We start from the raw sequence: 57032 nt of genomic DNA, 5'->3' as shown, positions 1-57032 counted from the left end.
CGGCCCGCGCAGGCCATACAGCTCCAGGGCCTCGCGTTCGGCGGCCAGGTCTTCCGGCTCAAGCCCCAGGGTGGTCAGCGGGTGCTTCAGCAGGGCCAGCAGGCCGACGGCGCCGAAACCCTCGCCCGCCAGTTCGGCGGTCAGTCCGATCAGCACCCCGGTCGGCGTATGCGACAACGGCGTGCCCGCCGAGGAGTCGGCGCCCAGCCCCCAGCGCGTCAGCCGCGCCTGCACCCGGCGCGCGATCTGGGCGTCGGGGGTGACCAAGGCGCAGGTCCGGCCCGGCGTCTCCACCGCCTCGCGCATGAGCACGGCGGCGAGGGCGGCCGTCGCCTCCTCGGTCCGGCCCGTCAGGACCGACAGGCCGTTCAATCCCGCCCCGATGGGATCCCCTCCGCCCGCCTGCATCGCATCGATGGTCTTGCGCCAGTCGGCGGTCGAACGCGGCGGCTTCAGCGCCTCGGCGATCAGGTGGCGACGCGCCTGGCCGGCGGCGGCCTGTTCGGCGCTCTCCACGGCGGGCCACAGGCCGACGGCGGCGCGGATGATGTCGTGGCGCCCCAGCAAGGCCTTCAGCGCGCCCTGCGGATGCTGGTCCGCGACCTCGGCCCAGGCGGCGTCGTCCAGATCGAGGTCCAGTCCCGGCAGGACCACGCAGCCCTGCGGCGCGCGCGCCACGGCGCCCAGCACGGCGGCGGCGGCCGGGACGGTGCCGGTCGAGCCGGCGGCGATGACGGGATAGGTCGGCGGCTGATCGGTCCAGCTCTCCGCCAGCCGTCGAAGCAGGCGCACGCGTCGCGCCTGCGGGTCGATCAGCCCGAGCGCCTGTAACCGTTCCGGCCAGGCCTCGACGGCGATGGTCAGGAAGGCGGCGGAGTCCTGCCAGTGCTGGGCCAGATCACCCTCGATCAGGGTTTTGACACGTCCCGGATCCGTGACTTCCTCGATCTGGCAGGAATCCATGAAGCCCGCCAAGGCCTCGGCCATCTCCAGCGCGCGCAGCGGCGTCAGCGTCTCGCGGTGATGCTTGACGATCATCTGCGCCAGCTCGAACCGGCGTTGCAGGGTCGAGATGGCCGGTGGCAGGTCCAGCTCCAGATCGCCCGGCGCGAACGGCGGCTCGTCCTCTTCCAGATCGCCCAGCGGCCGCACCTGCGGCAGCAGCAGGGTCCGCCCCTTCGACTGCATCGACAGGGCGTCGGTGAAGGCCCGGGCGGCGCGCCGGTTCGGCAGCAGGATCACCGCGTCCGACAGGGCCTCGGGCGGATGATCGCCCAGCCAGTCCAGCACCCCGGCGGCCAGATCCTCGAGGAAGGGCCGATGCGCCTCGACCGCGAACCAGCGCGGCGTCGGGCCGCCGAAAGGATCAAATCGCGGGGTCACGCCAGTTTGGCCTCGGCCGCGTCACGGGCCTGCGGATCGCCGACGTGCATCCAGTCGCCGTCCAGCACGCAGCCGTACAGCCGGCCCTCCGCCGCCGACCGGCGCCAGAACGGACTGAGGGAGAACGGCCCCTCGGGCCCGTCGGCGACATAGTCCGGCCTGCAGATGTGGACCCCCATATAGGCGAAGGGCGCCGAGGCGGCCTCGCCCCGGAAGGTCAGCCGCCCATCCTCCGCCAGGAAGACGTCGCCGTCGCCTTCGAAGCCGATGGAGCCTTCGCGCCGCGCGAGAAGAAGCGCTGCGTCCATGATTGACGGATTCCACAACCGCGCGAGTTGATTCAGGGCGTCGCCCCCATCAACCCCGTTGTCCGTCCAGACGCTGTCGATATTGGCCACGAAGACCGGGTCGTCGCCCAGCAGCGGCGCCGCCTTCTTCAACCCGCCGCCCGTCTCCAGCAGGGTTTCCCGCTCGTCGGAGATGATGATCTCCGGTCCCCGTCCGCGCGCCGCGAGATGGGATTCCAGCCGATCCGCAAACCAGTGGACATTGACGACGGCCGTCTCGACCCCCGCCTCCGCCAGCCGATCCAGCACATGATCGATCAGGGCCCGCCCGGCGACCTCGACCAGGGCCTTGGGCCGGTCATTGGTCAGGGGCCGCATCCGTGTGCCGAGGCCGGCGGCCAACACCATGGCGGTCTTCGGAGCGGTCATTTGCGGCGGGCCTCCGGCACATGGGCGTCGAACCAGGCGGCGACGGTCTCGAGGCCCGGCTGTTTCAGATTGGCGTTCAGATGCGCCCACATGCGCGGCATGAAGCCGGCGTAGCGGGGCTTGCCGTCACGCACGATCAGCCGCGCGAAGATGCCGAGGATGCGCGCCTCGTTCAGCGCCGCCAGCCCGGCGTAGTCGCGCATGAACTCGACCCGGTCCACATCGGGCCGCAGGCTGAAATAGTGATCCAGCGCCCGCGCCTCCAGGGCCGGAGAGACGTCCCGGCGGGCGTCCTGCAGCAGGGAATGGAGATCCCACGACGGGTGGGCGCGCACGGCGTCCTGGAAGTCGATCATCCCGACCATGGCCGCGCCCGTCCGGCCCGGCAGGCGGATCAGGTTCTCGGCGTGATAGTCGCGGTGCGCCATCACCGTCGCCCCCGCCGCGCCCCGCGCCACCACCGGCGCCCAGGCCCGGCGCCAGTCGGCGATGGCCGCGTCGTCGAAGCTCAGCGCCGGGTCCAGCTTCGGCATCCATTCGACAAACAGATCGGCCCCGCCCTGCAGCGCCGTCTCGTCATAGACCAGCAGCGGCCAGTCGCCCGCCGCGCCCGACAGCCGCTCCGGCGTCTCCGCCTCGTGCAGGACCGCCAGCGCCTCGACGGCGGCCAGATAGAGGGGCGTCTCGGCCTCGCCGTCCGCGATCACCCGGGCGAACAGGGCGTCGCCGAAATCCTCCAGCACGGCCAGGCCGGCGGGGGCGTCGACGGCGAGGATCTCCGGCGCCGACAGGCCGAGGGCTTTCAGATGGGACGCCACGGCGGCGAAGGCCTCGATCCGGCCCGCCGACAGACGTGCGGTGGCGTTCCAGCCGGAGGCCAGACGCTGCGCCGGGGTCCAGGACGGATCGGCGGGCGGACTTTCGGCGCTGGCGGCCTGATCCATCAGCATCAGGGAGCGCCCGTCGGCCGTGGTCAGCCGCTCATAACGCCGCGTCGAGGCGTCGCCGGGCAGCGGGTCGCGCGCCGCATCGGCCAGGCCGGCGGATCTCAGAAACTCAAGACGCAGGGCTTCACGGTCAGACATGCAGATCCTTCAGCTTCTCTTGCCATGCGCCCGCGGCGAACAGGGTCGCATGCCGTCCCTCACCCTGTTCGGACAGGGTGACGACCAGCCGGTCCGACCCCAGCCAGAGACCCGGATCGTCGCCCAGCCGCTCGGGCCACTCAATGATTGCACAGCCCTCATCCAGCGCCTCGTCCAGCCCGATCTCGGCCGCCTCTTCCGGCCGGTTCAGGCGGTAGAGGTCGAAATGGGCCACGGGCGGGTCGCTGTCGTAGAACTGGACCAGGGTGAAGGTCGGGGACGGCACGTCCTCGTCAGGCGAGGTCAGGGCCCGGATCAGGGCGCGGGCCAGCGTCGACTTGCCCATGCCCAGCGGGCCGTACAGCAGCACGGACTCGCCCGGCGCCAGCAGGGGCGCGATGGCGGCGCCCAGCCGCCCGGTCGCCTCCGCGTCGGACAGGGTCAGGGCCAGATCAGGCAAAGTCGGCGTCCGGCTGGCCGGGCAGGACCCGTTCGGTGAAGGCCTTCAGCGCATAGGTCGCCTTGCCGGCGTCGATATCCAGCCGCGACGGCGGGATCGGCTTGCCGACCTTCAGCTGGAAGGCCTTGCGGCGCTTGTTCAGCAGTTCGTGGAACAGGGTGATGTCCCGCAACTCCTGCGACACCCGGTCGAACCAGTGGAACAGGCGCGAATAGGGGCCCGCCACATGGATCGGCACCACCGGCGCATTGTACTTGCGCGCCAGAGAGGCCGCCGTCTGCGCCCATTCCGGATCGGTGACAGAGCCGTCCTTGCCCATTCGCGCCAGACGTCCGGCGGGGAACATGACCACGCAGCGCTCGGCCTCGAACGCGGCCTTGGCGGCCTGAAGGGTGGCGCGGGTCTTCTCGCGGGTGCGCTTGTCGTGGACCCACTCGACCGGAATGATCGCCTCGCCCAGCCGGGGCGAAACCCGCACCGCGTCGGCGTTGGCGAAGAAGATGGCGTCGCCCCGCCGCGCCCTGATGGCGTCGAACACGGCGATCCCGTCGGCGATGCCGGTGGGGTGGTTGGCGACGATCAGACAGCGTCCGGTCGCCGGGATGCGCCCGGCGTTCATCACCGAGACCTTCAGGTCCAGCAGGTTGCTCATATAGTCCAGCGCCGCCGCGCCCGAGAGCGGCCGCACGGCGTCCGCCATCCGCACCGCCTGACGATAGTTGAGCAGCTTGTAGAGCACCGGCCGGACCAGCGGCCAGGCGAGGGACCGGGTCAGCCGGGGGGCGCGCTCGGCGATCAGCACATCACAGATGTGCGGCGCGGATCGGGCGGGCGTGGGGGCGTCGGTCGCGGTCATTCGACGCCGGTTGTCGCCGCTCCCGCGACGGACGGCAAGCGGCTTGGCGCGGGCCGGAAGCGTGTTAGGTCTTGGACTGCTTCAGGAGGGCGGGACATGACGATCAGGCACGGACTTCTGGCGGGCGCGGCGATGCTGGCCCTGACCCTCGGCGGGGCTCCGGCGACCGCCCAGACGCCCGCGCCCGTCCCTGCAAGCGCCGACGCCCCGCCCTCGACCCGCCCCACCGGGGCGGGCGGGCTCAGCACCGGCCAGCTGGCGATGACGGAGCGCGTGTCCGATCCCCGCCTGTCGCCGGACAGCCGCCGCCTTCTCTACACCGTCCGCACCACCGACTGGGCGGGCAACCGCGGCGTCACGGCGCTCTGGGTGGTCGAGGCGGACGGAAGCCCGCGACGGCTGGCGGCGTCTGACGGCGGCGCGGCCTCGGGCCGATGGGCGCCGGATGGAAACAGCGTCTACTTCCTGTCGACCCGCGGCGGCTCCAGGCAGATCTGGCGCACCGACCGGGACGGTCAGGCGGCGACCCAGGTGACCAGCCTGCCGGTGGACGTCACCGCCTTCCGCCTGTCGGCCGACGGCAGGACCCTGATTGTGGCCCTGCCGATCTTTCTCGACTGTCCCGACCTGAACTGCACCCGCGACCGGCTGAAGGCGCAGGCGGCGCCGGGATCGACCGTTCGCGCCTATGACCGGCTGCCGCTGCGGCCGTGGGACAGCTGGAACGACGGACGCCGCAGCCACCTGTTCGCGCTCGACCTGAACGGCTCGGGCCTGATCGCGTCTAACCCCCGCGACCTCATGGCCGGGATGGACGCCGACGCTCCCTCGCGGCCGCAGGGCGATGAGAGCGAGTTCAACCTGTCGCCCGATGGCCGGACCCTGGCCTTCCAGACCCAGACCCAGGGCCGGACCGAGGCCCTGACCAACAACACCGACGTCTGGACGGTGGCCGTCGCGGGCGGGACGCCGGTGAATCTGACGCAGGCCAACAGCGCCCCGGACTTTAACCCCGTCTTCTCCCCCGACGGACGCCGGCTCGCCTGGCTGGCCGGTCGGCGCGAGAACATCTTCGGCGACCAGCCGGTGCTGATGATCGCCGACGCGGACGGCTCCAACGCCCGGCCGGTCGCCGCCGACTGGGACCGGGGCGCGGCCGGCCTGCGCTGGCGGCCTGATGGACGCGCCCTCCATGCCCTGGCCGCCGAGAACGGCCAGCAGAAGCTGTTCGAGATCGACGCCCGCTCCGGCGCGGTGCGCGCCTTGACCGATCAGGGGACCGTGTCCGGCTATGACGCCGTCGGCGAGCGGCTGGTTCTGGCCCACGAAACCTTCACCGCGCCCTCCCGGATCGTCGAGGCGGGCCGCGCAGGCCTGACACCCCTGACCCGTCATAACACCGACCTTCTGGCGGGGACCGCCCTGCCCGCCGGCGAGACCTTCAGCTTCCCAGGCTGGAACGGTGAACCGGTGCAGGGCTGGACCTTCAAGCCCGCGGGCTATGTCGAGGGCCGCCGCTATCCTGTGGTCTATCTGATCCACGGCGGGCCGAAATCACCGTGGACGGACGGCTGGAGCTACCGCTGGAACCCGCAGGTCTACACCGGCGCCGGGTACGGCGTGGTGATGGTCAATTTCCACGGCTCGCCCGGCTTCGGCCAGGCCTTCACCGACGCCATCAACGACCACTGGGGCGACCGCCCGCTGGAAGACCTGCAGAAGGGCTGGGCCACCGCGCTGGAGCGCAACGGCTGGATGGACGGCGACCGCGCCTGTGCGCTGGGCGCCTCCTACGGCGGCTATATGGTCAACCTGATCGCGGGACGCTGGAACGGGCCCTGGGCCTGTCTGGTCAACCATGCGGGCGTGTTCGACGTCGGCCAGCTGATGAACGCCATGGACATCGGCAATTTCAGCACCGAGTTCGGCGGCATGTCGTGGGAGAAGCCGGACCTCTATCGCCAGTTCAGTCCCAACACCTACGTCGGTGACTGGTCGAAGCCGATGCTGGTGCTGCACGGCTCCCGCGACTTCCGGGTGCCGGTCGAACAGGGGCTGGGGACCTTCTCCGCGCTTCAGCATCGCGGCATCGAAAGCCGCTTCGTCCACGTGCCGGACGAGAACCACTGGGTGCTGAAACCGCGCAACTGGGTCGACTGGCAGCAGGAAATCCTCGACTGGACCGGGCACTACACGGCTGAGTGAGGCCCGGCGCAGCCGCTTTCACCTCGCGGACGGCGGTGCTACGCCAGCGGCCGCAGACATGAGGAAACCGTCCATGCGTCACCGTTCCCTGCTTTCGTGCGCCGTCGCCGCCATCGCGCTGGCGACCGCCGTCCCCGCCCTGGCCGAGGCGCCCGCCGTCGCGCCCGCCCCGGCGGAGGCTCCGGCGCAGGCCCGACAGGCTTTCGACTACAACGCCATGATCTCGGCCAACCGGCTGGGCGACCCGCAGGTGTCGCCGGACGGCCGCTGGGTCGTCTATTCGGTGACCACCACCGACGTGGCCGCCAACCGCCGTGCGGGCGCCCTGTTCGTCATGGACCTGCAGGCCCCGGGCGAGGGCCGTCGACTGGCCATCAACGAGGGCGGCGCCAACACCGCGCGCTGGGGGTCGGACGGCAAGCTGTACTTCCTCTCGGGTCGCTCCGGATCCAGCCAGGTCTGGCGCGCGGAGGCCGACGGCACGGCTCCGGTTCAGGTGACCAACCTGCCGCTGGACGTGAACGCCTACCGCCTCAGCCCCGACGCCTCGAAGGTCGCGGTGTCGCTGGCCGTCTTCCCCGACTGCGCCGATCTGGCCTGCACGGTGGATCGCAACAAGGCCGTGACCGACGATCCCGCGACCGGCCAGACCTATGACCGCATGTTCGTGCGCCACTGGGACACCTGGAACGACCACACCCAGAACCACCTGTTCGTCCTGAACGTCGACGGCTCGGGCCAGCCGGTCCACGTCACGCGCGGGTTCGACGGCGACACCCCCTCCAAGCCGTTCGGCGACGAGAGCGAGTTCACCTTCACCCCGGACAACCAGGGCGTCGTCTTCTCGGCCCGCGAGGCCGGCAAGTCGGAGCCGTGGAGCACCAATTTCGACCTGTATCAGGTCGCGATCTCGGCGCCCGGCCAGCTGACCAACCTGACCGACGCCAATGACGCCTGGGACACGGGCCCGGTCTATTCGCCGGACGGCAGGACCCTGGCCTACCGCGCCATGGCCCGCCCTGGCTTCGAGGCGGACAAGTACGCGATCTTCCTGCGGGACGTGGCCACCGGTGAAACCCGCCAGATCGCCGCCGATTGGGATCGCTCGGCCGACAGCCTGCAATGGTCGCGTGACGGCCGCACCCTCTACACCACCGCCGGCGACGTCGGTCAGACCCGTCTGTTCAGCATCGACGTCCGTCGCGGCACGGTGATCCCGCTGACCGGCGAAGGCCACGTCTCGGCCTTCCAGCAGACGCCCTCGGGCTTCGTCTTCGCCCAGGACAGCCTGACCCGCCCCAGCGAGCTGTTCGTGAAGACCTTCCGCGGGCGCGAAATGCCCGCGCGCATCACCAATGTGAACCCGCAGCTGGACGCCCTGGCCTTCGGCGAGGCCGAGCAGTTCGACTTCCCGGGCTGGAACAATGAGACGGTGCACGGCTACGTCATCAAGCCGGCCAACTATGTCGAGGGCCAGAAATACCCGGTCGCCTTCCTGATCCACGGCGGGCCGCAGGGCTCGTTCGGCAACGGCTGGTCTTACCGCTGGAACCCCGGGACCTATGCGGGCGCCGGCTATGCCGTCGTGATGATCGATTTCCACGGCTCGACCGGCTACGGCCAGGCCTTCACCGACTCGATCAGCCAGCACTGGGGCGACCGTCCCTTCGAGGACCTGCAAAAGGGCTGGGCCGCGGCGCAGTCGAAATACAGCTTCCTGGACGGCGACAACGCCTGCGCGCTCGGCGCCTCCTACGGCGGCTATATGATCAACTGGATCGCGGGCAACTGGCCGGGCGAGTTCAAATGCCTGGTCAACCACGACGGCGTCTTCGACGTGCGCGGCATGGGCTACGGCACCGAGGAGCTGTGGTTCACCGAGTGGGAATACGGCGGCACCCCCTATGAGAACCCGCAAGGCTACGAGGCCTTCAACCCGGTCAACCACGTCGCCAACTGGCGTGACCCGATGCTGGTGGTTCAGGGCGACCTCGACTACCGCATCCCGACCTCGCAGGGCCTGTCGACCTTCACGGCGCTGCAGCGTCGCGGCATCGACAGCCGCCTGCTGTTCTTCCCGAACGAAAACCACTGGGTGCTGAAGCCCGCCAACAGCGTGCAGTGGCACAACGAGGTGTTCGGCTGGCTGGACAAATATCTGAAGCCCGCGACCTGATCGCAGGCTTCAGTTACAGAAGGGGCGCTCCCGGCGGGGGCGCCCTTTTCCATGTCGGCTATCAGACGGATGGGTCGATCAGTGCGTGTACCTGAGCCTTTTTCATGCGCTCGCGCGTTGTGCAGGCTTCGACGGAGCCGCCCGCTTGCCCAACCCCTTGAAAGACCATCCGAACTGGATCGCTTTCCGCGACCGCGCCCTGGTCCCCGCCGGCGCCCGGTTCCGCGACTGGCGGGACAACGATCCCTTCGTCGCGGCGGTGAAGAAACCCGGCCCGGCGGAAAAGACGGCGGCCACGATCACCCTGATCCTGATCCTGGCGGTGGTCCTGTTTCTGGCCCTGTTCGACTGGAACATGCTGCGCGGCCCGATCGGTCGCTGGGCGTCGGCGAAATATGATCGCCAGATCGAGCTGAACGGCGACCTGGACGTGAAGCTGTTCAGCTGGACCCCCTCGGCCCGGATCCGCAGCATCCGCGTCGGCGGCCCAGGCTGGGCGCGCGAAAAGGACACCCTGCGGATCGCCGATCTGCAGGCCTCCGTGCGTCTGCGCCCCCTGTTCGCGGGCCGCCTCGAGATGCCGCTGGTGGCCATCACCCGACCGGAAGTGGTCCTGATCGCCACCGAGGACGGGCGTCAAAGCTGGGAGCTGAACCCCGATGCGCCGGACGACGGCGAGGGGCTGAAACTGCCGCCGATCAACCAGCTCATCATCCGCGACGGCACGCTTTCGCTGGATGAGCAGGGCCGCAACATCAAGCTGGAAGCGACCATCAGCGCCCGCGAAGGGTCGGACGGCAAGGCGGGCTTCAATCTGAACGGCGAGGGCACGGTCAACGGCACGCCGCTGACACTGGCCATACAGGGCGGTCCGTTCATCAATATTCGCCGCAACCATCCCTATGGTTTCCAGGCGACGCTGGCGGGCGTGGGCTCCCGGCTCGAGGCCCGCGGCTCGATCACCCGCCCCTTCGACCTCGGCCAGTTCCAGGCGACGCTCAGCCTGCAGGGCCGCGATCTGGCAGATCTCTATCTGCTGACCGGCATCACCACCCCGAACACCCCGCCCTATCGCCTCTCCGGGCGTTTGACGCGCGACGACTCCAAATTCAGCTTCAACGCCTTCAGCGGTCGCGTCGGCTCGTCCGACCTGTCGGGCGATCTGGTGGTGGACAGGATCGATAATCGCCTGCGGGTGGACGCGGTGATGCATTCCCGCCTGCTGGACATCGAAGACCTGGCCTCCGTGCTGGGCGGCACCCCGACGGTGACCCCGGCCGGAAATACCGTCGTGACCTCGGGCCAGCCCGGGCGGCTGCTTCCCGACGCCCCCTTGGCCGTGGGGCGCCTGCGGACCATGGACGGCTCGCTGAAATACACCGCCGCTCAGGTGAAGCGGAACGAGCTCGACATCCGCAAGGTCGAGCTCGGCGCCGAACTGGACAAGGCCATCCTGAACCTCGATCCCGTCGCCTTCACCTTCAATCGCGGCGAACTGCGCGGCACGGCCAGGATCAACGCCAAGCGCGACGTGCCCTACAGCACCGTCGACTTCCGCCTGCGCGGCTATCCGCTGGAGTCCATCATTCCCGCCCGCGGCGGCGCGCCGACCGTGACCGGCAGCGCGCTGGGCCGGGCCCAGCTGGAAGGCTCCGGCGCCTCGATCCACGATTTCGCCGCCGCCTCCAAGGGCCAGATCACCGTCGTCGTGCCGCAGGGCCGGATGCGCGCCGCCTTCGCCGAACTGCTGGGCATCAACGCCAGCGCCGGTCTGTTCCGCCTGCTGGGCGGCGACGACTCGGATGTGGAAATCCGTTGCGCGGTCGCCGACTTCCGCGTCGCTTCGGGCAAGGCCACGGCGCAGACCTTCGTCGTGGACACCACCCCGGTGCTGGCCCAGGGCGCGGGAGTGATCGACCTGGGCGCCGAGACCATGAACCTGCGCATCGACGGCGAGACGAAGGAGGCCCGGCTGATCCGCCTGTGGTCGCCCATCGTCGTCCAGGGTCCGCTGACCGCTCCGCGCGTCGGCATCGACACCGGGTCGGTCGTGGCCCAGGCGGGCCTGGCCGGCATTCTCGGCGCCGTCATCAATCCGCTGGTCGCCCTGCTGCCGTTCGTCGATCCGGGTCTGGCCGAAGACGCCAACTGCGGCGCGCTGATTTCTTCGGCGCGATAGGAGCCGGCGCCTTGGTCCGGACAGCCCCTTCGTGCGTATCTGGCGCATGACCCGACGCGGCTTTATCGTCCCGACCCTCGGCGCCCTGGCCGCCGCCTGCTCTCCCCTCGGCCTGCTGAACGGGCTGGGGCCGCGCGACGGCGGCGTCCGACGGGCCGCGCACAATCTCCACTACGGGCCCGACGACCGGCAGACGCTGGACGTCTGGGCTCCGACCACCCCGGCGCCGGCGCCGCGTCCGGTGCTGGTCTTCTTCTACGGCGGCGGCTGGTACGCGGGCGACAAGGACCTGTACGGCTGGGCGGCCCAAGCCTTGGCCGCGCGCGGCTTCGTGGTCGTGGTCCCCGATTATCGCCTCGTCCCAGACGTCCACTTCCCCGCCTTCATCGAGGATGCGGCGGCGGCCACGGCCATGGCGGGGCGGATCGCCGGCCAGTACGGCGGAGACCCCGATCGCCTGGGCGTGCTGGGCCACTCGGCCGGGGCCCATCTGGCCATGATGATCACGCTGGACCGGCGCTATATGGCGGCGGTCGAGGCGCCGGATCTGATCAAGGCCGCTGCGGGTCTGGCGGGTCCTTACGACTTCCTGCCGCTGGACACCCCGGCCTCGGTCAACGCCTTCAATCGCGCGCCGGACCTGACCCTGACCCAGCCGGTGTCCTTCGTCCGCGCCGACGCCCCGCCGATCTGGGCCGGACACGGCACGACGGACAAGGTCGTCCACGCCGAGGACACCACCATCCTGTGCGACCGCATGCGCGCCGTCGGCGGACGGTGCGAAGCGAAGCTCTATCCCAACCTGTCCCACGAAGATCTGATCGCGACCTTCTCGCCCCTGTTCCGCAAGAAGGCCCCGGTGCTGGAGGACGTGGTCGGCTTCTTCCACGGCGTCCTGGGCTAGAGCCGCCGATCGGCGCATTCCACCGGCAGCAAGCGCCACCGTCTCGCCAAGGTCACGATCTTCCGCTAGGGGAGGTCATGACAAACACGAACACAGCCCAAATGACGGCTGAGGCGGCGCTGGACCGTCTCGAGACCCTCTACACCCAATCCGTCGCCAATCTTCGCGACGCCGTGAAGACCTTCCTCGCCACGGGCGAGCGTCCCGACGCCGAGGCGCGGGCCAAGGGCATCTTCTCCTACCCTGAACTGCGCATCAGCTGGTTCGGCGATCGGCCGCTCAACCTGGCCAACCGCGCCTATGCCCGCCTGTCGCGGCAGGGCGTCTATTCGACCACCATCACCCGCCCGGACCTCTACCGACCCTATCTGCTGGAGCAGCTGGGCCTGCTGGAGGCCGACTACGGCGCGACCTTCGACGTCGTCCCGTCGACGCAGGAAATCCCCTTCCCCTATGTGCTGGACGGCTCGGACGTGGTGCTGGACGCCACGATGACGGCGGCGATCGCCCGCTATTTCCCGACCACCGACCTGGCCCATATCGGCGATGAAATCTCGGACGGTCTGTGGGACTCGAACGAGGAATTCCCGCTGGCCCAGTTCGACGGCCTGCGCACCGACTTCTCGCTGGCCCGCCTGCGCCACTACACCGGCACCCCGGTCGAGGACGTCCAGAACTACATCCTGTTCACCAACTACAACCGCTACGTCGACGAGTTCGTCCGTTGGGCGCTTGAGCAGATCAAGGATCCGGACAGCATCTACGAGACCTTCTCCACCTCGGGCGGGGTGGTGGTCACGCGCGATACGCCGAACCCGGAGGCCGTCGTCGCCGACGCCGCCTGGAAGAAGCACCAGATGCCGGCCTATCACCTGACGGCGCCGGGCTGGAACGGGATCACCCTGGTCAACATCGGCGTCGGCCCGTCCAACGCCAAGACCATCTGCGACCACCTGGCCGTGACCCGTCCGCATGCCTGGATGATGATCGGCCACTGTGGCGGCCTGCGTCCGTCCCAGACCATCGGCGACTATGTGCTGGCCCACGCCTATCTGCGCGAGGATCACGTGCTGGACGCGGTCCTGCCGCCGGACATCCCCATCCCGTCGATCGCCGAGGTGCAACGCGCCCTCTATGACGCCGCCAAGATGGTCTCGGGCGCGCCTGGTGAAGAGGTGAAGAAGCGTCTGCGCACCGGCACCGTCGTCACGACCGACGACCGGAACTGGGAGCTGCGCTATTCGAAATCGGCCCTGCGCTTCAACCAGAGCCGCGCGGTCGCCATCGACATGGAAAGCGCCACGATCGCGGCCCAGGGCTATCGTTTCCGGGTGCCCTACGGGACCTTGCTGTGCGTGTCGGACAAGCCTTTGCACGGCGAGATCAAGCTGCCGGGTCAGGCCAACCGCTTCTATGAGGGCTCCATCTCGGAGCACCTGCAGATCGGCATCCAGGCCGTCGACCTGCTGCGCGCCGAAGGCAACCGCCTGCATTCCCGCAAGCTGCGCGCCTTCGACGAGCCGCCGTTCAGGTAGTCTCAGGCGTCCTTGGAGTCTTCGCCGCCGAAGGCCTCGTCCACCTCATCCTCGGTGATCCGTTTCGACGGATCGCCGGGCTGGTTGAGGTTCTGCTCTTCGGTGCCGTCGCCCATCATGCCGGGGTGCGGGTCGGTCTTGTTCGGATCTTCAGCCATGTCGGCCTCCGTTGCAGTGACGCAGAGGGAAGGCGTGGCGGGGTCGCCGGTTCCCTAGCGCTTGAGGCGTCGGGCGTTGGCGGTCGCGGCGGCATGGATCGGCTGGAGGGCGTCGGTCTGCAGCTTCAGCATCGCCGTCCCCATGGCCCAGCTGTCCTGCATCGAACGGGTCCAGGCGTTGGCCGCCCAAAGACCCTGCGCGGTCATGGCCTCGACCGGGCTGGTCGACTTCATCACGGCGTCAAAGGCCTGGCCGGCCGCCGCTGTCTCGCGCGCGGCCGTCGTCTGCGCCGTCTGCGCCAGCGCCATGGCGCCGGTCATGCCGATGCGGGCGGAGGCGTTCATGGCCTCCAGCTTCTCCGACCCCATCAGGGCCAGTTCGGTCATGTCCGCCTTGGACGGATCGCGCAGGGCGTCGACGACGATGTTCAGCCGCCGGGCGATGACGTCGCCCGAGGCTTGCAGCAGTTCCTGTCCGGCGCGGGCGGCGCGGGCGGCTTCGTCGATGGGGCTCATGCGAGGGACCGTGCGCTTCGCCGGAGGCTAGGGCAACACTTCGTTCGAGAAGTCCGCCACGTCCTTCAGCAGGGCCGGGACCGCCGCGTCGATGATGGTCTGGCCATGCTCGGGGCTGGCGAGCACCGGATCGGAGCCGATGCGGCCGTCAGGGAAGCGGGCGCGATAGTCCAGCGCGTCGCGGATCGGGCCGCTCGGCGCGATCTTCGGGCTGTAGTCGGCCGTCTTGATGCGGTCCGGATAGGCCGCCTGGGTCACCGCGATCTCGGACGGGGTGGCGTGCATGCCGTGGCCGACGGGGAACAGGCGATTGCACAGGCCGTGCACCCCCGGCAGGTCCCACCAGTTCTTCAGCTTCAGCACGAAGGGCGGGCGCTCCTCGGCGAAGCTCCAATCGGCATAGATCTCGGCGAACGTCGCCTCGATGGTGGCGACATTGCCGCCGTGGCCGTTGAGGAAATATATCCGCTCGAAGCCGTGCCGCTGCAGCGACATCACCCAGTCGGTGATCGCCGCCATGAAGGTGGAGGGGCGCAGGCTGATCGTGCCCGCGAAGGCCAGATGGTGCTGGGCCATGCCGATGTTGAAGGTCGGGGCGACCACCAGCTGCTCATCCGCCCGCTCGGCGGCGTGGGCGATGATCTCGGGGCAGAGCCAGTCGGTGCCCAGCAGGCCGGTCGGCCCGTGCTGCTCGTTCGAGCCGATGGGCACGACCACCGTCTTCACGGTCTTCAACCGCGCATCGATCTCGGGCCAGGACGACAGATGGATCAGCATGGGACGGGCTCACGACTTGGGGGGACTGGCGCGGTCTACACCCATCGCCCGCCCGCGTCATTCCGGCGCGAAGGCCCTCAGGAACCGGCGCGCCGTCTCGCGCGCCCTCGCGGAAATATCGAACGCCGGCTGCGGCACGCCCAGGATCCCGCGCAGATGGCCGTGCCCCAAGGTCATGCCGGCGAACATCTCGGCCGCGGCCGTGGCGTCGGGCACGACCAGCAGGCCCCGGGCGTCCTGATCCTTCAGCCAGGCCGCCAGACGACGGAGCCCCTCCGCCGGACCGGCGTCATAGATGGCCAGGGCCACGTCCGGCGCATGCGGCGACATCAACGCCACGCCCCGCATCGACCCGCGTCCGTCATGGGTGCAGATCTTTTCCAGCAGGGCGGTGGCCATGGCGGTCAGCACTGTCTCCGGATCGCCGCCCGAGCGCAGCGGCGCGCTGATCGCATCGGACCGGCGGGCCGCCAGCGCCCGGCCCATCTCCACCTTGGACGGAAAGCGATTGTACAGGGTCTGGCGCGACACCCCGGCCTTGCGCGCGATGGCCTCCATCGAGACCGCCGCGCCCTTTTCGGCGAACAGCACCAGCGCGGCCTCGAGGATGGCCTCGGTCTTGGTCTCGTCGACCTGTCCGGCGACGCGCGGCATCAGTGAGCGTCCGAGGCGACGGGCGGCGCGCCCGGCGTCTGTTTCACGGGCTTGGCCAGCAGGGTCACGAAGGCCGCGAAGGCGCAACCGATGGCCAGCATGGCGAAGGCGTCGCCGAAGGCCAGGGTCGTCGCCTGCAGCTGCAGCATGCCATAGACCGCCTTCATCGCGGCCCCGGCGGGATCAGCGGAGGCGGCGAACCGCTCCTGCATTCCGGCCAGCATGCCCTGCATGCCCGCATTGGTGTTCTGGATGTTCTGCGTCAGCTCGCTCATGTGCAGGGCGGTGTTGCTCGTCAGCGAGGTGTTCAGCAGGGCCAGCCCCACCGCGCCGCCGACGTTGCGGAACAGATTCACCAGACCGGACGCGTTCTTCACCATATGCGGCGGCAGGGTGGACATGGTCACCTGCTGGGAGGCGATCATGGCGATCATCACGCCGACGCCGCGCAGGGCCTGCACCCCGGCGAATTCCCAGAAGCCCCATTCGTCAGTGACGGCGTGGGCGTCCCACATGCCCCAGGCGCACATCATGAAGCCGCCGAACATCAGGATGCGCGGATCGACCGCTCGCACCAGTCGGCCCGCGAACGGACCGGTGGCGAACATGGCGAGGCCCGACACCACCATCGTCGTCCCGACCTCGGCCGCCGAATAGTGGCGCACCCGGCCCAGGAACAACGGCAGCAGGAAGGTGCCCCCGAACAGGGCCAGACCGACGGTGAAGGTCATCACCACGCCGACAAGGAAGTTCCGGTTTTTGAACGCCCGCAGCTCCACGATCGGATTGTAGTAGGTCAGCGTCCGCCAGATGAAGGCCGGCCCGGTCACCGCCGTCACCACCGCCAGCAGCAGGATGTGGTCATCGGCGAACCAGTCGTTCTTGGCCCCCTCCTCCAGCACGAACTGCAGGCTCATCAGGAAGGTGGCCATCAGGCCCAGCCCCCACCAGTCGAAGCCGCTGGATAGTGACGGGTCGCCCTTGTCGAAATTGGCGTAGCGGCTGACCAGGAACAGCACCAGAATCCCCGGCGGGACGTTGATGAAGAACAGCCAGCGCCAGCTGAGCTGCTCGGTCAGATGGCCGCCCAGCGTCGGCCCGATGGTCGGCGCCAGGGTCACGATCAGCCCCATGATGACGCTGGCCGTCACCCGCTGGGCGGGGGGGAAGGCGGTGAAGGCCACGGCGAACACCGTCGGGATCATGGCCCCGCCGACAAAGCCCTGGATGGCCCGGAAGAAGATCATCTGCTCGACCGACCCGGACAGGCCGACGGCGACGCTCATCAGGATGAAGCCGGTGCAGGACAGCAGGAAGACGCGCTGCGTCCCCCACAGCCGCGACAGATAGCCCGACAGGGGGATCATCACGACCTCGGGGATCAGATAGGCGGTCTGGATCCAGCTGATCTCATCCGCTGAGGCCCCGACGCCCGCCTGGATCTGCGGCAGGGAGGAGGCGACGATCTGGATGTCCAGAATGGCCATGAACTGGCCGATCACCATGCCGGCGAAGCCCAGCAGCAGGATCGTCCAGTTGATCTGGGACTCGGCGGCGCCGGTCTGACCCGGAGTCTGGCCCGGGGGTGGGGCCGGGATCGCGCCGGGCGTGACGGATTGGGACGTCATGGTTCAACCTTCCCCATGAGGGGAGACTTCACTGGGCTGTCGTCGTCTGGGCGGCGGTCGATTGGGCGGTCTGGATCGGCGCGGCGGCGGACTCGGCGAAGGTCAGCCCGCCCTCGCTCTTCAGATCGACCTTGACCTCGACGGACAGGCCGGGGCGCAGGGCGGCGCCGGCGCGGCGATCCACGCGGATGCGGACCGGGATGCGCTGGGTGATCTTGGTGAAGTTGCCGGTGGCGTTCTCGACCGGGATCAGGGCGAACTCCGAACCGGTGGCCGGAGCGAAGCTGTCGATGTGACCGGTCAGCGCCTCGCCCTTGAAGGCGTCAGCCTTGATCTCGACCTGCTGACCCAGGCGCAGGCGATCCAGCTGGGTCTCCTTGAAGTTGGCGACCACATAGGTGTCGCCCAGCGGCACGATCGACAGGATGGTTCCGCCCGGACGGACGTACTGGCCCACCCGCACGCCGCGCGCGCCGATCACGCCCGAGACGGGGGCGCGGATCACGGTGCGGTCCAGCGCGATCTGCGCCTTGTCGACCAGAGCCCGGGCCTGTTCGACCGAGGCGACCGACTGCTGACGGCTGGTGCCCAGAACGCCGGCGGTGCGCTGTTCGGCCACCAGGGCGGCCTGGGCCTCGGCGACACTGGCCTGCGCCGTGCGCACGCCCGCCTGTTCGCTTTCGATGCGTTGCTGGGACACCCAGCCCTGCTCGGCCAGTTTGCCGTAGCGATTGACCTGCTGGCGGGCCAGATCGGCCTGCGCCTGGGCCTGGGCCACCGAGGCGGCGCGGCTGGCGATCAGGGCCTGTTCCTGCTCGGCGCGGGCGTCCACATTGGTCACCCCGGCTTCCAGCGCGGCCAGATTGGCCTGCGCCTGCATCAGATTGGCCTTGGCGTCGGCGTCATCCAGACGGATCAGCACCTGGCCGGCCTCGACCCGCTGGTTGTCGGCCACCAGCACCTCGACGACATAGCCGTCGATCTGCGGACTGACTTCCGTGGTGTCGGCTTGGACGAAGGCGTTGTCTGTGGCTTCCCAGCGCTGCTTGCCCTGCCACCAGACGACCCCGCCGGCGATCAGGCCCAGGCCCACGATACCGGCGACAACGAGCGGCAGGCGTTTCTTGACGGCGGGACTGAGAGCCATGTCGGAACTCGAAAACAGGGGCGTTGGGAAGGAGCGCCGCATAAATGGACACAAATGTCCAGAAATCAACCGACTTGTTTCGGCGCCGCAACACGTCATGTTTCGCCGCGTTAAGCCTGAGGTGACAGTGATCCTTCCCGCGTCCGTAGATGTCGTGATCGTCGGCGCCGGCGCCGCCGGTCTGGCCGCCGCGCGCGCCCTGTCGGGACTTCCCCTGACCGTGGCCGTGCTGGAGGCCCGGGACCGGATCGGCGGGCGCGCCTGGACGGTCCGGTTCGAGGGCGAAGGCCTCGACATGGGCTGCGGCTGGCTGCATTCGGCCGATGAGAACCTGCTGGTCCCGAAGGTCGAACCGGCGGGCCTGACGCTGGACCAGACCCCGCCGCCCTGGCGGAATCAGGCCTTCAACCACGAGACCACCGCCGCCGAACAGGCCGAGTTCGCCGCCGCCTTCGCCGCCTTCGACGAACGGATTTCCGAGGCCGCCGCGCGGGGTCAGGAGGCGGCCGCCTCGACCCTGCTGGAGCCGGACTGCCGCTGGAACGGGCGGATGGACGCCATCTCCGGCGCCCTGAACGGCGCGCGCTTCGCCGAGGTCTCCATCCTCGATTACGACGCCTACCGGGATACCGGGGTGAACTATCGGGTGCGCGAGGGGTATGGCCGTCTGATCGAGACCCTGGGCCGCCCCGTCCCGGTGGTCACCGACTGCCCGGTCCGCAGGATCGACCGCTCGGGTCCGGTTCTGAAACTGACCACGGACCGGGGGATGATCGAGGCGCGCACGGTCATCGTCACCGTCCCGACCGACCTGATCGCGCGCGAGACGCTGAAGTTCGATCCGCCCCTGCCCGCCCTCATGGAGGCGGCGACCTGTGTGCCGCTGGGGCTGGCGTCGAAGATGCATATGACGGTCCGCAGCGCCGGAGACTTCCCGGCCGACAGCCAGCTGTGGGGCCGTCGCGACACCGGCGACACGGGCGGCTACCACCTGCGCCCGTTCGGCCGTCCCATGATCGAGGGCTACTACGGCGCCGATCTGGCGCGCGGGCTGGAGGCGGAAGGCCAGGAGGGCTTCTACGCCTTCGCCGTCGAGGAGCTGGTCCACCTGCTGGGTTCGGACATGCGCAGGCGGCTGGCCCCGATCGTGGCCACGATGTGGGGCGCCGATCCGTGGTCCCACGGCGCCTACTCCCACGCCCTGCCGGGCCACGCGGGCGACCGGAAAACACTCAAGGCTCCGGTCGAGAACCGCATCTTTCTGGCCGGCGAAGCCACCGCCGAAGCCTTTTACGGCACGGCCCACGGCGCCTGGATGGAGGGCGAACGCGCGGCGCGCGAGGCGATGGCGGCCTTGGGCCTTGATCCCGGCCCCCGGCCCGGCGACGAAGAGGCATGAAGCCGCCCGTCAGGCCCCGCAAGAAACCCGCCGCCAAACGCCCCGCCGTCATGACCGGCGCGGCCATTCCGCTGCTGCGCTGGCCGCCCGACGAGGACCGGGTCGAGACCATCTTCGAACGTCTGGCGGCGGTCATGCCCGACCCGAAGACCGAGCTGAACTATTCCGACCCGTTCACCTTTGTCGTCGCCGTCGCCCTGTCGGCCCAGGCCACCGACGTCGGGGTCAACAAGGCCACGGACAAACTGTTCAGGGTCGCCGACACCCCGGCGAAGATGCTGGCGCTGGGGGAGGAGGGACTGATCCCGTACATCGCCTCCATCGGCCTCTATCGGGGCAAGGCGCGCAACGTCATCGCCCTCAGCCGCATCGTGCTGGAACAGCACGGCGGCGAGGTCCCGCTGACCCGTGAGGCCCTGCAGGCCCTGCCCGGCGTCGGGCGAAAGACCGCCAGCGTGGTGCTGAACGAACTGGGCGTCGAGCCCGCCATCGCGGTCGACACCCACGTCTTCCGCGTCTCCCATCGTCTCGGCCTCGCCAACGCGGCCACGCCCGACAAGGTCGAGGCCCAGCTGCACCGCATCGTCCCTGACGACTGGCTGCCCAAGGCGCACCACTGGCTGATCCTGCACGGCCGCTACACCTGCACGGCGCGCAAGCCGAGATGCAGCGCCTGCGTGATCAGCGACCTCTGCCCCTCCCGCGCGGGGCTTCAGGCCCTGGGTGAGGCGGCCTAGGGTTGTTTCGGCAGGGCGCCGATCTCCCCGGCCAGCCTGAGGCTGAGAGTGTCCATCACGCGACTGACGACCGCCATGTCGGCTTCGGGGATTCCGTCAAACAACCGCTCGCGCAGGGCGGAAACCTCCTCATCGAGCCGAACCAGCGCCCGGCGACCCGCCGGCTCGAGGAAGATCAACTTGACCCGGCCATCGCCGAGCAGGCGCCGCCGGCTCACCAGGCCGAGCGCCTCCAGCTTGTCCAGCTGACGGCTCATGCTGGGGCCGGAAATCTGAAGTAGATCAGCCAGTTCGGTCTGGGTCAGACCCTTGGGCGCCGCATCGATGTAGTACAGGGCGGTCATTCTCAAATCGCTGCCGGCCGCCAGGCCCACAGGGGCGGCTGCGGTGGCCACTCTCCAGCGCCGCGCCGTCAACTGGATCGCGAACGCAATCTTCAACTGAAGGGCCCGACAGGGCGACAGCCCCGCCGAAAGCAGAGTTTGCATACGATAGCTCCAGGCGAAGCGGCCACACCGACCGACGGTCCAGTCGCGTCAGGCGCTGGCCGTCGACAGAACGCCAAGGTTGGATAGTTGTTCTCGCCAAGCGGAGCGGCGCCGTCCCGTAACGAATTTCGGTCAGACTTCGGGCCAGTACAAACCTGGTGAAGTTCCGCGTGATGAAATCCCTTTTCCGGATCCGCCCCGCCATTGACGCGGCGGAGCACGGCGAGCTGCGCGCCATGCTCGCCGCCGTGGATCGGTCCCAGGCCGTCATCGAGTTCGAACTCGACGGCGCCATCCGCACCGCCAATGCCAACTTCCTGGCTGTCGTCGGCTATGCGCTGGACGAAGTCCGGGGGCGTCACCACAGCCTGTTCATGGATCCCGCCGAGGCCGCGAGCCCCGAGTACAAGGCCTTCTGGCGCCGTCTGAACGCCGGCGAGTTCTTCGCCGACAAATTCGTGCGCTACGGCAAGGGCGGCGCGCGCGTCGTGATCGAGGCGTCCTACAACCCGATCCTCGATGCCGCGGGGAAGCCCTACAAGGTCGTGAAGTTCGCCACCGACGTCACCGCCGCCGAACTGGAGCGCGAGCGCCGCGCCGAGGCCGACCGTCAGGCCGCCGAAATCCAGACCGCCGTGGTCGAAAACACGGGACGGGGTCTCGCCGCCATGGCGGCGGGCGATCTGTCGTATCGCATCACCAGCGACTTCCCCGGTCGCTACGGTCCCCTGCGCGAGAATTTCAACCACGCCATGGCGGCCATGGACGACGCCATGGACGTGATCCGCAGCAACGCGGGCGCCATGCAGTCGGGCGCGCACGAAATCAGCCACGCGGCCGAGGATCTGTCGCGTCGCACCGAACGTCAGGCCGCCAGCCTCGAAGAGACCGCCGCCGCCCTCGACCAGATCACCGCCACGGTGAAGAAGACCGCCGAGAACGCCCGGTCCGCCGACGTCGTCGTCGGCCAGGCGCGCGGTCAGGCGGAAATCGGCGGCGAGGTCGTCCAGCGCGCCGTCGCGGCCATGGGTCAGATCGAACGCTCGTCCGACCAGATCAGCCAGATCATCGGCGTGATCGACGAGATCGCCTTCCAGACCAACCTTCTGGCCCTCAACGCCGGGGTCGAGGCCGCGCGCGCCGGGGACGCGGGTCGCGGCTTCGCGGTCGTGGCGTCGGAAGTCCGGTCTCTGGCCCAGCGGTCGGCCGACTCGGCCCGGGAGATCAAGACCCTGATCTCGGCCAGTGGGGCCCAGGTGAAGGGCGGCGTGGTTCTGGTGCGCCAGTCCGGCGAGGCCCTGCACGGCATCGTCGGCCGGATCGGCGAGATCACCGAGCTCATGGGCGAGATCCGCGCCTCGACCGAGGAACAGGCCTCCGGCCTCGCCCAGGTCAACATGGCGGTGAACGACATGGATCAGGTCACGCAACAGAACGCCGCGATGGTCGAGGAATCGACCGCCGCCAGCCTGAACCTCAGCCGCGAGGCCGCGACCCTGTCCGATCGGGTCGGCCGGTTCCAGGTCAGCAACGATCACCGGCCCGCGCCCATCCGCGCGGCCGAGGCCCGTATCGCGGCCTTCGCGCGCCGCGCCTGATCAGGCGTCGAGTACGGCCCGCACGGCCTCGGCGAAATTGCGCCCGCCGGCCGGCGCGGAACCCAGATAGAAGTCCGGCTCGATCAGTTCGGCCTCCATCAGCCGCCAGCCTCCATCGGGCGCCCGCGCCATGTCGATCCGGGCGTAGAGCAGGTCCTCGCCGATCGCCGCCAGCGTCGCCTGGGCCAGGGCCAGGGCGCCCTCGGGCGGTTCCGGCAGGGCGACATACTGGCCGCCGAACTGCACCTGGATGCGGAAGTCGCCGTTGACCGGCCGCTTGTTGACCACATGGCTCAGCTTGCCGCCGAAGAACAGCAGGCTGGTCTCCCCTTCCGTCTCGATGGACGGCAGATAGGGCTGGATCATCGCCGGTCCCTCCGGCGCGCCCTCCATGGTCTCGCCCCTGGCCAGCCGCAGCGTCTTCCACGCCCCGCCGGACACGCGCGGCTTGACCACCACCACGTCGGTTCCGAAGCGGTCGAAGGCGGCCTCCACATCGGCCTGCGTCACCCCGTCGACCCAGACGGTGTCGGGCACGGCCACGCCCTTGTCGGCCAGTCGTCCGAGGTAGCTCTTGTCCGAGTTCCAGCCGATCACCGCCGCCGGATTGCGCATCCGCACCCCTGCCGCCTCCCACGTCCGACAGGCCTGAATCCACCGTTGATGATCGCGGTGATAGCCCCAGACGATCACCGGCAGGACCAGCGGATAGCCGGTCAGGCCCGAGGCGTCGGTAATGTGGTCGGTCCACGGCGTCGGCTCGACGGTCACGTCTGCAGCGGCCAGCGCCTGCGACAGCCGCTCCAGCACCCCGGGCCACTGGCCGGCGTAGGACGGATCAGCGGGATCGGGGGTCAGGACAGCGATACGGGTCATGAGCGCGTTCCTAACGCCGACCCGCGTCTGGTCAAAGCCTCTCCGGCCCGCTATGCGCGCCCCATGACCCAGAACGCCCCTACCTATGACGTCATCGCCGTCGGCAACGCCATCGTCGACGTGTTGGCCCCCTGCGAGCCCGCCTTCCTCGACGCCCAGGGCCTGACGGCCGGCTCGATGCAGCTGGTCGACGCCGCGCAGAGCGCCGCCCTGTACGCCGCCATGGCCGCGGGGGTCGAAGCCTCGGGCGGGTCGGCGGGCAACACCGTCGCGGGCGTCGGCAGCTTCGGCGGCCGCGCGGCCTATATCGGCAAGGTCGCCGACGACCAGCTGGGCGGCGTCTTCACCCACGACATCACCGCCGTCGGCGTCCATTTCGTCACCCCGCCGCTCAAGGACGGCGCCGAACAGGGCCTGGCCACCGGCGTCTGCATGATCAACGTCACCCCGGACGGCCAGCGCACCATGTGCACCTTCCTGGGCGCCGCCAACCAGCTGACCGTCGCCGACATCGACGCCGACCAGATCGGCGCCTCGGCCATCGTCTATCTGGAGGGCTATCTGTTCGACCCGGCCCCGGCCCGCGCCGCCTTCGAGGCCGCCGCCGCCGCCGCTCACGCCGCCGGGCGCAAGGTCGCCATCACCCTGTCGGACAGCTTCGTCGTCCACCGCTGGCGCACCGAGCTTCTGGCCTTCATCGAGGCCTCGGCCGATATCGTCCTCGCCAACGAGGCCGAACTGGCCGCCCTGTTCGAGACGGAAGACTTCGACGCCGCCGCCGCGCGTCTGGCCTCAATGGTTGACGTTGCCGCCGTCACCCGTGGCGCCGAAGGTTCGGTGGTCATCTCCGGCGACCAGCGCGTCGCCGTCGCCGCCGTCCCCGTGGACAAGGTGATCGACACCACCGGCGCCGGTGATCAATACGCCGCCGGACTGCTGCTGGGCCTCGCCCGCGGCCTGTCGCTGGACGACGCCGGCAAGCTGGGCTCGCTGGCCGCCGCCGAAGTCATCGCCCATTGGGGACCGCGTCCCATGGTGTCGCTGGAGGCGCTGGCGCGGGAGGCTGGGCTCGTTCTGGGCTGACGGAGCCCAGCTCGTGATTAGTGGTTAGTGGTTAGTGGTTCGATGCAGGGGGCAGGCGGGTTGCTATGACTACTACTGAGAGCGGATTTTGAATTTTTCCGGAATTCGAAATTAGAAGACTCGAACTTCAACATGGGCGCGTTGTCGGGGCGGTGTCGGATCGTGCACGCTGTCAAAGACCGGCGAGCATTCTGGCATGGGCTTGCGTCAAAAACGGACGTGTCCTGGGGCCGGCGTCGCCGCGGCCAACCACTAACCACTAACCACTAATCACGAGCCGGGCGCACCTGCCCGCGGCCCTAGCTCCGCCGGATCGTCACATACAGCGCGCCGTCGCCGCCGTGATGACGCGCGGCGGGGGCGAAGCCCGACACCACCGTCCTCAAGCCGGGGGCTTGAAGCCATTCGTGGACCGAGGCGCGGATGACGCCCGTTCCGCCGCGCCGCCCCTGTCCCGTGACGACCAGCACCGACCGATAGCCGCGCGCCTGCGCCCCCATCAGAAAGGCGGTCAGCGCGTCCTGGGCCTGGAAGCGGCCATAGCCGTGCAGGTCGATCTTCGCCTCGATCGGATCGCGCTCGCGCGAAAGACGGCGCTGGCGGCGCGGCTCCAGCTCTTCGGGCAGCCCCCGGCCGCGTTGCGAGACGGCCGGGGCCGTGACGGCTTGAACCTGAGGCGCCGCCTTCGACGGCTTGATGAATTTCGGCGGGGCCTTCACCGGAGTCTTCGCCAAGCCCCTTGGATGCGGCGCGGCGGGCGGATCGACCTCGGCGGCGCCGGGCGTGACCCGCAGCGCCTTTTTCGCAACCTTCTCCTTCACCGAGCCCGTCACACGGGCCCAGATGCGACGGTCATCGGGGCTGAGGTCCGACCGGCGGCTCATGCCGGTCCGGGCGCGGTCCCGTCCGCGTCTTCGTCCGGGCCCGCCTCCTGCGGCCCCGGCGCCCAGACCAGCAGGTCGCCGGGCTGGCAGCTCAGTTCGCGGCACAGGGCGTCCAGCGTCGTGAACCGGATCGCCCGCGCCTTGCCGGTCTTGAGGATCGACAGATTGGCCAAGGTCACGCCCACGCGGTCGGCAAGCTCCGTCAACGACATGCGCCGTTCGACGAGCATACGATCAAGCTGGACGCGGATGGCCATGGAGAAATGCTCTAACTCAACAGGATCAGATCGTTAACTCGGATTCGCGGCGCAGGCGCGCGCCCTCGCGGAACACCTCCGCCAGCACGAAGACGACCAGAACCGAGAAGGCGGGCGTGACGAGGTCGAACAGGCCCGGCGGCTCAAGCTCGCCGCGCACCAGACGCGACACCAGGGTCTGGCCGATCCAGGCGCCCCCCGTGACCACGGCCAGGGTGACGCCGATCTGCTTCAGACGACTGACGTTGGCGGGCTGGAAGGGATCGCCGATCTGCAGGGCGCGCAGCATCGCGCGCAGGTGCAGCAGGATCAGGGCGAAGCCGCCCAGATAGCCGGTGATGGCCCCCACCGCGAACAGGATGTAGGCGCGGGGCACCGGCACATTGGTCCCGCCCTCCGAGGTGGTGACGGTCAGGCCGATGGCCGGCAGGGGCACGAAGGCCATGAAGATGAAGAGTGCGATCGCGGCCAGTGTCGTCACGGCCAGGATCCAGAAGGCGGCCCACAGGGCGACGCCGAGAAGTCGTGTCATCTGGCCGGGCGCCAGACGCGGGGTCAGGCGGGGCAGGCGGATCCCGAGAGAAGGCAGTGTCGGGACACGCATGACGCCGGTCTCTTTCAGCCGGACGTCAGGGCGCGATCGCCGCGCGGGGTCCGGCGAACCCACGCGCGGTCTTATTATTCGCGTTTGTCATGCGGATCGTCAAAGCTCCGTGACCGAAAGGGTCAGAAGAACTGGACGAGGGTCGAGATGAAGGCGACCGGCATGGCGGCGAGCAGGAAGGCGTTCAGCACGCCGTGGCCGACCTTTTCGATGAAGTAGGAAGCGTTCATGCTGTTCATTGTCGTTCTCCGTTGGTCCTGAGTGAGGGATGTTTTCACCCCTCGTTCGTTGATCCGCTGCATCGATCTTGCCGTTTATGGCCTGACCGGAGAACGTCGCGGCGTCCGTTCTTGAGATAATAGATAGGACGTGCACCGGGGTAAGTCATGTTACATATCGTTTAACGATATTAAACTTGTGCAATGAAACATTACAGCGTCTGCCGAGGGTAAAATGTTGAAGCTTGTCAAAGGGATGCGCATCGTCGCGGCGACCCACAATCCGGGCAAGGTGCCGGAGATCACCGCCCTTCTCGGCGGACATTACGAGGTGGTCACCGCCGGCAGCCTCAACCTGCCTGAACCGGACGAAACGGAAACGACCTTCGTCGGCAACGCCCTGCTCAAGGCGCGTCACGCGGCGGATTTGTCGGGCGAGGTCGCGCTGGCCGACGACTCCGGCCTGTCGGTCGCCGCGCTGGACGGGGCGCCGGGCATTTTCTCCGCGCGCTGGGCCGGACCCGACAAGGATTTCGACTTCGCCATGCGTCGGGTGGAAGAGCGGCTCGAGGAGATCGGCTCAGACGACAGGCGCGCCTGGTTCACCTCCGCCCTCGCCGTGGCCTGGCCGAACGGTCCCGCCGTGGTGGTCGAGGGCCGGGTCGACGGCCTGCTGACCTTCCCGCCCCGCGGCGACCGCGGCTTCGGCTACGACCCCCTCTTCATCCCCGACGGTCAGACGCAGACCTTCGGCGAGCTGGACCCCGCCCTGAAGGACAGCCTCAGCCACCGCGCCCGGGCGTTCGAAAAGCTGAAGGCGGCGCTGATGGAGTGAGTGAAAAGTGAGTGGTGAGTGGTGAGTAGCGATCGGCTCGTGCTGGCGCTTGGGCGTGAAAGCGACCAAGACCCTCAGGCGCCAACGCCGCCGCACCGCCCCTACTCACTACTCACTACTCACCACTCACCACTCACTTTTCACCCCTCCCCATGCCCCCTCACCCCGGCAGCGACGTCGCCCTCTACGTCCACTGGCCCTACTGCGCCCGGATCTGCCCCTATTGCGATTTCAATGTCGTGCGGGATCGGGGCCGGGCGGAGGAGCAGGCGGCGCTCGCCGACGCCATCATCGCCGATCTGGAGGCGCAGGCGCTCCTGACCGGCCCGCGCCGGCTGGCCTCCGTCTTCTTCGGCGGCGGCACGCCCTCGCTGATGGACCCCGCCGCCGTCGCCCGGGTGGTCGAGCGAGCTCAAGGCCTGTTCGAACCGCGCGGCCCCGTCGAGATCACCCTGGAGGCCAATCCCACCGACGCCGAGGCCGATCGGTTCGCCGCCCTGGCCGACGCCGGGATCAACCGCCTGTCCATGGGGGTGCAGGCGCTGGACGACGCCGCCCTGAAGAGGCTGGGCCGCAACCATTCCGCCGACGAGGCCCGCCGGGCCGTGGCCGTGGCCGCCCGCGCCTTCCCGCGCCTGTCCATCGACCTGATCTACGCCCGCCCGGATCAGACCGTCGCCGACTGGCGCGCCGAACTGTCCGAGGCGCTGGACCTCGGCTTCGAGCATGTCTCGCCCTACCAGTTGACCATCGAGCCCACGACCGCCTTTGGCCGCGCCTTCGCCCGCGGAACCCTGGTCCCGCCCGACGAGGATCTGGCCGCCGACCTCTATGAGACCACCCAGGCCGTGCTCGAGGAGGCGGGCTTCGACGCCTACGAGGTGTCGAATCACGCCCGGGGCGAGGCCGCCCGATCGGCGCACAATCTCCATGTCTGGCGTGGCGGCGACTATGTCGGCGTCGGCCCCGGCGCCCATGGTCGCCTGACCCTGGACGGCGTCCGCACCGCCACCGTCGCCCACCGGGGCGTCACCGACTACATCGCCGGCGTCGCCGCCGGGGCCCCCTGGGTCGAGCGCGACGACCAGTCCCCCGACGTCGCCGCCGAGGAACGCCTCCTGCTGGGCCTGCGCACCGTCGAGGGCGTCAGCCTGTCAGACCTCGCGGCGCTGGATCTCTCCCCCGACCGGGGCCGCCTCGCCGATCTGCTGGCCGACGGCTTCCTGCGGCTTGAGGCCGACCGCATCGCCGCCACCGCCCTTGGCCGCCCGGTGCTGGACAGCATCCTCAAGGCGTTGCTGACCTGACCCTGACACTCCGTGGTATTCTGCCGTGATGAGCGTCCGTTACCTCCACCTTCCGGCCGGCGGCACGACCCCCTCGTCCGATCCGCGCCCGCCGTTCAGGGCCGTCATCGTGGTCGAACAGGATGTGGACGCGGACTGGCGCGACCGCGTCAGCGCGTGGCTGGTCGCGACCGGATGCCTGTACATGATGGCTTGGGGTCAGGACTGCGACGCGTGGCACGACAGTGTCGATTGGGCCTATCTCTCGGCGTGGGATTTCAAGGACGCGCCCGAGGACCGCTCCATCACCACCACCTGGCACGATCACGAAACCCTGGCCGAAACCTTCCGGTTCGCCCAGCGATGCGCCTTCCATCCGACGATCCCCCTGCCGGATGTGCTGGTTCTGCATGTCGCCCCGGAGGCCCGACGCGACGACCTGCTGTCTCTCTGGCAGGCGACACTGGACGCCGATCCGCCCGAGACGATCTGATCACTCCCGACACCTTCCATCCCTGCCGAAGCAGGGCGCCGCACCCTGTCTTCCCGAGCGACCCCTCCGTCTCGCCGGCTTTGCCGCCGAGCCACCTCCCCACTGCGTGGAGAGGTGAACAGGTCTGCTCACCTCTCCACCGAAGGTGGGGAGGGGGACCATCCGAAGCCGCAGGCGCAGGATGGTGGAGGGGTCGCCGCCGCCTACGACCAATCCTCGCGCACGGCGCCTACACGCCCCTGCAACAGCGACAGGGGGTCTCGACATCACGGGTCTCGGCATTTTTCTCCTGACAGGGCCCAGCCTGTCAGGCACGGTCCCGCCGATGCCTGATCCGTCCGTCTTTCCGCCGACCGCCCCGCCCGCGCGCACCGTCTCGTCCGGCCTCTATCTGGTGGCGACACCGATCGGGAACCTGCGCGACATGACGCTGCGCGCGCTTGATGTGCTGGCCGCCGCCGACCTGGTGCTGGCCGAGGACACCCGCGTCACCGCCAAACTGCTGTCGGCCTATGGCCTGAAGGCGAAGCTGGAGCGCTGCGACGACCATGCCTCCGAACGCGCCGCCGAACTGGCCATCGAACGCCTGCGCGAGGGCGCCGTCGTCGCCCTGGTGTCCGACGCTGGCACGCCGATGATCTCCGACCCCGGCTTCGTCGTCGCCCGCGCCGTGCTGGCGCTGGGGTTGCCGGTGCATCCGATCCCCGGCGCCTCCAGCCTGCTGGCCGCCCTGTGCATCGCCGGACTGCCGGCCGACCGCGTCACCTTCGCCGGCTTCCTGCCGCCCAAATCGGGCGCCCGCCGCACCGCGCTGGAGGAGCTGCGCACCGCGCGCCAGACCCTGGTCTTCTTCGAAAGCGGCCCGCGCCTGGCCGACAGCCTGGCCGACATGGCCGCCGTGCTGGGCCCCCGCTCCGCCGCCGTCGCCCGCGAACTGACCAAGCTGTATGAAGAGTGCGTGCGCGGGACGCTGGCCGAACTGGCGGTCGATCCCCGCTGCCAGTCGCCCAAGGGCGAGATCGTCATCGTCGTGGGGCCCGGCGAGGCCGAGGTCGCCTCCGAGGCCGACGCCGACGCCGCCCTGAAGGAGGCCATGACCCGCCTCCCGCCCGGCGAGGCCGCCGCCGAGGTGTCCCGGGCGCTGAACCTGCCCCGGAAGCCGCTGTACAAGCGGGCGCTGGAGCTTCAGGGCCGGTGACCCGCAAGCGACCCTCGGACCGCCTCAGGGCGCCGAAGGTCGTCAGGACGCCGTCGCGTGGCTGGCGGGTCGGGCTGGGCAGGCTGTCCCATCGGCTCGGCCACCGCTCGGAATGGCTGGCCGCCGCCCTGCTGATGCTCAAGGGCTACCAGATCCTCGGCTTCCGGCTGAAAACCCGCGCCGGGGAGATCGACATCCTCGCCCGCCGCGGACGCACCCTGGCCGTCGTCGAGGTCAAGCGCCGCGCCACGATGGAACAGGCGCTCGCCGCGCTCCGGTCCGACCAGTATGAGCGGCTGCTGGCCGCAGGACACGCAGTGTTGCGCCAAAGACCCAGCTTGGCCGGGCATCTGTTGCGGATCGATATCGTGGCGCTGGCTCCCCGCCGGTTTCCGCGCCATCGTCGGGGGGTGAACCGGGGTCGGGGATGACGCGCGAGGAAGCCGAGTTCTGTCTGATGGAGGCCGGACAGGTCGACGACGACGCCTTCCCCCTGCTGGAGGCGGCGATCGCCTGCGCCATTCACGACTACCCCTTCCGCGACGCCGAACCCGTCCGCGTGCTCGCCGCCAACGCCGCTGGGCGGCTGGCCGAGCGGATGCCGGTCGAGAGCCCCGATGACGCCCTCGCCGAAACCATGGCCGCCGACCTGCGGCTGAACGGCGACCTGATCACCTATGACCACGTCGGCAACACCGACATCATCGACGTGGCCGAGCGGCGGCGCGGCCTGTCGGCGGCGCTGGCCGTCTTCTACCTCGACGCCGCCCGCCGCGCCGGGATCAAGGCCCAAGGCGTCGACTTCCCCGGCCACTTCCTGCTGCGGGTCGAAACCACCGACGGGCCGGTGGCGCTGGATCCCTTCAGCCAGGGCCGGCTGGTCCTTCCGTCGGAACTCACGCGCCGCGCCCTTCGCGCCGGTCTGACGCCCCACGTCGCCGACCGCCTCGACGTCCTGATGGCCCCGGTCAGCGACCGGCAGGCCCTGATCCGGCTGCAGAACATGCTCTTCATCCGCGCCATCAAGGCCCAGGATTTCGAGAGCGCCGAACGCTCCGCCCTGCGCCGCGCCCTGCTGGACCCCGAGGACCACCGCCCCTGGCTGGACGTCGCCGCCGCCCGCGAGAAACAGGGCGCGCTGGCCGGCGCCCTCGAAGCCCTGTCCCGCGCCCGCACCCTCGACGACCCCGGCGAGGTCCGCCGCCGCATGTCGGTCGATCGGGTGCGGCTACAGCTGAACTGACAAGGAACGCACGGTGGAAGCCGGGGTGGGAAGTGATTGGTGGTTAGTGATTAGTGGTTCGATGCCTCCGCGGTTGCGCTTGGCCTGGAGCCGCCCGTTTAGCGCCACCCACTAATCACTAATCACTAATCACTGGCTGGGCTCGCTACCCAAAGGGTTGCGCCAACCCGTCCCGGCGCCCATTAGCCAAGCTCCCCAACGCCGGAAGGACAGCTCATGCTGAAGGTCGCGATCCAGATGGACCCCATCGAAGGGGTCAATATCGAGTCCGACACCACATGGCTGCAGGCCATGGAGGCCCAGAACCGGGGCTATCCGGTCTGGGTCTATGATTTCCGCACCCTGGCGCTGGAGGACGGCGTCCTGTTCTGCCGCGCGCGCCCGGTGACCCTGAAGCAGGTGGTCGGGGACCATGTGAGCTTCGGCGACGAAGTGAAGCTGGACCTGTCGAAGGATGTCGACGTCATCCTGATGCGTCAGGACCCGCCGTTCGACATGGCCTATGTGACCGCCACTTATCTGCTGGAGACGGTGCATCCGAAGACGCTGGTGGTGAACGACCCTGCCGAGGTGCGTTCGGCCCCCGAGAAGCTCCTGGTCACGAAATTCCCCGGGCTGACCCCGCCGACCCTGATCAGCGCCGACCCCGTCGCGCTGGTCGACTTCCATCAGCGGCACGGCGACGTGGTGCTCAAGCCCCTGCACGGCGCCGCCGGTTCAGGCGTGGTCAAGCTGAAGGCCGGCGACCCCAATCTCGAGGCCCTGGTCGAAATCCACATGACCGGGAGTCGCGATCCGCTGGTGATCCAGAAATTCATCCCCGCCGTGTCAAAGGGCGACAAGCGGATCATCCTGATCGACGGCGAGCCGGTCGGCGCCATCAACCGCGTCCCGGCCAAGGATCAGGTTCGCTCCAACCTGCGCGTCGGCGGGACGGCCCAGCCGGTCGAACTGACCCCGCGCGATCTGGAAATCTGCAAGGCCATCGGGCCGACGCTGAAGGACCGCGGGCTGATCTTCGTCGGCATCGATGTGATCGGCGACTATCTGACCGAGATCAACGTCACCTCCCCCACGGGCGCGCAGCAACTGCTGGCCTTCACGGGCGTCAACGCCGCCGCCCTGATGTGGGACGCGATCGAAGAGAAGCGGGCCTAGGCAGCAGGCAGCAGGCAGCAGGCAGCAGGCAGCAGGCAGCAGGATTTGCGATCCGGCGCCGACGGAAAGGCTCTCCTGCCTGCTGCCTGATTCCTGTTGCCTTAACCTTTGGTTCGTGTTTCGTTCTCTCCCGGATAGCGGGAGGGCGCGATGCACGCCAGCGTCGTCACGGTGGCTTTCGAAGGCGTCGACGCCCGGCGGGTGGACGTCCAGGTCCAGCAACTGTCGGCGGAAACGCCGTCCTTCACCATCGTCGGACTGGCGGACAAGGCGGTGGCGGAAAGCCGGGAGCGAGTGCGCGGCGCCTTCGCCGGGATCGGGCTGGCCCTGCCGTCCAAGCGGATCATCGCCAATCTGGCGCCGGCCGACCTGCGCAAGGAAGGCAATCATTTCGACCTGCCCATCGCGCTGGCCCTGCTCGCCTCGATGGGTGTGCTGCCGGCGGACGCCCTGGCCGGCTGGGCGGCGGTGGGCGAGCTGGGACTGGACGGCCAGATCGCGCCGGTCGGCGGGACCCTGCCCGCCGCAGTGGCCGCCGACGGCATGGGACTGGGCCTCATCTGCCCGGAGTCTAACGGGCCCGAGGCCGCCTGGGCGGGGGAGGTCGCGGTTCTGGCCCCGCGTTCGCTGATCGCCTTGGTCAATCACTTCAAGGGGACGCAGGTGCTGCGGCGGCCCGAGCCGGGGGCGATGCGCTCCGGCGAGCGCGTGCCCGACCTGCGCGACGTCAAGGGACAGGAAAGCGCCAAACGGGCGCTGGAGATCGCGGCGGCGGGCGGTCACAACCTGCTGTTCGTCGGTCCGCCGGGCTCGGGCAAGTCGATGATGGCGGCGCGCCTGCCGGGCCTGCTGCCGCCCCTGACCCCGAAGGAGTTGCTGGAAACCTCCATGATCTGGTCGGTGGCCGGGCTGATCGAGCGCGGCGCCCTGACCCGCGACCGGCCATTCCGCGCGCCCCACCATTCCGCCTCCATGGCCGCCCTGACCGGCGGCGGCCTGCGCGCGAAACCCGGCGAGGCCTCCCTGGCGCACAACGGCGTGCTGTTCCTTGATGAGCTCCCGGAATATTCCGCCCAGGCGCTGGAGTCCCTGCGTCAGCCGCTGGAGACGGGCGAGATCGTCGTCGCCCGCGCCAACGCCCACGTCCGCTATCCGGCGCGGTTCCAGCTGGTGGCGGCCATGAACCCCTGCCGGTGCGGGCTCGGCGGCGCGGGGCGGGGCGCCTGCGGCAAGGCCCCGCGCTGCCAGCGCGACTATCGCAACCGCATCTCCGGCCCGATGTTCGACCGCATCGACCTGACGGTGGAAGCGCCGCCGGTCACCGCCGCCGACATGGCCCTGCCGTCACCCGCCGAAGGCACGGCGGAGGCGGCGGCGCGGGTTCTGGTCGCGCGCGAGATGCACACCGAACGCCTGCGCGACGCGGGTCTGGACACGGACGCGGCCTGTGAGCAGGCCGTCAACGCCCGCACCTCCGGCGAACTGCTGGACCGCTTCGCCACCCCCGACGATCCCGGGCGGGCGCTGTTGATGAAGGCGGGGGAGGTCGGCGGCCTGACCGCGCGCGGCTGGACCCGCACCCTGCGGCTGGCCCGCACCATCGCCGATCTGGACGGGTGCGACGGCGTCCTGCGCCGTCACGTGGCCGAGGCCCTGATCTATCGCCGCTCCACCGCCGAGGCGAGCGACGCCTTCGAGGCCCGCCGCGGGCAACAGGCGGTCACGCCCGCGTGGTGATGTTTTAAGGTCTTGCGGTCACAGTGGCGTGGAGGAGAGCCCCATGCCCCGGCGACGGACCGAACAGCCAGCCCCACCGACGCCCGCCACGGGCTCGGCCGAGCAACAGTTCCTTCGTCTGATGAGCCACGAGATGCGCACGCCCCTCAACGGGGTGATCGGCATGCTGGGCCTGCTGTCCCGAACCAAGCTGGACGGCGCCCAACGCGCCTATGCCGAGGCCGCGCGGTCCTCCGCCGAACACCTGCTGGGTCTGGTCAACGACCTGCTGGACTATGCCCGGCTGGAGGCCGGCAAGCTGGAGTTCGACGCCGCCCCGGTGGATCTGGAGGCCCTGGTGCGCGGCGTGGCCGAACTGCTGAGCCCCCGCGCCCATGACCGGGATCTGGAGATCGCCTGGTCGGTCGCCGCCGACGCGCCGGACGTGCTGGCTGACGAGGGCCGCCTGCGGCAGGTGCTGTTCAACCTCGCGGGCAATGCCGTGAAATTCACCGGCGCCGGCGGTGTCCGCATCGCCGTCGAACGCGCGGGCGGGACCGACGCCGCTCCCCGGCTGGCCTTCATCATCGACGATACGGGCCCCGGCGTTCCTCCCGAAGCCCGCGAACGCATCTTTGAGGAGTTCGGCCACGTCGATCTGACCGACGCCAGCCGCTTCGGCGGCGCGGGTCTGGGGCTGGCCGTGGTGCGCAAGCTGGCCGCCGCCATGAACGGCGCCGTCACCGTCGCGGACCGTCCCGACGGCCCCGGCGCCCGCTTCCGCTTCGAGGCGCCGTTCGAGGCGGTTCCCGGCGCCGAACGGGGCCGCCCCCTGACCGGTCAGGCGGTCGCTGTGATCAGCCCCGATCCCTTCGTCCGCCAGACCGCCGCCGCCCAGATCGAAGCCTCGGGCGGAGCCGTCGCGGCGGACGCCGCCGTCGTCCTGGTCGATCACGCGGGACGGACGAACCCGCACGGTCTCGCCACACGACCGGCCGACAGCCGCGCCGTGGTCCTGCTGAAACCGTCCGAACGCGAGCTGATCGCGCGCTACCGCTCCGCCGGCTTCCACGGCTATCTGATCAAGCCCCTGCGCCGCGCCTCCCTGGCCGAGCGGGTGCTGGCCGCCGCCGGGACGCAGACGCCGACCCTCGTCGGCGCCCGGACCGCGCCCGCCGATGACGACCGCGTCCTGCCCGGCCGCTTCTCCGGCACCCGGGTGCTGCTGGTTGAGGACAACCCGGTCGGCGCCCTGCTGGCCTCCACCCTGCTGAAGCGCGAAGGCTGCGCGGTCGAGACCGCCGCCAGCGGGGACGAGGCGCTCGCCGCCATGAAGCGCGCCCGCTACGACCTGGTCTTCATGGACATGCGGATGCCGGGCATGGACGGCCCCACGGCCGCGCGCGAGCTTCGCGCCCGGGGCGACCGCACCCCCATCGTCGCCCTGACCGCCAACGCCTTCGCGGAGGACCGCAAGGCCTGCCTCGAGGCCGGGATGAACGACCATCTGGTCAAGCCGCTGGAGCTGGAATCGCTGCGCGCCGCCCTGTCTCGCTGGACGAACCGCGAAGTCCGCGCCAAGGTCGCCGTCTGATTTGACGACGCCGTAGTTCGCAAGAATTTGGGGGGCGTCCGGAGACGCACCCATGACCGACAGCCCGACGCCCGCCAGCGAGGTCGCCGCCTTTCAGCCCGCCCCGAAAGGGCTCGGGGTGCTGAAAGCCGCCTTCCGCGAGCGCCGCACGCTGGCGATGCTGCTGCTGGGCTTCTCCGCCGGCCTGCCCTTCGCCATGCTGATCGGCACGCTGAACGCCTGGCTGACCGAGGCCGGGGTTTCGATCGCCACCATCGGCATTCTGAGCTGGATCGGTCTGTTCGGCGCCTTCCGCTTCCTGTGGTCGCCCGCCGTGAGCTGGACCCCGCCGGTCCTCGGCAAGCGGTTCGGCCGACGCCGGAGCTGGCTGCTCGTGCTGCAGGTCGTCATCGGCGTCTCCCTGTGTCTGGTCGCGCTGTCGCGCCCCGAGTCCGGCGTGCTGGGCCCCTTGGCGCTGGGGGCGGCCCTGGGCGCCTTCGCCTTCGCGACGCAGGACATCGTCATCGACGCCTGGCGCATCGAGGTCGCCGACGAGACGACGCCCATCGACCTGCTGTCCACCATCTACCAGCTCGGCTACCGCACCGCGGCCCTGGCGGGCGGGGCGGGCTCCCTCCTGCTGGCCACCGCCATCGGCTGGCCCGGCGTCTTCGTCACCGCGGGCGTCCTGATGACCCTGGGCCTGATCGGCACCCTGATCGCCCCGGAACCCACGCCGGCGTCGCAGGCCCATGTGGCGCGCGAGCGACGGGGGTCGCCGCGGCTGCGCCTGATGATCCTGGTCGCGACCCTGGCGGCCTGGGGCTGGGCGGCCTTCATGCTGGTTCGCTTCATGATCATCGCCCTGACCTCCAGCCCGGCGCCCAGCGCGGGCGAATTCACTGCCGCCTGGGGCCCGTGGATCGTCGGCGCGACGGTCATTCTGCCCGCCGCCCTGGCCGGCCTGATCGTGTGGAAGGGGCGAAGCGCGACGGAGGCCGAATCCGTGCGCGCGCCCCGCTTCGCGGACGGCCTGTACGACGCCATCCTGGCCCCGCTGGTCGAGCTGATGGGGCGACTGGGCTGGGGCGCGGTGATCGTGCTGGGCCTGATCCTGACCTACCGGATCACTGACGGGGTTTGGGGGCCCTTCGCCTTCCCCTTCTATATGGGCGACACGGGCGGGGCGCTGGGCCACACCAAGGCCGAGGTGGCGCTGGCGTCCAAGACCTTCGGCGTGGTCATGACCATCGTCGGCATCGGTCTGGGCGGCTGGGCCCTGCTGATCATCGGCCGGATGTGGAGCCTGCTGATCGGCGCCATCCTGTCGGCGGCGACCAATCTGCTGATGATGGATCTGGCGCTGGGGGCGCCTGTGCTCAGCCCCTTCATGCGCGCCACCCACCTGTACGACCTGTTCGGCGCCTTCCAGATCGGCGAGCCCCTGTCCCGGCTGATGCTGGCCATCGCGGGCGAGAACATCGCCGGCGGCTTCGCGGGCGCGGCCTTCGTGGCCTATCTGTCGGCGCTGTCGAACCGGACCTTCGGCGCGGTCCAGTTCGCGGTCTTCATCTCGCTGGCCCTGCTGATCGGCACGCTGGGTCGCGGCGCCCTGGGCGAGCTGATCGACGCGCAGGGTTATGCGCCGATGTTCGCCATCGCCGCTTGGCTGGGCCTGCTGGCGGTGGTCTTCTGCCTGCTGGAATGGGTGCGCGGCGCGTTCGAGCGCCGCAAGCTGGCGGCCGCCCGGGTCTGATAGCCCGGGCGGCGTCGGGGCCTATTCGTCGCCCGCGGCGCCCTCGTCATAGGCGGCGAAGGTGGCGGCGGTGATGATCTCGCTGACCGAGGCGCCCAGAGAAACGATCTGCACCGACTTCTCCAGTCCGACCAGCAGCGGGCCGATCACGGTCGCGCCGCCCAGGGACTGGACCAGACGCGTCGAGATGGCGGCCGAATGGATGGCCGGCATGACCAGCACATTGGCGTGGCCGGTCAGGCGCATGAACGGATAGTTGGCCCGCAGTTCCGGCTCCAGCGCCAGCTCCGGCGGCATTTCGCCCTCGTATTCGAAATCGACGCCCTTGCTGTCGAGGATACGGATCGCCTCGCGGACCTTCTCCCCGCGTTCGCCCGGAGGATTGCCGAAGGTCGAATAGGACAGGAAGGCCACGCGCGGTGTCTTGCCCAGCTTGCGCACCGTGGCGGCGGCGGAGATGGCGATCTCGGCCAGTTCGGCGGCGTCGGGCAGTTCGTGAATCGAGGTGTCGGCGATGAACAGGGTCCGCCCGCGCGACAGCAGGATCGACAGGCCGATCATCCGTTCCTTGACGTCGAGGACGCGGCGGACCTCTTTCAGCACCATGTTGAAATTGCGGGTCACGCCCGTGACCATGGCGTCCGCCTGGCCGCGCGCGCACATGGTGGCGGCGAAATAGTTGCGGTCCTGATTGATCATCCGCTGCACGTCCCGGCGCAGATAGCCCCGACGCTGCAGCTTGTTGTAGAGCCAGTCCGTGTATTCGAGATTGTGGTCCGACACCCTGGCATTGACGATCTGGATGTCCATCTCGTCGAAGTTCAGGCCCGCCTCGGCCGCGTTCTTGCGGATCAGTTCCTCGCGCCCGATCAGGATCGGGGTGCCCAGTTCGGCCTGTTTGAAACCCCAGGCGGCGCGGATGACGGCGGTCTCTTCACCCTCGGCGAAGACGATGCGCTTGTTCGGCGCGGCCCGCACGGCGCCCGAGATATTCTGCATCAACGCCGCGGACGGATCGAGGCGCGAGCGCAGCTGGGTGCGGTAGGCGTCCATGTCGGTGATGGCGACGCGCGCCACGCCGGTGTCCATGGCGGCCTGGGCCACGAAGGGCGGGATGTACCAGATCAGACGCGGATCGAACGGCGTCGGGATGATGTAGTCGCGCCCGAACTTCAGCTTGCGCCCGCGATAGGCGGCCGCAACCTCGTCCGGCACGTCCTCGCGCGCCAGGGCGGCCAGGGCCTGGGCGCAGGCGATCTTCATCTCGTGGTTCACCCGCCGCGCACGGACGTCCAGCGCGCCGCGGAACAGGTAGGGGAAGGCCAGGACGTTGTTGACCTGGTTCACATAGTCCGACCGGCCGGTGGCGATGATGGCGTCGGAGCGGACCGACAGAACATCCTCGGGCGTAATCTCCGGGTCCGGATTGGCCATGGCGAAGATGATGGGATTGGGGGCCATGGACGCCACCATCTCCTTGGTGATCGCGCCCTTGGCGGACAGGCCCAGCACCACATCGGCGCCGACCATGGCTTCAGCCAGTGTGCGCAGCGGGGTGTCGGTCGCATGGGCGGCCTTCCACTGGTCCATGCCCTCGGGCCGGCCCGTGTAGACCACGCCGTCGCGATCGCAGATGACGGTGTTCTCGGCCCTGACGCCGGCGGCCTTCATCAGGGCGATGGAGGACAGGCCCGCCGCTCCGGCGCCGGCCAGAACGACCTTGACGTCCTCCAGCCTTTTGCCGGTGACGTGGCAGGCGTTGATCAGGCCGGCGGTCGAGATGATGGCCGTGCCGTGCTGGTCGTCGTGGAAGACGGGAATGTCCAGCAGGTCCTGCAGTTCGGACTCGATGACGAAACATTCCGGGGACTTGATGTCCTCCAGATTGATGCCGCCCCAGGTGTCGCCGATGTTCTTCACGACGGTGATGAACTCGTCCGGGTCCGTGGTCTTCACCTCGACGTCGAAGCTGTCGACGTCCGCGAAGCGTTTGAACAGGACGGACTTGCCCTCCATCACCGGCTTGGACGCCATGTGACCGAGATTGCCGAGACCGAGAATGGCCGTGCCGTTCGAGATCACGGCGACCAGATTGCCCTTGGACGTATAGTCATAGGCCTTGTCCGGATCCGCGGCGATGGCCAGCACCGGCACGGCCACGCCGGGCGAATAGGCCAGGGACAGGTCGCGCTGGGTGGCCATCGGCTTGATCGGCGCCATCGAGATCTTGCCCGGGGCAGGCAGGCGGTGGAAGTCCAGCGCGTCCTGATCGGAGAAGGTCTGTTTGTCTGTCAGGTCGGGCATGGCTCTCGGCGTTTCCGGTCGCGGGTTCGCGTGTTCATTTGACCCTTTTCCTAGTCCCCGGGGCCGCAGGGGACAACCGCTGACGGAAGGGAAGCCTGGCCCCGGCCACACGGGCCGCGCCGCCCGAACATCGCTTTCGCTGTCCGGAAAATGTGACAGACCCCGACGGGTTTGAGCGGATTTCCGCCCTTGCGCCCGCGTGCGACCACACAGCACCGGCCAGGCGGTTGTAACCGGCGGGCGCGACTGTTAGTGCGACACGTTCTCATTATCAGCCCTCCCCAAGGCCTCCTCCGTGACCCTGCGCTCCCTCCTCCTGCTGTCCACCGCCGCCGGCCTGACGCTCGCCGCCGCGCCGGCCCTGGCCCAGACCGCCCCTTCGACCGAGCTTGGTGACGTCATCGTCACCGGCTCGCAGGTTCGCCAGGCGCCGGCCTATGCGGGCGGTCAGGTCGCGACCGGCGGGCGGGTCGGCATGTTCGGCTCGCAGGACGTGATGGACACCCCCTTCGCGGTCACCAGCTACACCGAGGAACTGGCCCGCAATCAGCAGGCGCGCAGCATCGGCGACGTCCTCCAGAACAACCCGGCGGTGCGCGTCACCAAGGGCTTCGGGAATTTCCAGGAGCTCTACGTCATCCGCGGCTTCCCGGTGTACTCGGACGACATGACGTACAACGGCCTCTACGGGGTCCTGCCGCGTCAGTATGTGGCCTCCGAACTGGTCGAACGGGTCGAGGTGTTCCACGGACCGACGGCCTTCCTGAACGGCGCCGCGCCCGGCGGCTCGGCCGTCGGCGGCGCGATCAACCTGACTCCCAAACGGGCGGGCGACGCCCCGCTGAACCGCGTCACCCTCGGCTGGGACGGGGGTGACGCCCCGTACGCCGCGGGCGATTTCTCGCGCCGCTTCGGACAGGACAATGAGTGGGGCGGCCGCCTGAACGTCGCCGCCCGCGACGGCGAGGGCACGATCGAGCGCGAGAACCGCGAACTGCAGGTCCTCGGCCTGGGCGTCGACCGCCGCGGCGACCGCGCCCGCTTCTCGGCCGACTTCGGCTGGCAGAACCATCGCATCGACGCCCCGCGTCCGACCGTGACCCCGAACGGCGCCGTGCCGACCCCGCCGTCCGCCGACATCAATTTCGCCCAGCCCTGGACCTATACCGACGAGGAGCAACTGTTCGGCGTCGTGCGCGGCGAGTTCGACGTGACCGACGACCTCACCGTCTGGGCGGCGGTCGGCGGTCGCAGCGGCAAGGAAGACAATGTTCTCGCCAACCCGAGCAGCGCGCCGGACGGCACGCTGAGCGCCTACCGCTTCGACAATGTCCGCGAGGACCATGTCTTCTCGGCCGATGTCGGCGTCCGCTTCGAGGTGACCACCGGCTCCATCGACCACACCTTCGTCGCCTCGGCCTCGCAGGTGCAACTCCGGTCCGAGAACGCCTACGCCTTCTCGGACTTCGCCGGCTTCGCCAGCAACCTTTACAACCCGGTCGACGTCGCCCCGCCGACCCCGGACTTCTTCGTCGGCGGAGATCTGGACAACCCCCTGACCACCGAGCGGTCGCGGGCCTCCAGCTTCGCCATCGCCGATCAGATGTCCTTCCTCGACGGCCGCCTGCTGGCCACGGTCGGCGCGCGCTATCAGGAGATCGAGACCGGCGCCTATGACTACAACACCGGCGTGAAGAGCTCCGGCTACGCGGGCGACGCCGTCACCCCGGCCTTCGCCCTGGTCTTCAAGCCGAACGACCGGATCTCGCTCTACGCCAACTACGCCGAGGCCCTTGTCCCCGGCAAAACGGCCCCGAACGTCGTCGACGGCCAGATCGTGGCCAACGCCGGCGAGGTGCTGGACCCGTTCCGCGGCGAGCAGATCGAAGCCGGCGTGAAATACGACGGCGGCCTGTTCGGCGCGTCGCTGAACGTCTTCCGCGTCACGCTGGCGAGCGAGTCCTTCGATCCCGCCACCGGCATCTACGCCGCCGACGGCGAACAGGAGAACCGGGGCGTGGAGCTGTCGCTTTATGGCGAACCGATCCAGGGCCTGCGCCTGCTGGGCGGCGCCGCGCTGACGGACACCGAAATCACGACGGGCGCCGAGGCGATCGGCGTGCCGGACTTCCAGACCAATCTGAACGTGGAATGGGATGTCGCCGCCGTGTCCGGCCTGACGCTGGAGGGGCGGGTGGTTCACACCGGATCCCAAACCGTCAGCCCGACCGTCGATCTGGACGCGTGGACCCGTTTCGACGCGGGTGTGCGATACCAGTTCGAGGCGGGCGACCGTCCGCTGACCCTGCGCGCCCGGGTCGAGAACTTGGCCGATGAAGACCAGTGGGTCGCGGTCGGCGGTTATCCGGGGGCCAACTACCTGACCCTCGGCGCGCCCCGCACCGTCCGGGTCTCGATCTCGACGGACTTCTGAGCCGCATGAAGCCGGGCACGATCCGCGCCTGGGGCTGGGTCCACAAATGGTCGAGCCTGGTCTCGACCATTTTCCTGCTGATGCTTTGCATCACAGGGCTTCCGCTCGTCTTCACGCATGAGCTGGACCATGTCCTGCTCGGCCATGACGAACAGGCGTCCGTCCCGGCGGATGCGCCGATGCTGAACCTCGACCAGGTGCTCGACCTGGCCCTGTCGCGCCATCCCGGCGAGGTTCCGGCCTTCATGAGCTTCGACGAGGACCGGCCTGTGGTGAACGTCACCAGCGTCGATCCGAACGGTCCGGCGGACAAATACACCTTCCAGCCGATCGACCAGACCACGGGCGAAGCGGCCCCCTTGGTCGCGGGTCACCCGGTGATGGAGTTCATCCTCCAGCTTCACACCGACATGTTCCTGGGGCTGGCGGGGATGCTCTTCCTCGGCGCCATGGGGCTGCTGCTGGTCGCGGCCCTGGTCTCGGGCGTGGTGCTGTACGCCCCCTTCATGCGCCGCCTGCCGTTCGGCACGGTGCGGGCGAAGAAGGCCGCGCGGACCCGCTGGCTCGACTATCACAACCTGCTCGGCGTGGTGACCGTGGCCTGGGTGCTGGTCGTGGGGGTGACGGGGGTGGTCAACACCCTGGCCGTGCCGATCATCGCCTACTGGAAAGACACGGCCCTGAAGGAGCTGACGGCGGCCTACGACGCGCCGGTCAGCCTGACGGAGCGAAGCTCGCTGGACGCCGCGGTCGAGCGGGCGAAGCTGGCCCTGCCCGGCAAGAGCCTCCAGTTCGTGGCCTTCCCGGGGTCCAGCTATTCGACCGACAACCACTATGCGGTCTTCTTCCACGGCGACACGCCGCTGACCGAGCACCTGACGACGCCCGCCCTGATCGACGCCCGGACGGGCCAGTTGGCGGCGGTGGCGCATTCGCCCTGGTATGTGAAGGCGCTGTCCCTGTCGCAACCGCTGCATTTCGGCGACTACGGCGGCCTGCCGCTGAAGATTCTCTGGGCCCTGCTGGACCTGATCACCATCGTGGTGCTGGGCAGCGGCCTCTATCTGTGGCTGGCCAAGGCGCGGAAGCGGGTCACGGCATGAAGACCGGCGCCTACGGACTCAAGGTGATCTTCGCGATTCCGCTGGTCGTGGCGATCCTGTCGCTGATCGGCCTGATCGGCGCCCTTCTGGGCGACGGCGTCTGGGATGGGGTCGGCTGGATCGGCCTCGGCGCCTGTCTGGCGGTGACCGGCTGGGCCCTGATCGCCCGGCGGCATCGCTAGTCAGACCGCCAGCAGCCCTGTCCGTTCGACCTCCACCGGGCCGGTCATGAAGACGTGGTCCGAGGCCTCGTCCCAGTCGATCCGCAGGCGACCCCCGTCCACGTCCACAGTGGCGTGACGACCGGTGATTCCGCGCCGGGCCGAGGCCACCAAGGCCGCACAGGCGCCGGTGCCGCAGGCCCTGGTCAGGCCCGCGCCGCGCTCCCACACCCGCAGGCGGATATGGTCAGGCGACAGGGCGTGGACGAAGCCGACATTGACCCCTTCCGGGAACATCGGGTGGTGCTCGACAAGCGAGCCCGAACCGCGCACGAAGCCGTCGTCGGGCGTCTCCCCGACGAAGAAGACCACGTGCGGATTGCCCATCGAGACCGCGCCCGGCGTGTGCAGCAGGGGCGCGTCGATCGGGCCGACCTGCAGCTCGATGCCGCGCGTGTCCATCTCTTCGGCCAGCGGCACCTGATCCCACTTCAACCGTGGTGCGCCCATGTCCACCGTCACCTGACCGCCTGCCGCCCGCGTCGCCACGGTCGGGCCGCCGGCGGTGTCGATCACCACCCGGTCCTTGCCGGTCGATTCCATCAGCACCCAGCCAACGCAGCGCAGGGCGTTGCCGCAGGTCTCGACCATGGTCCCGTCGTTGTTCCACACACGCATGAAGGCGTCGGCGCTGTCGCTGGGCTCGATGGCGATCAGCTGGTCACAGCCCTCGCCCGTCTGCCGATCGGCGATGGCGCGCACCTGCTCGACCGTCGGCGTGAACGGCGTTTCCAGCGCATTGACGACCACGAAGTCGTTTCCGGCGCCGTTCATCTTCAGGAAGGGACGGGTCATTTCATCTCGCATATAGCGTCGCGGTGGACCTGACGCGAGCGAACGGCGTTAAGCTGGGCCATGAGTCGCCAGTCGCCCCCTCGCAAGACCGCCCCGAAGACCGCTGCGACGGTCAGTCCCCCCAAGGCCGAAGGGCTGCGCCTGCGGGCCCGGATGCGGTATTTCTATCACGGCACGTCGCCGCTGGCGGTGAAGTTCCGGCTGGCGGTCATCGTCATCGACTTCGCCATCATCGCCTTCTTCCTGGCCGCCCCGATCCTGCGCGAGGCGGGCCTCGTCTTCTATGTGATCGACTATCTGATCGCGGTCATCCTGGTGGCCGACCTGACCGCCCGGGCGCTGGCGCACACGGACCTGAAGGACTGGCTGAAGAAGCCCGCGACCTGGGTGGACCTGTTCGTGCTGGCGACCCTTCTGTTCCCCTACTGGCTGTTCAACCTGGGCTTCCTGCGCCTCATGCGCCTGTGGACCCTGCTCCACTCCGACTTCTTCTGGCGCACCATCGGGCACAGGTACGACGACACCCGGGTGGAGGAGATCACCAAGGCCCTCGCCTCGCTCGTGACCTTCATCTTCGTGGTCACCGGCTTTGTCTACGCGACCTTCCGGGGCGCGCATCCGGGCATCACCGGCTATCTGGACGCGCTGTATTTCACCGTCGCCACCCTGACCACCACCGGCTTCGGCGACATTACCCTGCCGGGCAACTGGGGTCGGGTGCTGTCGATCGTGGTCATGCTGACCGGCATCACCCTGTTCCTGCGGCTGGCCCAGACCATTTTCCGGCCGCACAAGATCAGCCACGACTGCCCCACCTGCGGCCTGAAGAAGCACGACCCCGACGCCGTGCACTGCAAGGCCTGCGGCGTGGTCCTGTGCATTCCGGACGAAGGCGCGTGACGCTGCGTCGCATGACAAAGCCGTAAGGTTCGGCCCCCGCGTCTTGCCGGAGGGGCGACGCCCGATAAGGTGCCGCCGACATTTTCCCGGGGGACCACCCATATGATCCGTTCCGCCGCGCTCGTTGCGCTCCTCGCCTCCACCGCCCTTTCGAGCGCCGCCATGGCTCAAGCCCCCCAAAGTCCCGCCCCCGCCGCCGCCGCGGGCTTCGCCACCTCCGACGCCACCGATCCCTATCTGTGGCTGGAAGAGGTCGAGGGCGAGCGGGCGATGGAATGGGTCCGCGCCCACAACGAACGCTCGCTCGGTGTGCTGCAGGGCGACCCCCGCTACGCCCCGCTGCATGCCCAGGCGCTGGAGATCGTCCAGTCGCGCGACCGCATCCCCGGCGTCGGCTTCAACCACGACGGCACGCTCGACAACTTCTGGCAGGACGCCACCCACGTTCGCGGCGTCTGGCGCACCACCACCCTGGACAGCTACCGCACGGCCGAGCCGCAGTGGGAGACCATTCTCGACATCGACGCCCTGTCGACCGCCGAGGGCAAGAACTGGGTCTACAAGGGCGTGACCTGCCTGCCGCCGCAGGAGACCCGCTGCCTGGTCAGCCTGTCGGACGGCGGCAAGGACGCCGTCACCGTGCGCGAGTTCGACCGCGCCACCCGCACCTTCGTCGCCGACGGCTTCATCCTGCCGGAATCCAAGGGCGGCGCGTCCTGGGTCGACGAGAACACCCTGCTGGTCTCGCGCGACTTCGGCGCCGGCACCCTGACGGACTCGGGCTATCCGCGCACCGTCCGCCTGCTGCGTCGCGGCCAGTCGATCGAACAGGCCCCGGTCATCTTCGAAGGCCAGCAGACCGACGTCTCGGTCAGCGCCTACACCCTGCGGGACGCCGACGGCGTGGTGAAGGCCACGCTCATCAACCGGGGCATCAACTTCTACGACGGCGAGACCTGGCGGCTGGACGCCGACGGCACGACGACCCAGCTGCAACTGCCGTCCAAGTCCAACATCAACGCCCTGATCCAGGGCCAGTTGGTGATCACCACCGATCAGGACTGGACCGCCCCCTCAGGTCAGGAATTCAAGACCGGCGACGTCATCGCCTGGAACCTGGAGCAATGGCTGGCCAACCCGGCGACCCCCGCCCAGCTGGTCATCCGCCCGACCGAGCGCGAGGCGATTGAAGGCATCACCGCCACCCGCAACAAGCTGGTCGTGGCCCTGTACGAAAACGTGCGCGGCTCGGTCTACGTCTATCAGCCCAACCCGTCCGGCGAATGGGGCCGCACCCGTCTGGACCTGCCGCAGAACGTCACCGTCGGCGTCGGCTCGGCCTCGGAACAGAACGATCAGGTCTTCGTCAGCGTCGCCGGCTATCTGAACCCGTCCAGCCTCTATCTGGCCGACGCCGCCACCGGTCAGGCCGATGTGGTCAAGTCCCTGCCCGCCAAGTTCGACGCCACCGGAATGGTGGTCGAACAGTTCGAGGCGCGCAGCGCCGACGGGACCATGATCCCCTATTTCGTGGTCCATAAGGGCGACATGCCGATGGACGGGTCCAACCCGACCCTGCTGTACGGCTACGGCGGCTACCAGAACTCCCTGCTGCCCGGCTATTCGGCCACGGTCGGCAAGCTGTGGCTTGAGCGGGGCGGCGTCTATGTGGTCGCCAACACCCGCGGCGGCGGCGAGTTCGGCCCGCGCTGGCACCAGGCGGCCCTGCAGCAGAACCGCCAGCGCGCCCATGAGGACTTCCAGGCCGTGGCCCTGGACCTCGAGGCGCGCAACATCACGAGCCAGCCCCGCCTCGGCATCATGGGCGGCTCGCAAGGCGGCCTGTTCATGGGCGCCATGCTGACCCAGCGCCCGGACCTGATCAACGGCGCGGTCATCCAGGTGCCGCTGTTCGACATGCTGCGTTTCCACAAGCTGCTGGCCGGCGCCTCGTGGATCGCGGAGTACGGCAACCCGGACATCCCGGAGCAGCGGGCGTGGATCGAGCAGTACTCGCCCTACCAGAACCTGCGCGCGGGCCAGCCCTATCCGGAGGTCTTCATCCACACCTCGACCAAGGACGACCGCGTCCACCCGGGCCACGCCCGTAAGGCGGCGGCCCGTCTGGAGGCGCTGGGCTATCCGGTGCTGTTCTATGAAAACACCGACGGCGGCCACGCCGCGGGCGCCAACCTGCAGGAGACGGCCCGCCGTCTGGCCCTGGAATACACCTACCTGTCCCGCCGCCTGATGGATTCCCCGGCGCAGGAATAGCAACTGTACGATCCGCTCATCCCCGCGAACGCGGGGACCCAGTACTTTGGGTGGTGATGCGGTCGCGTGGAAACTGAGGCGGTCGTCCTGAAACACGGTCGTCCCGCTGGACAGAACTGGGTCCCCGCCTTCGCGGGGATGAGCGGAGTAGAGTCGATGATGAAGTTTCTGATGGCCGGAGTGTCCGTCCTTGCGCTCGCTTCGTGCGCCGGCCAGCCTGCGGCGAGGAACATCGATGAAGTCGTCATCACGACCGATGATCGGCCCCCGCCCCACTTCCCGCGCGACCTGACCCCCGCCGGGGTCCGCGCCGCCGACGACCATCTGGCGCTGGAAGAGGTCAATGGGACCGAGGCCATGGCCTTCGTCGCGGGCGAGAACCAGCGCAGCCTCGCCGCCCTGACCGGCGACCCGCGCTACGAAACCTTCCGGGCCGAGGCCGAGGCCATCCTGACCGCCACCGACCGCATCCCCTCGCCCAGCTTCCTCGGCGACGGCATCGGCAACTTCTGGCAGGACGCGGCCAATCCCAAGGGCGTCTGGCGCAGGACGACGTTGGACAGCTACCGCTCGGCCGACACCCGCTGGGAGACCCTGATCGACCTCGACGCCCTGTCCCGCACTGAGGGCAAGGACTGGGTCTGGAAGGGCGCCGACTGCCTGGCGCCGGACGAGACCCGCTGCCTGATCAGCCTGTCCGACGGCGGCAAGGACGCCGTGGTCGTGCGCGAGTTCGACACCTCGACGAAGCGGTTCGTGGACGACGGCTTCGTCCTGCCCGAGGGCAAGCACCGCCTCGAATGGCTGGACCGCGACACCCTGCTGGTCGCCACCGACTTCGGCCCCGGCACCCTGACGGAGAGCGGCTACCCCTTCATCGTCAAGTCGCTGAAGCGCGGCCAGACGCTGGCGCAGGCGACGGAGGTCTATCGCGGGGAGCAGACGGATGGCGGGTACGGCGTTTCCGCCAGCGTCCTGCGCAACGACCGGAGCCAGGTCGGCGCCGTCCTGATCTCTCGGCCGCTGGATACCTTCCGCAGCGAGACCTGGGCATGGGTCGATGGCCGCACAATCAAGCTACGCCTGCCGGAGCGGCTGAGCATTCACGGTGTGATGGCCGATCAAGGTCCCGAACTGGCGAAGATCGTTTTCACCGCTGAAGAGGATTGGACGTGGGTCGGCAGGCAATACGCCGCCGGGACGCTGATGTCGGTGCAGGCCTTGGCCCTGCGTCCCCCGGAGGACAAGGACGGGGCTATCATCACGAACGGGGCGATCCAGATTTTCGCCCCGACCGACCGCCAGTCCGTGGAAGCCGTCGACGTCTTCGATGACCGGGTCGTCGTCGCGATCAATGACAATGTGCGGGGTCGGCTGTCGGTCTTCGGAGACAACGGAGAATGGGGCTGGCGCGAGCGTCAGGTCGCCGTCCCCGAGAACAGCGCCGTCGCCCTAGGTGACCAGTCCCGTGGCCGCAAGGAACTGTTCGTCTCGTCGCAGAACTTCCTGACCCCGCCGACGCTGGGTCTGCTGGACGTCAACTTCCCGATCACCCGCCGCGAGGATGAAGCGACCCGATCGCCGAACGCCATCGTCGAGCTGCGCTCGGCCCCCGCCAAGTTCGACGCCTCCACCCACGTCACCGAGCAGTTCGAGGCCACCTCGTCCGACGGGACAAAGATCCCTTATTTCGTCACCCGCCCGCGCGACCAGAGCGGCCCGGCGCCGACCATCCTGTTCGGCTATGGCGGCTTCCAGGTCAGCTTCCCGCCCGCCTACAAGCCCGAGATGGGCAAGCTGTGGCTCGAGAACGGCGGCGTCTTCGTTCAGGCCAACATCCGCGGCGGCGGCGAGTTCGGCCCCGCCTGGCATCAGGCCGTGCTGAACGAGAACCGCCAACTGGCCTTTGACGACTTCTCGGCGGTCGCCCGTGACCTGGAGGCGCGGGGCATCACCACGCCGCGTCGTCTGGGCATCTACGGCCGGTCGAACGGCGGGGTCCTGACCTCGGTGTCGATCACCCAGCATCCGGAGCTGTTCAATGCGGCGGTGATCGAAAGCCCGCTGATCGACATGCTGCGCTACCACGAACTGCCCGCCGGGGCCTCGTGGATCGGCGAATACGGCGATCCGCGCATCCCCGAGGAAGCCGAATGGATCGCCCGCTATTCCGCCTACCAGCGCCTTCGTCCGGGCGAGGACTATCCGCGCGTCTACATCACCACCAACACCCGCGACGACCGCGTCCACCCGGGTCATGCCCGCAAGTTCGCGGCCCGGCTCGGCGACCTCGGCTACGACCATCTCTACTATGAGGAAACCGCCGGCGGTCACTCCAACGACGCCGACCCGGTCGCCAACGCCCGCCGCTGGGCGCGCCACTACGTCTATCTGGCGCAGCAGTTGATGGATTGAGCTCCGCCGCTGGCGGCGGCTAACGGGCTCCGCCGGCGGCTGGGAAGTGGCTAGTGGCTAGTGATTAGTGGTTGGATGCCGCAGCGATGGTGCATGACCGGCAGGCGCCGGCCCTGATGCCGTCACCCACCAATCACTAACCACTAATCACGGGCTGGGCTGACTGCCCGCCGCCCCAAGCTCGGCGCCCGCTTCAGGCCGGCTCCACGACCTTGGCCTTCTTCGCCTTGGCCGGCTTTTCCGCCTTGGCGGGCTTGTCCGCCTTCCTGGCGGCCTTCTCGGCCTTCTTGATGTCGCGCGCGGCCTTCTTGGCGGCCTTGGCGTCGGCCCGGGCCTTCACCGGGGCGGCGTCGGCCTCGCCGGCCAGTTCGCCGAGCAGGTCGAGGAAGCCGTCGCGCTTGCCCTTGGGCAGCAGGGCCATGATCCGTTTGTCGGCGGCCTCGACGCGGGGGCGTGCGGCCTCCAGCGCGGCCTCGCCGCCGGCCGACAGGCGCACGGCCTTGGCGCGGGCGTCGATGGTGGATTTCTCGCGGTCCAGCAGCCCCTTGGTCGTCATCCGGGCGACCAGATCGGCCAGGGTCGAGCGATCGATGCCGGTGGCGCGGACCAGATCGGTCTGCGTCAGGCCGGCCTTGTGGCTGACCGCCTCCAGCACCGCGAACTGGCGCTGGGTCAGACCGTCCGGACCCGTCTCTTCAGCATAGATGTCCAGCGCCAGTTGCAGGGCGCGGTGGATCAGATGGCTCGGCGATCCCGCAAGGGCTCCGCCGCGCTTGAGCTTGTTTCCGGACTTGACCATGAACCGTATCCCCTCGGCGTCTTCGGTAGAGCTATCAGGCGCGTTTTACGGTTTGACGACGGACGATCCGTTTGGGTCAAAAACCGGTGTCGGGCGACACCGGATCGGCCGGTTCGTCGTCCTTGATCATATGCTTCATGATGTAGAACACCTGCCAGATGCCGAAGGCGGCCGAGGCGATCCACAGCCCGCCCCGGAAGCCGACCCAGGTGTCGTCGGACTGCGTCCGCCAGACGATCTCGTTCACGACGGCGACCGCCGCGAAATACAGGCCGTACCGCAGCGTCAGGCCGCGCCAGCCGCGGTCGGTGATCTTGATGGCGTCGCCCAGCAGATATTTGAACGGATACCGGTTCAGCGGCAGCGAACCCAGCAGCACCACCGCCAGCAGGCCGTTCTGGATCGTCAGCTTGATCTTCAGCAGCGTCGGGTCATGGAAGACCAGCGTCAGCACGCCGAAAATCAGGGCGAAGCCGCCGGTCAGCAGCGGCAGGGGCGCCAGCCGCTTCTCCACCACATAGCCGACGATCAGGGCGATCGCCGAGGCGCCGATCAGCACCCAGGTCGCCTGGACCAGGGCTTCCTGCCCATCCAGCCCGCGCGCGAACCGGTTGACCGCATAGGCCGCCATGAAGGCCAGCAGGGCGCCGAAATCGACGGCCTGGCGGATGCTGGATCCCCGGCGTTCGGTTGCGTCGCTCATCCTCAGTCCTCCAGTCCGACCAGCGACCGGGAAAAGGCCCGGGCGTCGAACGGTTGCAAATCCTCGACGCCCTCGCCGACGCCGATCAGCTTGATCGGGGCGTCCGACGCCTGCGCCACGGGCACCAGAACGCCGCCGCGGGCCGTCCCGTCCAGCTTGGTCATGACCACGCCGGACACATAGGCCGTCCGTCCGAAGATCTTCTCCTGCTCCAGCGCATTGCGCCCGACCGTGGCGTCCAGCACCAGCAGGGTTTCATGCGGGGCGTCCGCATCGACCTTCTTCAGCACACGCACGATCTTCAGCAGTTCGTCCATCAGGGCCGACTTGTTCTGCAGCCGCCCGGCCGTGTCGATCAGGACGACGTCAAAGCCCTCCGCCTTGGCCCGGGTATAGGCGTCGAAGGCCAGACCCGCCGGATCGGCGCCGTCCCGACGGCTCTCGAAGGTCGCGCCGGCGCGGTCGGCCCAGACCTTCAGTTGCTCTCGCGCGGCGGCGCGGAAGGTGTCGCAGGCCACGATCATGACCTTGGCGCCCTGTCCCGTCAGGTCCGAGGCGATCTTGCCGAGGGTCGTGGTCTTGCCCGAACCGTTGACACCCACGAACAGGGTCACGAACGGCTTTTCGCCGCCCAGCGGCTCATAGCGGGCCTGATGGTTGATCAGTTCGGCCGCCACGGCCTCGGCCAGCGCCTCCTTGACCTCCCGCTCATTGGCGTCCGCGCCGAAGCGCAGCTCGCGGAAGCGTTCGACGATCCGGTCGGTCGCCGCCGGCCCCAGATCGCTCTCCAGCAGATGCTCTTCCAGCCCCTCCAGGGCCTTCTCGCTCAGCGGCTCCTTCACGAAGGTGGCGACGACCTGTTCGGTCATCTGTTTCGAGGAGCGGCTCAGGCCATCGGTCAGACGGGAGAACCAGCCTTTTTTCGGCGTGTCGGTCATGATCCCCGTGTAGCCGTCAGCGTTGTTCAGGTCACGGGCTAACGTAGCCGCAGCCCGACCTTGGCTCTATATGAGCAAAAGACCTGAAGGATCGCGCCTTGGCCGAAACGTCCGCCTTCCACTCGCCCGCCACCCACGGCTTCGTCCGCGTCGCCGCCGCGACCCCGGTGGTGCACACCGCCGACCCGGTCGCAAACGCCGAGGAACACATCGCCCTGATCCGTCAGGCCGGCGCGCAGGGCGTCGACCTGATCGTCTTCCCGGAGCTGTCGCTGAGCGGCTATGCGATCGACGACCTGCTGATGCAGGCGGCGCTGCTGGACGAGGTGGAGCGGCAGATCGCGACCGTGGCCGAGGCGGCGGACGCGGCGGGCGTGATCGCTGTCGTGGGGGCGCCGCTTCGCAATGGCGACGCCCTTTACAACTGCGCGGTCGTGCTGGGCGCGGGGTCGGTTCTGGGCGTCGTGCCCAAGACCTATCTCCCCAACTATCGCGAATACTATGAGAAGCGCTGGTTCGCCCCGGCCGCCAGCCGGTCGGAGGACACCGTCGTCCTGAATGGCGAAACCGTCGATTTCGCGCCGGGCCTGATCTTCGAGGCGGTTGATCGTCCCGGCTTCGTCTTCGCCGCCGAGATCTGCGAGGATTTCTGGGCCCCGCAACCGCCGTCGACCCGTGCAGCCCTGGCGGGCGCCCGCATCCTGCTGAACCTGTCCGCCTCCAACATCGTCATTGGCAAGTCTGACGAGCGCGCGGTCCTGTGCGCCAGCCAGTCGATGCGGACCCTGTCGGCCTACGTCTTCACCGCGTCCGGATGGGGTGAGAGCACCACCGATCTGGCTTGGGACGGTCAGGCGACGATCCACGAACTGGGCGCGAAGCTGGGCGAGGGCGAGCGCTTCGCCCTGGAGAGCCATCTGACCGTCGCCGACATCGACGTGGAGCGCATCGGTCTGGACCGGCTGCGCAACGGCACCTTCGCCGACTGCGCCCGGATCGAGGGGGAGCCGGCGACCGTGGTCCCGTTCGAGGCGGGGGAGGCGGGCGCCTCCACCGACCTGATCCGCCCCCTCGACCGCTTCCCCTTCGTGCCTGACGATCCCGCCCGGCTGGATCAGGACTGCTACGAGGCCTTCAACATCCAGGTTCAGGGCCTGATGCGCCGGCTCAAGGCGACGGGGTCGAAGACCCTCGTCATCGGCGTCTCCGGCGGGCTCGATTCCACGCAAGCCCTGCTGGTCGCCTGCCGCGCCTTCGACCGTCTCGGGCTGCCGCGCACCGGCATCCTCGGCTTCACGATGCCCGGCTTCGCCACCTCGGACGGCACCAAGTCAAACGCCTGGGCCCTGATGAAGGCGCTGGGCGTCAGCGGAGACGAGATCGACATCCGCCCCGCCGCCGAGCGGATGCTGGCCGACATCAAACATCCCTGGGCCGACGGCGAACCGGTTCACGACATCACCTTCGAGAACGTTCAGGCGGGCCTGCGCACCGACTATCTGTTCCGCCTCGCCAACCAGAACAGCGGCCTGGTGCTGGGCACTGGCGACCTGTCCGAACTGGCGCTGGGCTGGGCCACCTACGGCGTCGGCGACCATATGAGCCATTACAACGTCAACGGCGGCGTGGCGAAGACCCTGATCCGGCACCTGATCCGTTGGGTGGCGACCAAGGACTACGACGGCGAGACCGCCCGCGTTCTGCACGCCGTGCTCGACACCGAAATCTCACCCGAACTGGTCCCGGCCAGGGACGGCCAAATCCAGTCGACCGAGGCCACCGTCGGCCCCTATGCGCTGAACGACTTCTTCCTGTTCTACATCACCCGCTTCGGGATGAGCCCGTCCAAGGTCGCCTTCCTGGCCCATCAGGCCTGGAAGGACGCCGGAACCGGCCACTGGCCCGCGGGCACGCCGGAGGACGAAAAGGTCGAATACGACCTGCCGACCATCAAGGCCTGGCTGCGCAAATTCCTGCACCGCTTCTTCCAGACCAGCCAGTTCAAGCGCTCGGCCGTGCCGAACGGGCCGAAAGTGGTCACCGGCGGCTCGCTGAGCCCCCGCGGCGACTGGCGCGCGCCGTCAGACGCGACCGCGCGGGTCTGGATTGATGAGCTGGAAGCGAACGTGCCGGACTGAGGCAGCAGGCAGCAGGCAGCAGGCAGCAGGCAGCAGGCAGCAGGCAGCAGGCAGCAGGCAGCAGGCAGCAGGCAGCAGGATTTGAGATCAGGCGGTGGCCGACAAGCCCTGCTGCCTGCTGCCTGAGACCTGCTGCCTTACTTCAAGGCACTTCATTCAGGAACGGGAAGATGGCCGCCTTGGCCTCGGGCTCGTCCAGCATCGGCGCGTGGCCGACGCCCGGCACTTCCACGAAATCCATTTTTGGTGCGCGCTTGCGCATCTTCGCGGCGATGGTCTCGCTGAGCAGGTCCGAGTTCTGGCCCCGGACCAGCAAGACCTGCCGCCCCTTCGTCAGCCGCCCGAACATCGGCCACAGGTTGGGCACCAGGGCCTTGGCGCCCGCCGCCTTGATCGGCACGGCGATGTCGGGGTCATAGTTCAGCACCGGCGCGCCCTCGGTCCCCTCGCGGAAGATGCGGCGGGCGAAGGCGTCCCAGTCGGCGTCCTTATAGTGGGGGAAGGCGACGTCATTGATCCGCTTGGCATAGGCGGCGGCGTCGGCCCAGGTCGGGGTGTCGACGGGCTGGCCGGAATAGGCGGCGATGCGCATCAGCCCCTCCTTCGCCACCTCCGGGCCCACGTCGTTGATGATCGCGGCGGCGATCACCTTCGAGCGGATGGCCGCCAGCGCCATGGTGATCAACCCGCCCATCGAGGTGCCGAGGAAGACGGCGCGCTCGATGCCGGCCTGCCGCATCAGGGCCAGCACGTCCTGGGCATAGGTCGCGGGCTGGTAGGTCATCGGATCGCGCGCCTCGTCCGACAGGCCGCGCCCGCGCACATCGATGGCCAGCACCCGACGGCCGCTCTGGGCGATCAGCGGCGCGATGACCTCGAAATCCTTCGAGTTGCGGGTCAGGCCGTGGATGGCGATCAGCGGCAGCTTGGCCTGACCGCCCGACGGCGCATAGTCGCGGGCATAGAGGCTGAGGTCATCGGCGCTGATCCAGCGACGGTCGACATAGGACTGGCTCATGCGGTCTCCCGGAGGCGAGGAAAGGATCGTATTTCATCGGAGCGGGAAAACCCACCAGTCCAGCCCTGACGATCCCGTCAGAAGCGGCTCAGTGGCCCAGAAGTTCGCGAACGAACTCGTCCAGATCGCCGCCCTCGAAGCGGAATCCGGGAATGCCCGCGCGCTTCGCGGCCTCCATGTCGGTCGGCTGGTCGCCGATCATGAAGCTCTTCGCCGGATCGATGCCATGTTCGGCGATAGCCCGCAGGATCATGCCCGGATTGGGCTTCCGGTCCGGATGGTCGGGATGGATATAGGCCTCGACCCGCCCCTCCGAATGATAGGGACAGGCATAGACGGCGCCGATCCGTCCGCCCGAGGCCGCCAGCTTGCGCACGATCAGATCGTTGAACGCATGCATCTGCTGTTCCGTGAACAGGCCGCGCGCCACGCCGGACTGGTTGGTCACGATGACGCACAGATAGCCGAGCCGGTTCAGCCGGCGCACGGCCTCGGCGGCGCCGGGCATCAGGCGCAGATGGGATTCCAGATGCGGATAGCCCGTGTCCTCGATCAGGACGCCGTCACGATCGAGAAACACGGCGGGATGGCCGGTCGACATGGCGTGGGGGATAGGCGCCCGCGCCCGTCGTTGCAATCCCTCACCCGAAGTGACCCTTTGCGATTTGGCGCGAACGGGCGCGATTTGTTAGGAAGCGCCCGACCTGACCGGCGCGTCCCATCCGCGCCGCCCCGCCCGCGCGTCCGCGACCGGAGACCCCGAATGACCATTCCCTTCATCGACCTTCAGGCCCAGCGCCTGCGTCTGGCCGGCCGGATCGAGGCCGCCGTGCAGGAGGCTGTCGTCGGCGGTGCCTGGGTCATGGGCCCGCAGGTGCGCCAGTTCGAGGCCGACCTCGCCGCCTTCGGTCAGGCCAAACACGCCCTCGGCTGCGCCAACGGCACGGACGCCCTGGTCCTGCCGCTGATGGCCTGGGGCGTCGGCGCGGGCGACGCGGTCTTCTGCCCCAGCTTCACCTTCACGGCGACCGCCGAGATCGTGCCCTGGACGAATGCCGAACCGGTCTTCGTCGATGTCGATCCGGTCACCTACAATATCGATCCGGCGAAGCTGGACGCCGCCATTGAGGCCATCAGGGCCGAGGGTCGCCTGACCCCTCGCGTGGTCATCGCCGTCGACCTGTTCGGCCAGCCCGCCGACTATCCGGC

At 69.0% G+C, this 57032-nt stretch carries 50 protein-coding genes (2 of these 50 only partly in view); 27 read left to right on the top strand and 23 right to left on the bottom strand.

All coding sequences use genetic code 11. The annotated features are described in order from the left end of the window. The 5 genes in view from addB to ACW174_RS06880 are tightly spaced (each overlapping or abutting the next) and all read right to left on the bottom strand, a layout consistent with a single transcriptional unit that may run on beyond the window. A protein-coding gene (addB, locus tag ACW174_RS06900) for a double-strand break repair protein AddB (RefSeq protein WP_492016907.1) crosses the window boundary here: on the bottom strand, positions 1 to 1383 show its 5' end (the start). The gene continues 1662 nt to the left of window position 1, outside the view; the window shows 1383 of its 3045 coding nt (coding positions 1-1383); it begins with the start codon at positions 1381 to 1383; its stop codon lies off the left edge, out of view. Further along, positions 1380 to 2099 carry an N-acetylmuramate alpha-1-phosphate uridylyltransferase MurU gene (murU, locus tag ACW174_RS06895; RefSeq protein ID WP_492016906.1) on the bottom strand — a complete coding sequence of 240 codons (720 nt, stop codon included), beginning with the start codon at positions 2097 to 2099 and terminating at the stop codon, positions 1380 to 1382. The genes addB and murU overlap by 4 nt, the downstream gene beginning before the upstream one ends. Next, positions 2096 to 3184 carry an N-acetylmuramate/N-acetylglucosamine kinase AmgK gene (gene amgK / locus ACW174_RS06890; protein ID WP_492016905.1) on the bottom strand — a complete coding sequence of 363 codons (1089 nt, stop codon included), beginning with the start codon at positions 3182 to 3184 and terminating at the stop codon, positions 2096 to 2098. Before amgK ends, murU begins: the two co-directional genes overlap by 4 nt. Next, entirely contained in the window at positions 3177 to 3644 is a 468-nt protein-coding gene (gene tsaE, locus ACW174_RS06885; protein WP_492016904.1) for a tRNA (adenosine(37)-N6)-threonylcarbamoyltransferase complex ATPase subunit type 1 TsaE, read from the bottom strand. Before tsaE ends, amgK begins: the two co-directional genes overlap by 8 nt. Continuing rightward, on the bottom strand, positions 3637 to 4500 hold the full coding sequence (locus tag ACW174_RS06880) for a GNAT family N-acetyltransferase (RefSeq protein WP_492016903.1): 864 nt from the start codon (positions 4498 to 4500) through the stop codon (positions 3637 to 3639). Before ACW174_RS06880 ends, tsaE begins: the two co-directional genes overlap by 8 nt. A 96-nt stretch (positions 4501 to 4596) precedes the next feature. On the opposite strand from ACW174_RS06880, the gene ACW174_RS06875 reads away from it, so the two are divergent. The 5 genes from ACW174_RS06875 (at position 4597) to ACW174_RS06855 (ending at position 13499) form a co-directional block, all read left to right on the top strand. After that, complete coding sequence (locus ACW174_RS06875; protein WP_492016902.1) at positions 4597 to 6705, top strand: dipeptidyl-peptidase 5; 2109 nt, start codon at positions 4597 to 4599, stop codon at positions 6703 to 6705. Between the two features lie 73 nt (positions 6706 to 6778). Further along, positions 6779 to 8881, top strand: coding sequence for a S9 family peptidase (locus tag ACW174_RS06870; protein ID WP_492016901.1), 2103 nt, complete (start codon positions 6779 to 6781; stop codon positions 8879 to 8881). A 145-nt stretch (positions 8882 to 9026) separates the two neighbouring features. After that, positions 9027 to 11060 carry an AsmA family protein gene (locus ACW174_RS06865; protein WP_492016900.1) on the top strand — a complete coding sequence of 678 codons (2034 nt, stop codon included), beginning with the start codon at positions 9027 to 9029 and terminating at the stop codon, positions 11058 to 11060. Positions 11061 to 11091: 31 nt separating this feature from the next. Continuing rightward, positions 11092 to 11964, top strand: a complete 873-nt coding sequence (locus ACW174_RS06860) for an alpha/beta hydrolase (RefSeq protein WP_492016899.1) — start codon at positions 11092 to 11094, stop codon at positions 11962 to 11964. A gap of 101 nt (positions 11965 to 12065) precedes the next feature. Then, entirely contained in the window at positions 12066 to 13499 is a 1434-nt protein-coding gene (locus ACW174_RS06855) for an AMP nucleosidase (RefSeq protein ID WP_492016898.1), read from the top strand. Between the two features lie 2 nt (positions 13500 to 13501). On the opposite strand, the gene ACW174_RS06850 is transcribed toward ACW174_RS06855, so the two are convergent. From ACW174_RS06850 to ACW174_RS06825, 6 genes are read right to left on the bottom strand one after another with little or no spacing between them, the layout of a single operon-like run. Then, positions 13502 to 13657 (bottom strand): hypothetical protein, encoded by a 156-nt coding sequence (locus ACW174_RS06850; protein ID WP_492016897.1) that lies wholly within the window; start codon positions 13655 to 13657, stop codon positions 13502 to 13504. A gap of 54 nt (positions 13658 to 13711) precedes the next feature. Continuing rightward, positions 13712 to 14173, bottom strand: coding sequence for a phasin family protein (locus tag ACW174_RS06845; RefSeq protein ID WP_492016896.1), 462 nt, complete (start codon positions 14171 to 14173; stop codon positions 13712 to 13714). Positions 14174 to 14200: 27 nt separating this feature from the next. Next, positions 14201 to 14950 (bottom strand): creatininase family protein, encoded by a 750-nt coding sequence (locus ACW174_RS06840; protein ID WP_492016895.1) that lies wholly within the window; start codon positions 14948 to 14950, stop codon positions 14201 to 14203. Between the two features lie 57 nt (positions 14951 to 15007). Next, positions 15008 to 15604 (bottom strand): TetR/AcrR family transcriptional regulator, encoded by a 597-nt coding sequence (locus ACW174_RS06835; protein WP_492016894.1) that lies wholly within the window; start codon positions 15602 to 15604, stop codon positions 15008 to 15010. Then, entirely contained in the window at positions 15604 to 17232 is a 1629-nt protein-coding gene (locus tag ACW174_RS06830; protein ID WP_492016893.1) for a DHA2 family efflux MFS transporter permease subunit, read from the bottom strand. Before ACW174_RS06830 ends, ACW174_RS06835 begins: the two co-directional genes overlap by 1 nt. A gap of 28 nt (positions 17233 to 17260) precedes the next feature. Further along, the gene (locus ACW174_RS06825; protein WP_492016892.1) at positions 17261 to 18379 is read right to left on the bottom strand and encodes an HlyD family secretion protein; all 1119 of its coding nucleotides are present in this window, start codon (positions 18377 to 18379) and stop codon (positions 17261 to 17263) included. A gap of 127 nt (positions 18380 to 18506) precedes the next feature. On the opposite strand from ACW174_RS06825, the gene ACW174_RS06820 reads away from it, so the two are divergent. Next, positions 18507 to 19778 carry a flavin monoamine oxidase family protein gene (locus tag ACW174_RS06820; RefSeq protein WP_492016891.1) on the top strand — a complete coding sequence of 424 codons (1272 nt, stop codon included), beginning with the start codon at positions 18507 to 18509 and terminating at the stop codon, positions 19776 to 19778. Continuing rightward, the gene (gene nth / locus ACW174_RS06815; protein ID WP_492016890.1) at positions 19775 to 20515 is read left to right on the top strand and encodes an endonuclease III; all 741 of its coding nucleotides are present in this window, start codon (positions 19775 to 19777) and stop codon (positions 20513 to 20515) included. Before ACW174_RS06820 ends, nth begins: the two co-directional genes overlap by 4 nt. Here nth and ACW174_RS06810 read toward each other — a convergent pair. Continuing rightward, positions 20512 to 21003 carry a MarR family winged helix-turn-helix transcriptional regulator gene (locus tag ACW174_RS06810; protein WP_492016889.1) on the bottom strand — a complete coding sequence of 164 codons (492 nt, stop codon included), beginning with the start codon at positions 21001 to 21003 and terminating at the stop codon, positions 20512 to 20514. The genes nth and ACW174_RS06810 overlap by 4 nt on opposite strands. Before the next feature lie 173 nt (positions 21004 to 21176). Here ACW174_RS06810 and ACW174_RS06805 point away from each other — a divergent pair, with 173 nt between their 5' ends. Further along, on the top strand, positions 21177 to 22601 hold the full coding sequence (locus ACW174_RS06805; protein WP_492017248.1) for a methyl-accepting chemotaxis protein: 1425 nt from the start codon (positions 21177 to 21179) through the stop codon (positions 22599 to 22601). Here the strand turns inward: ACW174_RS06805 and ACW174_RS06800 are convergent, their stop codons facing one another. Beyond that, the gene (locus tag ACW174_RS06800; RefSeq protein ID WP_492016888.1) at positions 22602 to 23477 is read right to left on the bottom strand and encodes an ATP-grasp domain-containing protein; all 876 of its coding nucleotides are present in this window, start codon (positions 23475 to 23477) and stop codon (positions 22602 to 22604) included. Between the two features lie 63 nt (positions 23478 to 23540). Between ACW174_RS06800 and ACW174_RS06795 the strand changes: the two genes are divergently transcribed. Continuing rightward, positions 23541 to 24560 carry an adenosine kinase gene (locus ACW174_RS06795; protein ID WP_492016887.1) on the top strand — a complete coding sequence of 340 codons (1020 nt, stop codon included), beginning with the start codon at positions 23541 to 23543 and terminating at the stop codon, positions 24558 to 24560. A gap of 299 nt (positions 24561 to 24859) precedes the next feature. Here the strand turns inward: ACW174_RS06795 and ACW174_RS06790 are convergent, their stop codons facing one another. The 3 genes from ACW174_RS06790 to ACW174_RS06780 are packed head-to-tail and all read right to left on the bottom strand — an operon-like array spanning position 24860 to position 26305. Next, a complete protein-coding gene (locus tag ACW174_RS06790; RefSeq protein WP_492016886.1) occupies positions 24860 to 25444 on the bottom strand; it encodes a Smr/MutS family protein in 585 nt (194 codons plus the stop codon). Next, complete coding sequence (locus tag ACW174_RS06785; protein WP_492016885.1) at positions 25441 to 25701, bottom strand: helix-turn-helix domain-containing protein; 261 nt, start codon at positions 25699 to 25701, stop codon at positions 25441 to 25443. The genes ACW174_RS06790 and ACW174_RS06785 overlap by 4 nt, the downstream gene beginning before the upstream one ends. Before the next feature lie 25 nt (positions 25702 to 25726). Then, positions 25727 to 26305, bottom strand: a complete 579-nt coding sequence (locus tag ACW174_RS06780) for a DUF2975 domain-containing protein (RefSeq protein WP_492016884.1) — start codon at positions 26303 to 26305, stop codon at positions 25727 to 25729. A gap of 453 nt (positions 26306 to 26758) precedes the next feature. Here ACW174_RS06780 and rdgB point away from each other — a divergent pair, with 453 nt between their 5' ends. The 10 genes from rdgB (at position 26759) to ACW174_RS06730 (ending at position 37781) form a co-directional block, all read left to right on the top strand. Further along, entirely contained in the window at positions 26759 to 27358 is a 600-nt protein-coding gene (gene rdgB / locus ACW174_RS06775; protein ID WP_492016883.1) for an RdgB/HAM1 family non-canonical purine NTP pyrophosphatase, read from the top strand. A gap of 152 nt (positions 27359 to 27510) precedes the next feature. Continuing rightward, entirely contained in the window at positions 27511 to 28665 is a 1155-nt protein-coding gene (gene hemW / locus ACW174_RS06770; protein WP_492016882.1) for a radical SAM family heme chaperone HemW, read from the top strand. Positions 28666 to 28693: 28 nt separating this feature from the next. Further along, positions 28694 to 29137: a DUF7684 family protein gene (locus ACW174_RS06765; protein ID WP_492016881.1), complete on the top strand. Its 444-nt coding sequence runs from the start codon at positions 28694 to 28696 to the stop codon at positions 29135 to 29137. Between the two features lie 325 nt (positions 29138 to 29462). Continuing rightward, complete coding sequence (rsmI, locus tag ACW174_RS06760) at positions 29463 to 30335, top strand: 16S rRNA (cytidine(1402)-2'-O)-methyltransferase (protein WP_492016880.1); 873 nt, start codon at positions 29463 to 29465, stop codon at positions 30333 to 30335. Continuing rightward, positions 30332 to 30766: a YraN family protein gene (locus ACW174_RS06755; protein WP_492016879.1), complete on the top strand. Its 435-nt coding sequence runs from the start codon at positions 30332 to 30334 to the stop codon at positions 30764 to 30766. Before rsmI ends, ACW174_RS06755 begins: the two co-directional genes overlap by 4 nt. Continuing rightward, positions 30763 to 31578, top strand: coding sequence for a SirB1 family protein (locus tag ACW174_RS06750; protein ID WP_492016878.1), 816 nt, complete (start codon positions 30763 to 30765; stop codon positions 31576 to 31578). The genes ACW174_RS06755 and ACW174_RS06750 overlap by 4 nt, the downstream gene beginning before the upstream one ends. A 216-nt stretch (positions 31579 to 31794) precedes the next feature. Beyond that, positions 31795 to 32736: a glutathione synthase gene (gene gshB, locus ACW174_RS06745; protein ID WP_492016877.1), complete on the top strand. Its 942-nt coding sequence runs from the start codon at positions 31795 to 31797 to the stop codon at positions 32734 to 32736. A 150-nt stretch (positions 32737 to 32886) separates the two neighbouring features. Then, positions 32887 to 34473: a YifB family Mg chelatase-like AAA ATPase gene (locus ACW174_RS06740; protein WP_492016876.1), complete on the top strand. Its 1587-nt coding sequence runs from the start codon at positions 32887 to 32889 to the stop codon at positions 34471 to 34473. Between the two features lie 43 nt (positions 34474 to 34516). Next, positions 34517 to 36046: a response regulator gene (locus ACW174_RS06735; RefSeq protein ID WP_492016875.1), complete on the top strand. Its 1530-nt coding sequence runs from the start codon at positions 34517 to 34519 to the stop codon at positions 36044 to 36046. 52 nt (positions 36047 to 36098) lie between these two features. Continuing rightward, the gene (locus ACW174_RS06730) at positions 36099 to 37781 is read left to right on the top strand and encodes an AmpG family muropeptide MFS transporter (protein WP_492016874.1); all 1683 of its coding nucleotides are present in this window, start codon (positions 36099 to 36101) and stop codon (positions 37779 to 37781) included. 21 nt (positions 37782 to 37802) lie between these two features. On the opposite strand, the gene ACW174_RS06725 is transcribed toward ACW174_RS06730, so the two are convergent. Next, positions 37803 to 40085, bottom strand: coding sequence for an NADP-dependent malic enzyme (locus tag ACW174_RS06725; RefSeq protein ID WP_492016873.1), 2283 nt, complete (start codon positions 40083 to 40085; stop codon positions 37803 to 37805). A 295-nt stretch (positions 40086 to 40380) separates the two neighbouring features. Between ACW174_RS06725 and ACW174_RS06720 the strand changes: the two genes are divergently transcribed. Genes ACW174_RS06720 through ACW174_RS06710 form a run of 3 tightly spaced genes read left to right on the top strand, consistent with a single transcriptional unit; the run spans position 40381 to position 43804 of the window. Beyond that, the gene (locus ACW174_RS06720; protein WP_492016872.1) at positions 40381 to 42519 is read left to right on the top strand and encodes a TonB-dependent receptor; all 2139 of its coding nucleotides are present in this window, start codon (positions 40381 to 40383) and stop codon (positions 42517 to 42519) included. Beyond that, on the top strand, positions 42429 to 43622 hold the full coding sequence (locus tag ACW174_RS06715) for a PepSY-associated TM helix domain-containing protein (RefSeq protein WP_492016871.1): 1194 nt from the start codon (positions 42429 to 42431) through the stop codon (positions 43620 to 43622). Before ACW174_RS06720 ends, ACW174_RS06715 begins: the two co-directional genes overlap by 91 nt. Further along, complete coding sequence (locus ACW174_RS06710) at positions 43619 to 43804, top strand: hypothetical protein (protein WP_492016870.1); 186 nt, start codon at positions 43619 to 43621, stop codon at positions 43802 to 43804. Before ACW174_RS06715 ends, ACW174_RS06710 begins: the two co-directional genes overlap by 4 nt. On the opposite strand, the gene dapF is transcribed toward ACW174_RS06710, so the two are convergent. Then, positions 43805 to 44638: a diaminopimelate epimerase gene (gene dapF / locus ACW174_RS06705; protein ID WP_492016869.1), complete on the bottom strand. Its 834-nt coding sequence runs from the start codon at positions 44636 to 44638 to the stop codon at positions 43805 to 43807. A gap of 153 nt (positions 44639 to 44791) precedes the next feature. On the opposite strand from dapF, the gene ACW174_RS06700 reads away from it, so the two are divergent. The 3 genes from ACW174_RS06700 to ACW174_RS06690 all read left to right on the top strand — a co-directional run bounded on the left by ACW174_RS06700 (position 44792) and on the right by ACW174_RS06690 (position 50227). Then, on the top strand, positions 44792 to 45538 hold the full coding sequence (locus tag ACW174_RS06700) for a potassium channel family protein (RefSeq protein WP_492017247.1): 747 nt from the start codon (positions 44792 to 44794) through the stop codon (positions 45536 to 45538). Positions 45539 to 45640: 102 nt separating this feature from the next. Continuing rightward, entirely contained in the window at positions 45641 to 47812 is a 2172-nt protein-coding gene (locus tag ACW174_RS06695; RefSeq protein ID WP_492016868.1) for a prolyl oligopeptidase family serine peptidase, read from the top strand. A gap of 156 nt (positions 47813 to 47968) precedes the next feature. Further along, on the top strand, positions 47969 to 50227 hold the full coding sequence (locus ACW174_RS06690) for a prolyl oligopeptidase family serine peptidase (protein WP_492016867.1): 2259 nt from the start codon (positions 47969 to 47971) through the stop codon (positions 50225 to 50227). 193 nt (positions 50228 to 50420) lie between these two features. Here the strand turns inward: ACW174_RS06690 and ACW174_RS06685 are convergent, their stop codons facing one another. The 3 genes from ACW174_RS06685 to ftsY form a co-directional block, all read right to left on the bottom strand. Continuing rightward, positions 50421 to 51026, bottom strand: a complete 606-nt coding sequence (locus ACW174_RS06685; protein ID WP_492016866.1) for a MarR family winged helix-turn-helix transcriptional regulator — start codon at positions 51024 to 51026, stop codon at positions 50421 to 50423. Positions 51027 to 51102: 76 nt separating this feature from the next. Continuing rightward, positions 51103 to 51729, bottom strand: a complete 627-nt coding sequence (locus tag ACW174_RS06680; RefSeq protein ID WP_492016865.1) for an inner membrane-spanning protein YciB — start codon at positions 51727 to 51729, stop codon at positions 51103 to 51105. Between the two features lie 2 nt (positions 51730 to 51731). Then, the gene (gene ftsY, locus ACW174_RS06675; protein WP_492016864.1) at positions 51732 to 52667 is read right to left on the bottom strand and encodes a signal recognition particle-docking protein FtsY; all 936 of its coding nucleotides are present in this window, start codon (positions 52665 to 52667) and stop codon (positions 51732 to 51734) included. Positions 52668 to 52765: 98 nt separating this feature from the next. Between ftsY and ACW174_RS06670 the strand changes: the two genes are divergently transcribed. After that, positions 52766 to 54805, top strand: coding sequence for an NAD(+) synthase (locus ACW174_RS06670; protein WP_492016863.1), 2040 nt, complete (start codon positions 52766 to 52768; stop codon positions 54803 to 54805). A 142-nt stretch (positions 54806 to 54947) separates the two neighbouring features. On the opposite strand, the gene ACW174_RS06665 is transcribed toward ACW174_RS06670, so the two are convergent. Together ACW174_RS06665 and ACW174_RS06660 are read right to left on the bottom strand one after the other, a co-directional pair. After that, positions 54948 to 55823 carry an alpha/beta fold hydrolase gene (locus ACW174_RS06665; protein WP_492016862.1) on the bottom strand — a complete coding sequence of 292 codons (876 nt, stop codon included), beginning with the start codon at positions 55821 to 55823 and terminating at the stop codon, positions 54948 to 54950. An 88-nt stretch (positions 55824 to 55911) separates the two neighbouring features. Beyond that, a complete protein-coding gene (locus ACW174_RS06660) occupies positions 55912 to 56424 on the bottom strand; it encodes a D-glycero-alpha-D-manno-heptose-1,7-bisphosphate 7-phosphatase (RefSeq protein ID WP_492016861.1) in 513 nt (170 codons plus the stop codon). A 162-nt stretch (positions 56425 to 56586) separates the two neighbouring features. On the opposite strand from ACW174_RS06660, the gene ACW174_RS06655 reads away from it, so the two are divergent. Further along, positions 56587 to 57032 carry the 5' portion of a DegT/DnrJ/EryC1/StrS family aminotransferase gene (locus tag ACW174_RS06655; protein WP_492016860.1) on the top strand. 721 nt of this gene lie beyond the right edge of the window, so the window shows 446 of its 1167 coding nt (coding positions 1-446); its start codon is at positions 56587 to 56589; its stop codon lies off the right edge, out of view.

Source organism: Brevundimonas sp. AVps31 (assembly GCF_058681355.1).
This window is presented reverse-complemented; position numbering and strand designations above follow the sequence as displayed.

What these genes read in the sequence shown, in the direction of transcription:
- ACW174_RS06830 (WP_492016893.1), bottom strand. Translation starts at nt 17,232, where the DNA reads ATGACGTCCCAATCCGTCACGCCCGGCGCGATCCCGGCCCCACCCCCG.
- ACW174_RS06700 (WP_492017247.1), top strand. Translation starts at nt 44,792, where the DNA reads ATGCGGTATTTCTATCACGGCACGTCGCCGCTGGCGGTGAAGTTCCGG.
- ACW174_RS06730 (WP_492016874.1), top strand. Translation starts at nt 36,099, where the DNA reads ATGACCGACAGCCCGACGCCCGCCAGCGAGGTCGCCGCCTTTCAGCCC.
- ACW174_RS06750 (WP_492016878.1), top strand. Translation starts at nt 30,763, where the DNA reads ATGACGCGCGAGGAAGCCGAGTTCTGTCTGATGGAGGCCGGACAGGTC.
- ACW174_RS06665 (WP_492016862.1), bottom strand. Translation starts at nt 55,823, where the DNA reads ATGAGCCAGTCCTATGTCGACCGTCGCTGGATCAGCGCCGATGACCTC.
- ACW174_RS06765 (WP_492016881.1), top strand. Translation starts at nt 28,694, where the DNA reads ATGAGCGTCCGTTACCTCCACCTTCCGGCCGGCGGCACGACCCCCTCG.
- ACW174_RS06855 (WP_492016898.1), top strand. Translation starts at nt 12,066, where the DNA reads ATGACGGCTGAGGCGGCGCTGGACCGTCTCGAGACCCTCTACACCCAA.
- hemW (WP_492016882.1), top strand. Translation starts at nt 27,511, where the DNA reads ATGCCCCCTCACCCCGGCAGCGACGTCGCCCTCTACGTCCACTGGCCC.
- ACW174_RS06805 (WP_492017248.1), top strand. Translation starts at nt 21,177, where the DNA reads ATGAAATCCCTTTTCCGGATCCGCCCCGCCATTGACGCGGCGGAGCAC.
- dapF (WP_492016869.1), bottom strand. Translation starts at nt 44,638, where the DNA reads ATGACCCGTCCCTTCCTGAAGATGAACGGCGCCGGAAACGACTTCGTG.
- ACW174_RS06880 (WP_492016903.1), bottom strand. Translation starts at nt 4,500, where the DNA reads ATGACCGCGACCGACGCCCCCACGCCCGCCCGATCCGCGCCGCACATC.
- ACW174_RS06875 (WP_492016902.1), top strand. Translation starts at nt 4,597, where the DNA reads ATGACGATCAGGCACGGACTTCTGGCGGGCGCGGCGATGCTGGCCCTG.
- ACW174_RS06810 (WP_492016889.1), bottom strand. Translation starts at nt 21,003, where the DNA reads ATGCAAACTCTGCTTTCGGCGGGGCTGTCGCCCTGTCGGGCCCTTCAG.
- ACW174_RS06845 (WP_492016896.1), bottom strand. Translation starts at nt 14,173, where the DNA reads ATGAGCCCCATCGACGAAGCCGCCCGCGCCGCCCGCGCCGGACAGGAA.
- ACW174_RS06785 (WP_492016885.1), bottom strand. Translation starts at nt 25,701, where the DNA reads ATGGCCATCCGCGTCCAGCTTGATCGTATGCTCGTCGAACGGCGCATG.
- ACW174_RS06735 (WP_492016875.1), top strand. Translation starts at nt 34,517, where the DNA reads ATGCCCCGGCGACGGACCGAACAGCCAGCCCCACCGACGCCCGCCACG.
- rsmI (WP_492016880.1), top strand. Translation starts at nt 29,463, where the DNA reads ATGCCTGATCCGTCCGTCTTTCCGCCGACCGCCCCGCCCGCGCGCACC.
- ACW174_RS06710 (WP_492016870.1), top strand. Translation starts at nt 43,619, where the DNA reads ATGAAGACCGGCGCCTACGGACTCAAGGTGATCTTCGCGATTCCGCTG.
- ACW174_RS06825 (WP_492016892.1), bottom strand. Translation starts at nt 18,379, where the DNA reads ATGGCTCTCAGTCCCGCCGTCAAGAAACGCCTGCCGCTCGTTGTCGCC.
- ACW174_RS06795 (WP_492016887.1), top strand. Translation starts at nt 23,541, where the DNA reads ATGACCCAGAACGCCCCTACCTATGACGTCATCGCCGTCGGCAACGCC.
- ACW174_RS06695 (WP_492016868.1), top strand. Translation starts at nt 45,641, where the DNA reads ATGATCCGTTCCGCCGCGCTCGTTGCGCTCCTCGCCTCCACCGCCCTT.
- murU (WP_492016906.1), bottom strand. Translation starts at nt 2,099, where the DNA reads ATGACCGCTCCGAAGACCGCCATGGTGTTGGCCGCCGGCCTCGGCACA.
- ACW174_RS06740 (WP_492016876.1), top strand. Translation starts at nt 32,887, where the DNA reads ATGCACGCCAGCGTCGTCACGGTGGCTTTCGAAGGCGTCGACGCCCGG.
- ACW174_RS06680 (WP_492016865.1), bottom strand. Translation starts at nt 51,729, where the DNA reads ATGAGCGACGCAACCGAACGCCGGGGATCCAGCATCCGCCAGGCCGTC.
- ACW174_RS06660 (WP_492016861.1), bottom strand. Translation starts at nt 56,424, where the DNA reads ATGTCGACCGGCCATCCCGCCGTGTTTCTCGATCGTGACGGCGTCCTG.
- ACW174_RS06685 (WP_492016866.1), bottom strand. Translation starts at nt 51,026, where the DNA reads ATGGTCAAGTCCGGAAACAAGCTCAAGCGCGGCGGAGCCCTTGCGGGA.
- ACW174_RS06800 (WP_492016888.1), bottom strand. Translation starts at nt 23,477, where the DNA reads ATGACCCGTATCGCTGTCCTGACCCCCGATCCCGCTGATCCGTCCTAC.
- ACW174_RS06840 (WP_492016895.1), bottom strand. Translation starts at nt 14,950, where the DNA reads ATGCTGATCCATCTGTCGTCCTGGCCCGAGATCGATGCGCGGTTGAAG.
- nth (WP_492016890.1), top strand. Translation starts at nt 19,775, where the DNA reads ATGAAGCCGCCCGTCAGGCCCCGCAAGAAACCCGCCGCCAAACGCCCC.
- ACW174_RS06790 (WP_492016886.1), bottom strand. Translation starts at nt 25,444, where the DNA reads ATGAGCCGCCGGTCGGACCTCAGCCCCGATGACCGTCGCATCTGGGCC.
- ACW174_RS06690 (WP_492016867.1), top strand. Translation starts at nt 47,969, where the DNA reads ATGATGAAGTTTCTGATGGCCGGAGTGTCCGTCCTTGCGCTCGCTTCG.
- ACW174_RS06835 (WP_492016894.1), bottom strand. Translation starts at nt 15,604, where the DNA reads ATGCCGCGCGTCGCCGGACAGGTCGACGAGACCAAGACCGAGGCCATC.
- ACW174_RS06850 (WP_492016897.1), bottom strand. Translation starts at nt 13,657, where the DNA reads ATGGCTGAAGATCCGAACAAGACCGACCCGCACCCCGGCATGATGGGC.
- ftsY (WP_492016864.1), bottom strand. Translation starts at nt 52,667, where the DNA reads ATGACCGACACGCCGAAAAAAGGCTGGTTCTCCCGTCTGACCGATGGC.
- ACW174_RS06725 (WP_492016873.1), bottom strand. Translation starts at nt 40,085, where the DNA reads ATGCCCGACCTGACAGACAAACAGACCTTCTCCGATCAGGACGCGCTG.
- rdgB (WP_492016883.1), top strand. Translation starts at nt 26,759, where the DNA reads ATGTTGAAGCTTGTCAAAGGGATGCGCATCGTCGCGGCGACCCACAAT.
- ACW174_RS06870 (WP_492016901.1), top strand. Translation starts at nt 6,779, where the DNA reads ATGCGTCACCGTTCCCTGCTTTCGTGCGCCGTCGCCGCCATCGCGCTG.
- ACW174_RS06780 (WP_492016884.1), bottom strand. Translation starts at nt 26,305, where the DNA reads ATGCGTGTCCCGACACTGCCTTCTCTCGGGATCCGCCTGCCCCGCCTG.
- amgK (WP_492016905.1), bottom strand. Translation starts at nt 3,184, where the DNA reads ATGTCTGACCGTGAAGCCCTGCGTCTTGAGTTTCTGAGATCCGCCGGC.
- gshB (WP_492016877.1), top strand. Translation starts at nt 31,795, where the DNA reads ATGCTGAAGGTCGCGATCCAGATGGACCCCATCGAAGGGGTCAATATC.